Below are 57671 nucleotides of genomic sequence, written 5' to 3'. Positions count from 1 at the left end.
GTCCAGCACCTGCATGAATGTCGCCAGCGACAGCGCAATGGTCATGATGACCAGCTGCGCGCCTTCCAACGGTTTTTGCGGTTTTTGCTGCTGCATAACGCTCACCTTCGGATTAACCGGCGTTTGCCTTCACGATCTCATCGATCAGCTTATTCACCGGCTCAAGGCTGATCTCGCGGGCATTACTTTCGTAGGCCGGGTTAGAACGCGCCTGGTTTGCCAGCATCTGACCGTCGCGGTTGGCGGTATCGACCGTCACCAGCGTGGAGAGGCCAATACGCAGCGGATGGTCCGCCAGCTGTTTCTCATCCAGCTCAATACGCACCGGCAGACGCTGAACCACTTTGATCCAGTTCCCGGTGGCGTTCTGGGCAGGCAGCAGGGAGAAGGCGCTACCGGTACCCATATCCAGGCCGACAACTTTACCGGTGTATTTCACCTCGTCGCCGTAGATATCACTGACCACCGTCGCGCTCTGGCCGATACGCATATGCGCCAGCTGCGTCTCTTTGAAGTTAGCATCCACCCACAGGTTAGTTGCTGGCACCACCGCCATCAGCGGGGTTGAGGAGCTAATCTGCGCGCCAGGCTGCACCGAGCGACGGGATACGTAACCGGTCATCGGGCTGACAATTTTGGTTCGCTCCAGGGCCAGCCAGGCGTTGCGTACTTCGGTCGCCGCCTGTTTCACCGCAGGTTGTTGATCGAGGGTCGTGTCCAGCACCACCGCCTGGTTGGCGTTGTACTGCTGGATGGCGACATCAAGCTGGGCCTGCGCGCTGGCCACCGCATCGCGGGCATGTTGCAGCTCTTCACGGCCAATCAGATTGGCGGTGCCGAGCGGAACGCGGCGATTAAAGTCGCTCTGCGCCTGGGCGAGGGCGGTCTTCTGCACGGTGATGTTGGCCTGCAGCTGCTTGCTGTTGATCATCTGCTGGCGGGTCTGACGTACGCTCGAAGCCAGCCCGGTCTGCGCTTTTTCAAACGCCTGCTGGGCATCGGTCGGATCCAGCGTCACCAGCACGTCGCCTTTTTGCACAAAGTCGGTATTGTCAGCCCAGACTTTCGTCACGCTGCCCGACACCTGCGCCATAATCTGAACCTGGTTCCCTGCCACGTACGCATCATCCGTCTCTTCACTATGACGCAGTACTAAAAACCAATAGATCCCATATGCCACGGCAATGATAATAAAGAGCAAGGTCAGCAGCAGAAGGGCGCGCTTGCGTTTGCCTTTCTTGTTGTTGACCGGTTGCTGCGGGGTTGTGTTCTCCGCATTTGCGCTCATGATTTTCTCCACGATCTTATTATTTCACATCGGCTGAGCCGACCTGTTATCAGAAAGGCCAGCACTATGATGTGCTGGCCTGTCGGTTTTCTTATGAATCTGGATTTTTGGAGCGTGTCGTCGCGTTAGCGCAGCGCCTCAAGAACAGCGCCGTCTTCATCCATCTGGTCCAGACGGGTGAGAAGCTTGCGGGTGATATGCTCGAGCTGCTCTTTCTCGGTACCGCTTAAAGACGACCAGAGTTGATGCAGACAGTTGTGCTGAGGTGGAAGCACCTCGCGCAGGAATTCGTGACCTTTCTCGGTCAGTTGCAGGTGCAGACAGCGACGGTCATTGTCGCTTTCACGGCGTTCGATCCAGCCGCGTTTTTCCAGCTCATCGGCAATACGGGTTGCATTGGTACGAGACGAACCCAGGGCGCAGCTCAGCTCGGAAGGCTGGATGCTGTGATTCTCCTGAGACTCCAGCGTAATCAACGCCATAAATAACGTCTCGTTAATTCCTTGAGCTTTCAGCATTTTATTGCGATTTTCCAGCAGCTTGCCCTGCATATGCATGCAGAGACGGGTCAGCAGGATCTCCTGATACGGGAAATCTGCATAGCGACTGGCGCGAAATTTAAGCATTTGTTCAATGGGCGTAAACGAACTATCCATTTGGGCATAACCTCATTAATTACAGCCGATATAGTAACGACAGTGACAAATAATGTAAATGAATTATTTGTGCGGCTAAAATCCATTAGACAAATTTCACCGTCATCAAGAGCCGGGTAGATCCGTGACCCGGTAAGCACAGAAAAGAGGGGATGGCACTGGCAAAACGGGGATGGGTCTTCGGGCGTAAGCTATTCATGCGGTATTCTAATATATTACCCACATAAAAATTTCCGGAATAAATGATTACGCCACCATAACAGACTGAGGGGCTCCTTAACACCCTGAGGAGCCCCAAACTTATGTAAACCTTATTGAATTGCCTCCTGACGATGGTAGCCGCGCCACCAGACCAGCAGGTTAACCAGCGCCATCACCGCCCCAACCGCACACACGCCTGCCCAGCCGGCATGCTGCCACGCGTACGCCGAGATCAGTGACCCGGCGGCACCGCCGATAAAGTAGCTGGTCATGTACCCGGCCGTCAGACGGTTACGGGCGTCCGGCTTAACGCGGTAGATCACGGTCTGATTGGTGATATGCACCCCCTGCACGGTAAGGTCGAGCACCAGAATGCCGACAATCAGCGCCAGCACCGAGACATGCCCGTACCAGATCGCTGCCCAGGAGAGCAGGAGCATCACCAGCCCGACGGTGGTGGTGAGATGCGATTTACCCTTATCCGCCAGGCCACCCGCGGGTCGTGCGCCCAGCGCGCCTGCGGCACCGGCCAGGCCGAACAGGCCGATCATCCCCTCAGAATAGTTAAACGGCGGGGAGGCCAGCAGGAAGGCCATTGAGGTCCAGAGGATGCTGAAGTTAGCAAAGGTGAAACAGCCCAGCAGCGCCCGGGTACGCAGCAGTTTATTGTGCGTGAACAGGCTGAAAACGGACCCCAGCAGCTGAGGGTAGTTGAGATGGGTTTCTGACTTCACCTTCGGCAGGCCGCGCCACAGGGCGAGAGCCATTACCACCATCAGCACCGACGCCACCCAGTACACGGTGCGCCAGCCGCCGATCCCCGCCAGCAGGCCCGCGACGGTGCGCGCCAGCAAAATCCCCAGCAGCAGGCCGCTCATAATGGTCCCCACCACCTTACCGCGTTTTTCCGGCGAGGCGAGGGTGGCGGCGAGCGGGACCAGAATCTGGGCCACTACCGAGAACAGGCCCGTCAGGGCGGTGCCGAGGATCATCATTGCCAGCGACTGGCTGGAGGCGGTGATCAGCATCCCTCCGGCGGCCAGCAGGGTCATGGAGACAATCATCGCCCGACGCTCAAACATATCCCCCAGCGGCACGAGGAACAGCAGACCCACGGCGTACCCCAGCTGGGCGGCGGTGACGATAAAACCGGCCGAGCTGGCCGAGAGCGAAAAATTGCGGGCGATGGTTTCCAGCAGCGGCTGGGCGTAATAGTTACTGGCGACCGCCAGGCCGGTTGCCACTGACATCAGCAGAATAAGTGCGGGGCTAAGCCCTTGATTAGATTTTGTCATCAGGTTTTTAAATCATTAGTTGAGTGATTATTTTTTCAAAAACCATAATAACGGATGAATAAGGGAGGCGGGGAGATGTTGAGTGATGGATCGTGCGATCCAGACCCCTCACCCCGGCCGGGATGAGGGACACTGCGTGCTCTTACTTCTGCGCGGCCAGCGCCTCATTCACCCACGCATCAAACTGCTGCTGGTGGGCTTTGATCCAGCCGTCAACGTGACCCTGGACATCGGCTTCTGAGGATTTGCCCGCGTGCATCATCGCGTTCTGGGCGTTGATGTCCGCCAGCGGGAGCTTCATTACCGAGAACAGCTTCGCCGCCGCCGGGTTTTTCTCAGCCCAGGCTTTGTTGGCGACGATGTGCATGGTGTTCACCGGGAAGCCATAGTTCATGCCGTTCGGCAGCTTGGTGTCGATATCCTTCTGCTCGCCCGGCAGGGAGGAGAACGGCACCTGCAACCAGACCACATCTTTACCCGGCTTCAGCACGTCGCTCACCCAGTACGGCGTCCAGGTGTAATAGATAACCGGCTTGCCTTCCTTAAAGCGGGCGATGGTGTCGGCCATCATTGCGGAGTAGTTGCCGTGGCTGACGTCCACGGTTTTCGCCAGGTCGAAGGCTTTGTTCTGGTGGTTAATCACCGCTTCGCAGCCCCAGCCCGGGGAGCAGCCCATCATGTCGGCTTTGCCGTCACCGTTGGTATCAAACAGTTTGGCGATCTTCGGATCCTTCAGCTGTTCGATATTGGTGATGTGGTACTGGTCGGCAGTTTTCTTGTCGATCAGATAGCCCTGCGCCGCGCCCGAGACAAAGGTGCCTTCGCGGTAGAACTTCTTGTCGCCGCCCGCCGCGCTGTACATGTCGTCATGCAGCGGCTGCCAGTTTACGGCCGTAAAGGTGGCATCGCCGGAGGCAATGGAGGTATAGCCCACGTTGTAATCCACTTCGCTGGGCTTACTGACGGTATACCCCAGCTTCTCCAGCGCCCGGCTGACCAGCCCGGTCTGGAACGACTCTTCAGAGATGGTGCTCTGTACCGGTTGCACGGTAATGCCTTTGCCCGGCAGATCGGCAGCAAATGCGCTGGTGGAGGCAAGGGTGGCAAACGCTGTGGCAAAAATTACGCTATGTCGCATCGTTGTTCCTTATTTTGCTTTTGAGAAGGGACGGGTGATTAACCCGACAGGGCCGGTGGTGTACCAGCGACGGTTGCCGCGACTGCGTGAATCACGACCGACAGCCTGGGTCAGGCGGTCAAGAATAATGGCGAGGATCACGATCCCGACGCCGCCCACGGTGGCGAGTCCCATATCGAGACGACCAATCCCGCGCAGCACCATCTGACCAAGACCCCCTACGGCGATCATCGAGGCGATCACCACCATCGACAGGGCCAGCATCAGGGTCTGGTTCACACCGGCCATAATGGTCGGCATCGCCAGCGGCAGCTGCACTTTGAACAGCATCTGGCGCGGGCTGGCGCCAAACGAGCGCGAGGCTTCGATCAGGTCGGCGGGTACCTGGTTAATCCCCAGAATGGTCAGACGCACAATCGGCGGCAGGGCGAAGATAATGGTCACCACCACGCCCGGCACGTTACCGATGCCAAACAGCATCACGATAGGCACCAGATAGACAAACGCCGGGGTGGTCTGCATCGCATCCAAAAGCGGCCGGATAATTTTGGCCGCCCGCGGACTGCGCGCCAGCCAGATCCCCATCGGCAGGCCAATCACCACGCAGAAGAGCAGGGCGGTCAGCACCAGCGCCAGGGTGATCATCGCCTGCGACCAGGCACCGATCGCACCGATCAGGATCAGCGAGATCAGGGTCGCGATGCCCATCCCCGCGCTGCCAAACTGCCAGGCAATCAGCGAGAACAGCACGATAGCGACCGGGGCCGGCATGCCCAGCATCAGCTGCTGGAAGCCGTTAAGGATATAATCCACCGGGACGCGGATCCCCTGAAACACCGGGCGAAAGTGCGTCACCACCCAGTCGATCCCCTCTGTCACCCAGCTGTCGAGCGGGATAAGGGTTTTATGGAACGGATCCATAATATTGAAATGTTCTGGCGCCGGCGCCGGGGCGCTGGTCAGCCAGTCGGCACTGCCGCCGTCCGCAGGAGCCGTCGCCGGAGCGGTACCCCACGCGTCGGCGGATTGTGCCGCGCTGTCGGCGGCCTCAGTGGTGCCCCACGGGTTAGATTGATCAGCCATTGTTTGCCCCCTCGCGATCTAAAGCCTGCAGCAACATGCGTTTTGAGATGATGCCGACGTACTGTTGTTCCTCTCCGACTACCGGTACCGCGCAGGGCGCCTGACCGACATGGGAGAGCAGCTCGCTGAGCGGCGTTTCGGCATCCACGGCAAGCGGAGCATCAATTAACGCCGCATCGATTCCTGCGTTTTCGCTAAGCGCGGTTTTCAGGGAGTCGATGGAGACAACACCTACAAATTTATTACCGCGTTCAACCAGATAACCGTATTCGCGGTCTTCGTCCTGCAGCAGTTTGAGCGCCGATCGCGGGCCGAAGCCTGGCGTTTTACGGATAATGCCGTTCGGCGTTCGGCGGGCAATATCTTTGGCGCTGAACACCTGGCTAATATCCACGCCGCGGAAGAAGGTACGCACATAATCATTCGCCGGATTATTGAGAATTTCATCCGGGGTTCCCACCTGCACCACTTCGCCGTTTTGCATAATGGCAATACGATCGCCAATTCGCATGGCTTCATCGAGGTCATGGGAAATAAAGACAATGGTGCGCTGATGCCGCGACTGCAGTTTTACCAGCTCATCCTGCATCTCGGTACGAATTAAGGGATCGAGCGCCGAGAAGGCTTCGTCCATTAATAATATATCGGGGTTGATCGCTAATGCGCGGGCTAATCCTACGCGCTGACGCATCCCGCCGGAAAGTTCATCCGGGTAGGCGTGAGCGTAATTTTCCAGCCCCACCTGACGCAGCGCATCCAGCGCTTTTTCCTGGCGCTCATTGGCCGCAACGCCGGCTAATTCCATACCAAAGGCGGTGTTATCTAATACCGTCATATGCGGCATCAGAGCGAACGACTGAAACACCATCGCGATCTTTTTTCTGCGCACCTCGCGGAGCTCGGCGTCCGATATTTTGGCGATATCCACGCCATCAATCAGCACCTGTCCGCGGGTGGGTTCAATCAGGCGATTGAGAAGGCGAACCATAGTGGATTTACCCGAACCGGATAACCCCATGATGACGAAAATCTCGCCTTCTTCAATGGCCAGACTGGCGTCTTTAACGCCAAGCGACAGCCCGGTTTTTTCCAGAATATGTTCTTTTGAAAGTCCTTTTTCAATATATTTGAATGCGCGCTGCGGGTGCTCGCCAAATACCTTATAAAGATTTTTAACTTCTAATTTAATTGCCATGCAATAAAGAATGTCCCGTTATTTATTTATGTCGATATCATTACCAGTGAATATAATTAACCGGCCATACCCTAACATACTTAGAATCTGAGACAACCCTGGATTGGCTTGTGGCATGATTTTTGCCGCGCGCGAATCGGCGCAATTTCCCATGAGATAAGGGCTGAGCGCGATGTGAATTTTTCTTGAGAAATGTCTTATTATGGCGAAATTCGCGGAGCGAAAACAAAAATGCACAGGAATATGACAGGGGAATGACGCCGGTAAGGGCAGGGAAATAGCACCCCGAAAACATGAGAATTATATTCCACTCATGCGGGTGATATTTCCCTCCTGCGTCCTACAAAATGGCGTTCTTATCGATTCCCAGGCGCTTCATGCGCGACAGGAGCGTGGTGCGCTTCAGGCCCAGGCGTTTGGCTGCGCCTTTTGGCCCGGCGATCACGCCGTTGGTCTCTTTCAGCACCCGCATAATGTGTTGATACTCCTCCTCGCCTTCGCGGATCGGGCTGACGGGCGTCTCCGGCACTGCGGCGCTGACAAAGCGCGGATAATCGATATCCGGGAGCGACAGTTGCAGGACGTTGCCGCGGGTCAGGAGCACCGCCCGCTCAATCACGTTTTCCAGCTCGCGCACGTTGCCCGGCCACTCCATCTTACTGAGCTGACGCAGCGTCTCCGCCGGGATACTGTCGATATTGCGCCCCAGCCGGTGGGCAATCTTGAAGGTGAACGACTTCACCAGCAGGGGAATATCTTCCGGGCGTTCCCGCAGGGGCGGGAGGAAGATCGGAAACACGTTGAGCCGGTAGTAAAGGTCGCTGCGAAACTCACGATCGGCGACCATTTGCGTTAAGTCGCGGTTGGTGGCGGCGATCAGGCGCACATCAGTGTGGATGGTGCGGTTGCTGCCGAGCCGTTCGAACTCCTGCTCCTGGAGCACGCGCAGCAGCTTGGGCTGGAGCTCAACAGGCATATCGCCCACTTCATCGAGGAACAGCGTGCTTTTGTCCGCCAGCTCAAAGCGGCCAATATGCTGGGCGCTGGCGCCGGTAAAGGCCCCGCGCTCGTGGCCGAAGAGGTCGCTTTCCAGCAGACCGGCGGGCATTGCCGCGCAGTTCATCTTCACCATCCGGCGGTCGCTGCGTCCGCTGAGGTTATGAATGGCGCGGGCAATCAGCTCTTTACCGGTCCCGGTCTCGCCGAGGATCAGCACCGTGCTGTTGCTGTGGGCGACCATCTCTACCTGCTTCATCACCGTCATCATCGGCGAGCTGCGGCCAATGATTTCGCCAAAATCAGTAGCGACGTTGTTGATCTGCTCGGTCAGGGCGAGGTTTTCGTCGATCAGCCGCTCCTTGAGGTGGCTGATTTCGCGGTAGGAGAGGGCGTTATCTACGGCAATGGCGATGCGTTCGGCAATCTGGTTCAGCAGCTCCAGGTTCGAGGCGGTAAAGACCTGGGCCTGGCACTGGGCCAGCTTCAGGGTGCCGAGGATCCGATCGCGGAAAATCAACGGGAAGAGGCACAGGGTCTGATCCTGTTCGCCCCACATATCAAACAGCATGCGTTCGTACGGGGCGTGCTGATCGCGGCTGTGCAGATTAAGCATCAGCATCTTTTTGTTACGCATGACTTTTTCCGACAGCGTGCCCTTCTCGTCCACCTCGCTCTGATCGTACAGCGGGGCGTTTTTATCCAGGTAATGGGTGGAGTAGACGAGGAGCTTGCCCTTGCGCTCGCTGCGCAACACCATGCTGATGGAATCAATGCCGAAGTTGCGCTGGATCTCGCGGGAAACCTCTGTCACCAGCTCGTCGAGATCGAGTTTGGACAGCACCGCGTTGGTGATGGCGACCAGCAGGCGGAAATCGTTACGTTCACGGCACAGCACGTCATAGCTGTCGCTGTTATTCTGCCGGGCCAGGATCTGCTCCACCGCCAGGCCGGCCGCCTGGGTCAGGGTTTGCAGCCGGGAAAAATCGCTGTCGCTCCAGGGGCGATCCTCACTGCGCAGGAACTCGCAGCCGCCGAAGATCCGGCCGTCGGCCGCCAGCGGGGTCAGGCAGTAATGGGCAAAAGGCGCATAGAGATCCAGCCCGGCCAGCGCCGGCCAGGTCTCTTTAAAGGTGTCCGCCGGACAGTGCAGCACGTCCGGGCGCGACAGCATGCGGCGAAAAGGTCCGTTCGCCAGCAGCGGCTCATTTTCATAGCGGATATCCCGATCCTGCTCGTCGGTGCTGTACAGATAAACGCGACGCTGCTCTGACTGCCAGAGCAGAATATTGGCGCGATCGGCCAGGTTCATCTGCCGTGCATGCCAGGTCAGCGCCTGCGCCAGGGCGCAGAGATCGGGCTGTTGCAGCAGGCTACGGGTAATATCGAACAATCCTTGATCGATGGGATCGTTCGTGGGTGTATACGACATGCGTTTTATCCAGAGTATCCAGAAAAATGAGAAGCTAATGAGTGCTGCCGGGATCAGCAAATACGCGGTAGCGGTTCGGCATGTGGCAAATTCAGGGTTCGCTTCACGCCGTACAGTCCGGTGAGCCTGACACCTTTGCGCTCGACCACCTCGCCGATGATGGCCGCGTCCTGGCCCAGAGGATGCTGGCGTACTAAGCCTAGCACGCGCTCCGCTTCATGGCGTCCGACCGCAATCACCAGTTTGCCTTCGTTGGCAAAGTTAAGCGGGTCCAGCCCCAGCAGCTCGCACGCGCCGCGCACGGCGGGCTTCACGGGGAGCGCCCCCTCCTGTAATTCAATCCCACAGCCGCTGCTGGCGGCAAACTCGTGGGCAACGGCATTTACGCCGCCGCGGGTGGCGTCGCGCAGGGCTTTGATGCCGGGCTCTGCCCGCAGCGCCTGAATGAGCGGTGTCAGGACGGCGCAGTCGCTTTGCAGGTCGCCATCCAGACCTAAGCCTTCGCGCAGGTTCAGGATAGTCGCGCCGTGATCGCCCAGCGTGCCGCTGACCAGCAGCACATCGCCTGGCGCAATCTGGCGCATCCCCCAGTTTACCCCCTCGGGAATCGAACCGATACCGGCGGTGTTAATAAACACTTTATCCGCCGCGCCGCGCGGGACCACTTTGGTATCGCCGGTCACAATGGTGATGCCTGCTTCAGAGGCGGCGGTGGCCATGCTGGTGACGATGCGCTCCAGCGCCGCCATCTCCAGCCCCTCCTCGAGGATAAAGCCGCAGGAGAGCCAGCGCGGGATCGCCCCGCTGACCGCCACGTCGTTGGCGGTACCGCAGACAGCCAGCTTGCCGATATCGCCCCCCGGGAAGAACAGCGGGTCAATCACGTAGCTGTCGGTGGAAAAGGCCAGCCTGTCGCCCTGAGCGGTGAGCTCATGCAGGGGAATACGGGCCTGATCTTCCTGCTCGTTCAGCAGCGGGTTGGCGAAGGCGCGCATAAAAAGCTCGCCGATCAGCTGTTGCATGGCCTGTCCGCCGCTCCCGTGGGCGAGGGTAATCTGTTTCAACTTTCACACTCCTGAGAACGGTACTGATACCAGGCGCTACACGCCCCTTCCGATGACACCATGAGCGCGCCAAAGGCGCTTTGCGGCGTGCATTTGTTACCAAACAGCGGACACTGGGCCGGTTTACAGCGCCCGGTCAGGACCGCGCCGCAGCGTGCCTCAGGATCGTCACAGATGTCTTGCGCACGGGTGCTGAAGTGGCGCTCGGCGTCGAACTGGCGATACGCGTCGGTGAGATGCACGCCGGAGTGTTCAATCACCCCCAGCCCGCGCCATTCGCTGTCGCCTTCTATGCCGAATACCTCTGCGATGGCGGTCTGGGCCACGGCGTTGCCGTTCTCAGGCACGATGCGGCGATACTGATTTTCGACCTGGCTTACGCCCGCGATCTTCTGCTCCACGATCATCAACACCCCCTGCAGCAGATCGACCGGTTCAAAACCGGCGACCGCCAGCGGGCGCTGATGTTCCGCCGCGATAAAATCGTAGGCGTGGGTGCCAATCACCATGCTGACGTGCCCCGGTGCCAGGAAAGCGTCGATGCCGTTTTCCGGCTGTTCCAGCAGGCTTTTCAGCACCGGGATTAGCGTGATGTGCTGGCAGAAAAAGAAGAAGTTCTGTACGTTAGCGGCCTTCGCCTGGCGCAGGGTCAGGGCGGTGGCGGGCATGGTGGTTTCAAACCCCAGGCCGAAGAACACCACTTTCCGGTCCGGGTTTTGCCGGGCCAGCTTCAGCGCGTCGGCGGGGGAGTAGATGATCCGCACATCCGCGCCGCGCATCCGGGCATCCAGCAGGGAGCCGTTTTTACCCGGCACCCGCATCGCGTCGCCGAAGGTACAGAAGATCACCTCCGGGTGGCTGGCGATCTCAATGCAGGTATCGATCCGCCCCATCGGCAGGACGCACACCGGGCAGCCGGGGCCGTGGATAAACTCAATATTCTCCGGCAGGAGCCGATCGAGGCCGAACTTAAAGATGGCGTGGGTGTGCCCGCCGCACACCTCCATGATCCGCAGCGGACGCTGGGGCGTACAGGGAAGGGCTTTGGCGCGGACGCTGAGCGTCTCAATCAGGGCCATCACCTTTTGCGGGTCGCGGTATTCGTCTACAAAGCGCATCAGCGGGGCTCCTCGCCAAACAGCAGCGGGCCCACGTCCGGCTCAACGTCGAACATATTCTGCAGCGCGGCGAGGGTGTCCAGCGCCTCCGCTTCATTTATCACGCTCATGGCGAAGCCGACGTGGACCAGTACCCACTGGCCGAGACGGCTGTTGCCGTCGTCGTCGTGAGCGCCGACCAGGGTCAGATCCACATCGCGCAGCACGCCGCAGACCTCGACTTTGGCCTGCATACCGTCCACAATAGCGGTGATTTTACCGGGAACGCCTATGCACATCGCTGCGCCTCCAGCCAGTCAAGCCAGGCGTCCATCCCGTCACCCCGCGTGGCGGAGACCAGCAGGATCGCGATATCCGGGTTCACTTCCCGGGCGGCGGCAAGGCATTTCTCCACGTCAAAGCTGAGGTACGGCAGCAGATCGACCTTGTTGAGCAGCATGATGGAGGCGGCGGCGAACATGTGCGGATATTTCAGCGGCTTGTCCTCGCCCTCGGTAACGGAGAGTACCGCCACCTTATGGCGCTCCCCGAGATCGAAGCTGGCCGGGCAGACCAGGTTGCCGACATTCTCGATAAACATAATCCCGCCCTCGTCCAGGGGCAGGCGCTGTATCGCGTCAGAGATCATTTGCGCGTCCAGGTGGCAGCCTTTGCCGGTATTAACCTGGATCGCCGGAGTGCCGGTGGCGCGGATCCGCTCGGCATCATTCACGGTCTGCTGATCGCCTTCGATCACCGCGCAGGGCACACGCTGCTGTAAGCGCGTTAAGGTCTCGGTCAGCAGGGTGGTTTTACCGGAGCCGGGGCTGGAGACCAGATTCAGCGCCAGCTGCTGCCGGGCACGGAACCGCTGGCGGTTACCTTCGGCAACCTGATTATTTTTGCTCAGCACGTCGATCTCAATCTCGACCATCTTGCGCTGGCTCAGGCCCGGCGCGTGAGTGCCTGCGGCCCCCTGGCCGTAATCAAGCTGGCCTGGCTGCTGTTCCGTGGGCGCAAAATCGCCGCCGCCGATCCGCGTGACGTGAAACGTCTGGCGGGGTGCCGGAGAGAATGGGGCGCTGCGAAAAGCGGAATGGGCATTCCGCTCGTCGCCTTCTATATAGAGGTTGCCGTGGGCGCAACCGCAGGTGGTACACATGATTTACTCCTGTTCAATTTCCAGACGCGTGATGTGCAGTCCGTCGTCAGCGACGATATTCAGACTCGCGCCGCCGCATTGCGGGCAGCGTCGCACGCGATGGGTTAGCAGCTGGACATATTCCTGGCAGTCCTGACACCAGCATTCCGCCTGCTGTTCTTCGAGATGCAGCCCGCAGCCTTCGGCCAGGGTGCCGCGGCAGACCAGCTCAAAGCAAAATTCCAGCGCGCTGCTTTCCACGCAGGAAAAAGCGCCGACGCGTAGCCAGACATCCGTCACCCGCTTCGCGTGATGCTGATGGGCCTGTTGTTCGATCAATTCCAGCGCCTGCTGGCAGAGGGTGATTTCGTGCATTGTGCTATTCCCGGTGAAGTCTTGCGGGGTAAAGCAATATTGATGCCAGCTTTTAGTGAGGAGAAAGTGCGGGGGAAGACTGAACCCTGACAAAGATGACGAAATGACATGTCATTTTTTGTGATCGGGCAGGCTTTAAAAAATAAAAATGCATAAAATCAATGCGTTAAAAAATGGCATGAAATGTGCTTAGTGAAGCGAACTCTTTACATATGACGCATCAGGTACATCACCATGACACTTTCAGAATTGAGCGAAAAAGCCAATTTTATAGCCGGGCAACAGCGCGTGCTCCGCGCCCACTGGAACCACTACGGTAATTCACTGGTTCAGGCCATTACCCTCTCCAAAGCCAGTCTGCACCTGAGTGTGGGCTGCAACAACGACACCGGGCTCGGTTTCTGGCTGTTCGACCACTTCCTTATCCGCGTGACGCCTGAACAGGCGTTCAACGGGCATATCTTCAATTACACCATCGAAGCGCGTGACAACGACGAGAGCGTGCTGATTGGTCGCGCCCGGCTGAGCGACGACGGGATGCTGGACGGCAGCATTCACATCGACCAGCGCGAAGCGGTATTCAACCATTTCCTTGGGAAAATCAACGGCGTCTATGCCGCGCTGTTTGAGGCCACCGAACGCGGCGAATCGCTGACCCTGGCGGCGCTCGCGCAGCACCACGCTGCCGCCTGAATTCGATGTCGTCAGGTGTCGAAAATGACACTTCCGCCATTTTTCGTCAAAAATGACTATCACCAGAGGAAACCAGGTGAATCGTTTTGTAATTGCCGATCCCACGCTGTGTATCGGGTGCCACACCTGTGAGGCAGCCTGCTCAGAAAACCATCGCCAGCATGGCCTGCAAAGCCAGCCGCGACTGAAAGTGATGCGCAACAGCCAGGACTCTGCGCCGCAGCTTTGCCATCACTGCGAAGATGCCCCCTGCGCTCAGGTGTGCCCGGTCAATGCCATCACCCGCATTGACGGCGCCATCCAGCTCAATGAAAGCCTGTGCGTCAGCTGCAAGCTGTGCGGTATTGCCTGCCCGTTTGGCGCCGTTGAGTTTGCCGGGAGCCGCCCGCGGGCCATTCCTGCCAACTGTAATACCAGCAAGGCGCCGATGGCCGCTCCGGCTCCCGCCCGCGTCAGCCCGTTCCTCGACTGGGTGCCCGGCGTGCGCGCCATTGCGGTGAAGTGCGACCTCTGCTACTTCGACCCGGACGGGCCGGCGTGCGTGCGCACCTGCCCGACCAAATCCCTGCGTCTGATTAATAACGAGGACATCGCGCGCGCCAGCCGGAACAAGCGCGAACTCACCCTGCATACGGATCTGGGCGATCTGTCGCTGTTCCAGTCGCAACAAGGAGAGCTTTGATGAACGCCTTATCGTTAATTAACCAGGCGCTGGCGTGGTATGTCATCAGCGCGGTGCTGGCCCTCATTTTTTGCGCCAACCGGCCAATCAGCGGTGCCATCGCCGGGATCGGCGGCGCCATTGCCAGCGCCATGACGGTGGGGGCAGGGGCGATCGCGCTGCTCTCCTCGCAAACCGGGCCGCTGCACGCAGAGATAACCTGGCTGCACCTCGGCATGCAGATGACCGGCATCCGGGCGATATGGCTTATCGCCATCGGCCTGCCGGCGTTTCTTATCAGCCTGTTTACCATTGCCTGGCACCGCCACCCGCAGGCGAAAGCCAACGGCCTGCTGACCAACCTGCTGATGGCTGCCGCCGTGGCCGCCATCATGGTCGATAACCTCGGCTGGCTGGTGGTGATGGCGGAAGTGATGGCCCTGTGTGGCGCGTTTCTCACCGGCTGCGCCCAGTCCGGCAAGCTGTGGTTTGTGCTGGGTCGTCTGGGGACCCTCCTGCTGGCCATCGCCTGCTGGCAGGCGTGGGGCTTCTACGGCACCCTGAACTTCGGGGCGATGAATGCCCTGGCTACCGCCCAGGCACCGGGGGCCAGCATCTGGCTGCCGGGCCTGGCGGGCTTTGGCCTGCTGGCGGGGGTTATCCCGCTGCACGGCTGGGCCCCGCAGGCGCATGCTAATGCCAGCGCCCCGGCGGCCGCGCTGTTCTCCACGGTCGTCATGAAGGTTGGCCTGTACGGCATGCTCACCGTGGCGCTGAGCGGGGCATTACCGCCGCTGTGGCTCGGGGTGTTGCTGCTGGTGATGGGCATGCTCACCGCCTTTATCGGCGGGCTGTACGCCCTGATGGAGCACAACATCCAGCGCCTGCTGGCGTATCACACCCTGGAAAACATCGGCATTATCCTGCTCGGCCTCGGGGCGGGCGTCACCGGTATTGCGCTGCACAGCAACCTGCTGATTGCGCTGGGTTTTACCGGCGGCCTTTACCATCTGATTAGCCACGGGCTGTTTAAAACCACGCTGTTCCTCGGCGCGGGCGCGGTGTGGTATCGCACCGGCCATCGCGACATCGAGAAGCTGGGCGGCATCGGCAAAAAAATGCCGCTGATCTCGCTGGCCATGCTGGTGGGGCTGATGGCGATGGCGGCCCTGCCGCCGCTGAACGGCTTTGCCGGGGAGTGGGTGATCTATCAGTCCTTCTTCAATCTCGGCACCCATGACGCCTTTGTTGCCCGCCTGCTGGGGCCGCTGCTGGCAACCGGCCTGGCGATTACCGGCGCGCTGGCGGTGATGTGTATGGCGAAAGTCTATGGCGTCACCTTCCTCGGCGCACCGCGCACCGAAGAGGCGGAAAACGCCTGCTGCGCCCCGTGGCTGATGACCGTCAGCACCGTGCTGGCGGCGCTGTTCTGCGTGGCGGGCGGCGTGGCGGCCCCGTGGTTCCTGCCGATTGTCAGCGGCCTGTTCCCGGTCAGCGGCGGGGAGATGTCTACCGTCTCGCAGCCGATGATTACCCTGCTGCTGATCGCCGGTCTGCTGCTGCCGTTTATCCTGATGGTGCTGTTCAAGGGCGACCGCCTGGCGAACCGCTCCCGCGGCTTTGCCTGGGTCTGCGGCTACGATCACGAAGCCTCAATGGTCATCACCGCCCACGGCTTTGCAATGCCGGTGAAAGAGTCCTTCGCGCCAGTGCTGAAGCTGCGCAAATGGCTCAACCCGGTGCGCTTTATCCCCGGCTGGCAGTGCGACAGCACCGCCGTGTTATTCCACCGTATCGCCCTGATTGAGCTGGCGGTGCTGGTGGTTGTCGTTATCTCCCGAGGAGCCTGAGCATGACCCTCATCTTCGCTTTGATTCAGGCGCTGGTGCTGTTTGCCGTTGCGCCGCTGCTGGCGGGCATTACCCGCGTGGCGCGTGCCCGTCTGCATACCCGTCGCGGGCCGGATATCTTCCAGGAGTACCGGGATCTGATCAAACTCCTGGGCCGCCAGAGCGTGGCCCCGGCGGCGTCCGGCTGGGTGTTCCGTCTGATGCCGTTTGTGATGGTGGCGGTGATGTTCGCCATTGCTACCGCACTGCCGGTGATCACCGTTGCCTCTCCAGTGCCTGCGCTGGGGGATCTGATCACCCTGATCTACCTCTTCGCTATCGCACGCTTCTTCTTCGCCATCGCCGGGCTGGATACCGGCAGCCCGTTCACCGGGATTGGCGCCAGCCGTGAAGCGATGCTCGGCGTGCTGGTGGAGCCGATCCTGCTCCTGGGTCTGTGGGTTGCCGCTCAGGTGGCGGGCACCACCCACATCAGCGCGGTGACTGCGACCATCTACCACTGGCCGGTGGCCCACACCCTGACGCTGTTACTGGCGATGTGCGCCTGCGCCTTCGCCACCTTCATTGAAATGGGCAAGCTGCCGTTTGACCTTGCCGAGGCCGAGCAGGAGCTGCAGGAAGGCCCGCTGTCGGAATACAGCGGCGCGGGCTTTGCCGTGCTCAAGTGGGGCATCAGCCTGAAACAGCTGGTGGTGTTGCAGATGTTTGTCGGGGTGTTTATCCCCTGGGGACAGATGACCCACTTCTCCGCAGGCGGCCTGCTGCTGGCGATCGTCATTGCGGTGGTCAAGCTGGTCGTGGGCGTACTGGTGATTGCCCTGTTTGAGAACAGCATGGCGCGCCTGCGTTTTAACGCCACCTCACGGATTACCTGGACCGGTTTCGGTCTGGCATTTTTAGCTTTCGTCTCCTTGCTGGCGGCGTGACTGTAGAGAATACCCATGTCTGAAGAAAAAGTAGGTCAACACTATCTCGCCGCACTGCATCAGGCCTTCCCTGGCGTAGTGCTGGATGAAGCCTGGCAGACCAAAGATCAAATCACCGTGACGGTGAAAATCAACTACCTGCCGGAAGTGGTCGAGTTCCTGTACTACAAGCAGGGCGGCTGGCTGTCGGTGCTGTTTGGCAACGACGAACGCCAGCTGTGCGGCAGCTATGCCGTCTACTACGTGCTGTCGATGGAGCAGGGCACCCGCTGCTGGCTCACCGTGCGCGTGGAGGTGGACGCCGACAAACCGGAGTTCCCGTCCGTCACCCCGCGCGTGCCCGCGGCGGTGTGGGGCGAGCGCGAAGTGCGCGACATGTACGGCCTGGTGCCGGTGGGCCTGCCGGACGAGCGCCGTCTGGTGCTGCCGGATGACTGGCCGGACGAACTCTATCCGCTGCGTAAAGACAGCATGGATTACCGTCAGCGCCCGGCCCCGACCACCGACAAAGAGACCTATGCGTTCATCAACGAACTCGGGGATAAGAAGAACAACGTGGTGCCGATTGGCCCCCTGCACGTCACCTCCGATGAGCCGGGCCACTTCCGCCTGTTCGTCGACGGCGAGAACATCATCGACGCCGACTACCGCCTGTTCTACGTCCATCGCGGGATGGAAAAGCTGGCCGAAACGCGGATGGGCTACAACGAAGTGACCTTCCTGTCGGATCGCGTCTGCGGTATCTGCGGCTTTGCCCACAGCACGGCCTACACCACCTCGGTGGAGAATGCGATGGGGATCGTGGTGCCGGAACGCGCCCAGATGATCCGCGCCATCCTGCTGGAGGTGGAACGCCTGCACTCGCACCTGCTGAACCTCGGCCTGGCCTGCCACTTCGTCGGGTTTGACTCCGGCTTTATGCAGTTCTTCCGCGTGCGTGAAACCTCCATGAAGATGGCGGAGATCCTCACCGGGGCGCGTAAAACCTACGGCCTGAACCTGATCGGCGGCATCCGTCGCGACCTGCTGAAAGACGACATGATCCAGACCCGCCTGCTGGCCCAGCAGATGCGCCGCGAGGTGCAGGACCTGGTGGATATCCTGCTGAGCACGCCGAACATCGACCAGCGCACCGTCGGCGTGGGTCGTCTCGACCCGCAGATCGCCCGCGACTTCAGCAACGTCGGCCCGATGGTCCGCGCCAGCGGTCACGCCCGCGATACCCGCGCCGACCACCCGTTCGTCGGCTACGGCCTGCTGCCGATGGAGGTTCACACCGAGCAGGGCTGCGACGTGATTTCCCGCCTGAAGGTGCGCATCAACGAGGTCTACACCGCCCTGAACATGATCGACTTCGGCCTCGACAACCTGCCGGGCGGCGAGCTGATGGTGGAAGGCTTTACCTATATCCCGAACCGCTTTGCGCTGGGCTTCAGCGAAGCGCCGCGCGGGGATGATATCCACTGGAGCATGACCGGCGACAACCAGAAGCTGTGGCGCTGGCGCTGCCGGGCGGCCACCTACGCCAACTGGCCGACGCTGCGCTACATGCTGCGCGGCAACACCGTCTCCGACGCGCCGCTGATTATCGGCAGCCTCGACCCTTGCTACTCCTGTACCGACCGCATGACGGTGGTGGACGTGCGCAAGAAGAAGAGCAAGGTGGTGCCGTACAAAGAGCTGGAACGCTACAGCATTGAACGCAAGAACTCGCCGCTGAAATAACCCGGAGCATTCATGTTTACCTTTATCAAAAAAGTCATCAAAACCGGCACGGTGACCGAGTCGTATCCCCTTCAGCCGATTGCGGTCGACAAAAATATGCGCGGCAAGCCGGAGCACGACCCTAAGCAGTGTATCGGCTGCGCGGCCTGCGTGAACGCCTGTCCGTCGAACGCCCTGACGGTAGAGACGGATGTGCAGTACGGTCAGCTTGCCTGGCAGTTCAATCTGGGGCGCTGCATCTTCTGCGGGCGCTGCGAAGAGGTCTGCCCGACCACCGCCATCAAACTCTCCCAGGAGTATGAGCTGGCGGTGTGGAGCAAGGCCGATTTCCTCCAGCAGTCGCGCTTTGACGTCTGCCACTGCCGGGTGTGTCAGCGCCCGTACGCGGTGCAAAAAGAGATCGACTACGTCATCGAACTGCTGCGCCACAACGGCGACAAACGCGCGGAACATCACCGGGAGAGCTTTGAGACCTGCCCGGACTGCAAGCGCCTGCAGGGGCTGACCCCCTCGGACAAAATCCATCTGACCCGCGAGATGAAGGAAGCGACACGATGAGCGAACTCTTAGGCCCACGTAACGAACAGGGGATCCCGGTGCCGGTGACGGTGGATGAGTCCATCGCCCGCATGAAGGCCTCGCTGCTGAAAAAAATCAAGCGCTCCGCCTACGTCTACCGCGTGGACTGCGGCGGCTGCAACGGCTGCGAGATTGAGATCTTCGCTACCCTGTCGCCGATCTTCGACACCGAGCGCTTCGGCATTAAGGTGGTGCCATCCCCGCGCCACGCCGACATTCTGCTGTTTACCGGCGCAGTCACCCGCGCGATGCGCTCCCCGGCGCTGCGCGCGTGGGAATCGGCACCGGATCCGAAAATCTGTATCTCCTACGGCGCCTGCGGCAACTCCGGCGGTATCTTCCACGATCTGTACTGCGTCTGGGGCGGCACCGACAAAATCGTCCCGGTGGATGTGTACATTCCCGGCTGCCCGCCGTCGCCTGCCGCCACCCTGTACGGTTTTGCCATGGCGCTGGGGCTGCTGGAGCAGAAGATCCACGCCCGCGAGCCGGGGGCGCTGGACAACCAGCCCGCCGAGATCCTGCATCCGGAGATGGTTCAGCCCCTGCGGGTCCGCATCGATCGCGCCGCGCGCCGCCTGGCGGGCTACCGCTACGGCCGCCAGATCGCCGACGACTTTATGCGCCATCTGCTTGAAGGGGATAAAAGCGTGGCGGCCTGGCTGGCCCTGGAGAACGATCCGCGCCTGAATGAGATCGTCGGCAATCTCCTTGAGGTGGTCGGGCAGGAGCGTATCTGATGAGCGAAACCGTGGTCTTCAGCCAGCTCAGCCGCAAGTTCATTGACGAAAATGACAACACTCCCGACGACGCCCAGCAGGTGATCTACTACGGGCTGGCCATCGGCCACCATCTGGGGGTCATCGACTGCCTGGAGGCGGCGCTGACCTGTCCGTGGGAGGCGTATCTGGACTGGATCGCCACCCTGGAAACGGGGAGCGAGGCGCGGCGTAAAATGGAGGGTGTGCCGCGCTACGGTGAGATCGTGATCGACGCGAATCATATTGTGATGCTGGCCAGCGCCTTTGACGCCGCAATGGCGCGGCAGACGGCGCAGCAGCAGGAATGGAGCGAAGCGATGCTCGGCATGCTCCACGCCATTCACCAGGAAAACGCCATCTATCTGATGGTTCGGAGGCAACGTGACTGATGTTTTACTCTGCGTCGGCAACAGCATGATGGGCGACGACGGCGCCGGTCCGCTGCTGGCCGGGATGTGCCGCGAAGCGCCCCGCGGCGACTGGGTAGTGTTCGACGGCGGCAGCGCCCCGGAAAACGAGGTGGTCGCGATCCGCGAGCTGCGCCCGGCTCGCCTGCTGATTGTCGATGCGACGGATATGGGGCTCAACCCGGGTGAAATCCGCCGCATCGACCCGGACGACATCGCCGAGATGTTTATGATGACGACGCACAATATGCCGCTGAACTACCTGGTGGATCAGCTACGGGATGATGTGGGGGAGGTGGTTTTCCTTGGTGTGCAGCCGGATATTGTGGGGTTCTATTATCCGATGACGCTAAAGGTGAAAGAGGCGGTGGAAACTGTTTATGAAAGCCTGGCGGAGAGGGACGGAGTGCTGGAGTTTGGGGAGTTGTAGCGAGTCATCACAAAGGTACCTCTCTGGAAATGCCCGGTGGCGGCTAGCGCCTTACCGGGCCTACGAAATATGCGTCATTTGTTGATATTGTGGGTTTTGTAGGCCGCGCAAGGCGTCAGCCGCCGCCCGGCATAAGCGAGCACAATATTTAAACCAGGTTGCTAATTGCATGTACCTCTCTGGTATTGCCCGGTGGCGGCTGGCGCCTTACCGGGCCTACGAAATATGCGTCATTTGTTGATATTGTGGGTTTTGTAGGCCGTGCAAGGCGTCAGCCGCCGCCCGGCATAAGCGAGCACAATATTTAAACCAGGTTGCTGATTGCGTGTACCTCTCTGGAATTGCCCGGTGGCGGCTTACGTCTTACCGGACTTATAGTTCTGTTTTTTATTAGTTCTGTTTTTCGTAAAGTGTTAAACCGAAATTAATTTTAACGGGTATATGAGCACAGGAGTTTAAGGCGTGAGATCGCATGAAAGAGTAGGGAAGATGTTTATGCTTGCCGTTGTGGTCAGCCTGCTAGCAGGTTGTGCGCCGTTACAGCCTTCGGGATGCCACAAAACCTCAGCAATAGGGAGTTGCAGTTCTGGCCGCTGGGACGATCAGGATGAATGGGGCGCGCAGGCGCGGGGTATTAAGGCTGCAATAGAAGATAAAATTGTTGAGCCAGAACGCTGGAAGGGCAAAAAATGCAGGCTGCATATGGAGTTTGCGCAGGATGGTACGGCGTTAAAGGTATCAACCAGTAATGGCAATAAGGAGTATTGTGAGGCGGTGAAACTGGCGGCTCAACAAGCGAAGTTTCCGGCGTTTACCAATCCTGAGGTGTATCGGGATTTTCAGAAGGTTGGGTTTGATATGCGGGGGTAGGTGGGTGGTTATTGCTGGGATGTCCGCTTTGTGCCAGGAGCGGACATTTAGTATCATCCTTAGCCACTTATCAAAACCGAATATCGTACAGTAGAACGGTGTCAGGCCACTTATGTTCAAAGTTGGTGGATAAGATCAAACACTATATCCCAGAGAGATGCCATAAATAATATCTTTGTTGATAAGGGAATGGTCTAATACATAGGAATCAGTTTAATCAAGCGCTTTTTTTAAAAACTCTTTCAAGCCTTGCTCTATTGTTGTGTATCTGGAAGTATAACTTCCATGATCTCCTCCGCGAGGTCCTGTATCAGAACGGTGAATCCCTGATGTGTAAGTTGTTTTATCTTGTGTAGATGGAATAACAAAGAAATAGTAGTTTGTGTATGAGTTATCATACCAGTAGTTGGTGAGTTTTATATTCCCATTAACAATCCATTCCAATTTCCCATATCTCGCATCAGGCTTTTGGAGTGTAAAATTTTTATTCGCAAGATTCGGTGACAAGATAATGCTTTCGTATATGCCAGATAGAGATTGAAATGATAAGTTTTGATCTTGTTTTCGGTTTTCAGTTTCTTTATCCTCCTGAATTTCATTTAGAATATTATTTATATCGAAGGTGATTATTGCTTGTGGTGTACTTGCGGCACTTTTAGGTGATTCAACTGGTTTTGTAAGTGTGGAGGATAGCTTTTCCAACTCATTTTTAAAGCATTGAGATGCTGCTTTCTCTTTTTCAAAATCTCTCTGAGTTTTCAATAAAATATTACAAGTTTCTTCTAAAGCTCTTGATGCCTCATCTCGGTGTAATCGCATATTTTCTGCAACTTTATTTGCCGACCTAAATTTTGATTCAGCGATAGCCAAGGCTGACTTTGTTTCCGCTAAGGATTTAGTTGTCTTATCGAGTTGATAAGTCAGGCTTTCTATCTTCGCGGAAAATTCCTTCGCTTTTTTAAGTATCCCGTTATATTTGTTAACCAGTTCAATTTCCCGAGATGTGCTTATGCTCTTTGATTCATGAACTTCAATTTTATGTAATGTGGATAGGTTAAACCCACCTTTTGTTGCATAAGTTAAAGCCACACCAAAAGCCGATAATGCCTCTGCCTTTGAACTGTTATTCAGAGCTAAGTTCAGAGCCTTCCCTGCTTTCGCTTTATACATAATTTTCGCCTGCCCAATATTATTAAAAAACCTAACAATAATTCTCTGCCTGCTCTGAAAAAATTTAAATAAAAAGATCAATAAGGCAAAGTCAAAATCTATTGCTAACCGCCTCCAGGGGAGATGGTGAAAAGGTAACAACAGAACATTAGAGTTTAGAGTGTAGTGTTTTCTGTATTAAATTTTTTCACAAATAGTGTGCCAACCTACATTACGCGGACACAATTCTATAGTCGGTTTGGACTCTCAGGTGCGGTTGTAAGTATCCCGGTAAACAGACCATACACTTTCAAAAATCTTCCTGTCTCATCATGGAAGGAAATGTCCGCTCCTCGCTCTTAACAGACATCCATTGTTTCTCATAGGTAACAACCGATGTTGTCGTCTTATAAAAAATCGAACACCAGCCCCAACGCTAACCTCATCCTCAACCGCATTAAGGGGCCTTCCACAGCCCCTTATCACAACCTGAAACGAGTCAGCCTTCACGGACTTCCAGCCGCATTCAATGCACCGTAATATACGGCTCCTTCACAAACTCATTAACCAGCCAGACCAGATCGTGCAGCAGCCCCGTCAGTTCTTTCTCGACGCTGGCGGGCAACGTTCCGCCCAGAATTGCCTGCACTAAAGCCAGGGCATAATCCACCTGGGGAGCAGTTTCCTGCCAGCAGTCCGGCATACAGGAGGTGAGTGTTTCCCCCTGGATCAACTGCGCGATAAGGTGCGGAGGGAGTTCGGCATCACAGCGTTCACGCAGCTGGCGCAGCGCGTGCAGCAGACCTTCGCAGAGCGCAGTGCGGGATGCTCTGTCGTCCGTTTCGATCAACACGCTCACCAGCGCGGCGCAGCGATCGGCGACCTCAAAGAGATCCGCAGCAGCAGAAAGTGGCGTAGTCAGGGAAGGGGGAATAACCTGTTCGTCAGATTGCGGGTAAGGCAGGGTTGGGATAGTAGTCATCATGACATCCTCTCTGTATTAATTGATTTAACCATCCTAAAAGTTCCTACGCTCAAAGGAGGCAGCACTGACGGAGGTAGGAATGCCGCCCACAGAGAAAAACGGCCAGCCTTTCGGCTGCTCCGCCAGTGCCACCGTGATTTTACGGGATATGCACTGTCGCGACATACAAATATCGCTCTGTAGAATACGGGTTCCTACACCCGATTGCGGATGTGCCGCAACGCAGTCACTTTACGAGCCTGATAACGGGATTAAAAGCCTTAACCATTAATTACATAGGGTTACTTTAAGGTTTGCGAGGCGCCTTCCAGAAAAGCCATGCCGGGGGCGCTTCGCTTGCCCGGCCTACAATGCTAATACTACGGTTTGTCATGAAAATGATATATTCCACCTCTTCAACACCCACAGCGAAAATACCAGAACTATCATCGTGACTTATGTCCATGACAGCACCTATAAATGCTATAGCTATTATGCGGATCGTTTAAAGGTTCTATTATAAGTGTATTACTTGCAAAATGTTATTTGCTTATTTACTCATCAGATTTTAGTTCTTATACTCGTCATGATAACTTAAGCTAAATTGCCAGGGGCGGCTATGAATTATAACAATGACGTTATTAGCTATTTACAAGCAAACAATATTCTTGCGTTAAAGCTCGATCGTGCACTAACAGGCGTTAAAGAAATGGTTTCAAGGCAGATAGAAACTATAGGCGCAGGTGCTAAACGTGCCCTTTATTACACCTCCTGTTTTACTGATGATTATCAGGATGTTTGTAGAAACCAAAAGAGTGAAGATATTCGTTTTGCAAATGGCGTTGTTCATGTCTTTCAGAACAACGATATTGCTTATGAAATGCTTCGTATTTATTTTGATGATATATTTCAGTGCAAAACGTCAGAACAGCTAGAGAATATCAAGCGTAAGTTAATGGCGGTTAACATTCATATTGCCGCAAGTTCTCTCACCAACGCCGGATTCGCGCTAGCGGTCGCTTACTGTGTCGCTATTGGAATGAACTTACGTCTCGAAATGAGTGCCCTGGTAGGTAGTAAGGCCAGAGGGGTTGTTGCCCTTGCGGGTATGTATGGCGCCGTTCAGAAAGCGGCTGACAGTGCGCAACGACTGAAATATCTATATCCAGCCTATTACGCAGCGTTGTACTCACGGGAGCTTGAAATAATGTATTTTCTGATAGAGCCATTATTTGAACGAGCCGGAGCATTCTCTCATTCAACATCGGATAACGATATAGCCGATATCATCACTAAGATGATTAAATAATCATGAATATTATATATAGAATATTCAGGCGAATATTTAAGTCTTTGCTCGCCGACTACGGTCCGGGTATATTAACAATATTATTCGCATTCGTGCTGTTACATTTTTTTCCAAACGGTCCTTTATGGCCTGTTCCTGTCTTTTTTTTAGTTGTTTTGATTTTCATTAAATGGTAAGCCCATCTTTTTTTGAAATAATAAGGACGTTATATGTCAACACCAGCCCATTTATGGCTTGAAGATGAAAATGGCTCTCAAGTTGTAGGAGGCTGCATAATGCCGTTACGGTTAGGTTCAATTGAGCTTAAGTCGTTTTCCCACGGCGTCACTATTCCGGTGGATCCGAACCTGGGAAAGCTTACCGGGACACGTGTCCATCGTCCCATCACTATAGTAAAAGAGTTCGACCGGACCACGCCTCTTCTTTATCGTGCGGTATGTGAAGGAAGAACGATGAAGAAAGCCACAATTAAGATGTACCGAATCCTCGATTCAGGTATAGAGGCTGAGTACTTTAATATTATTCTGGAGAATGTGAAATTTACAACTGTTGCACCCTATCTGGCTCCGAATGGAATGAGTAGCACGCATCTTGAAACGCTGGAATTACGTTATGAGGCGATCACCTGGAAATACACGGATGGGAATATTATTTACCGTGACTCATGGAATGATTATTGCTTTGGGTGAATAGCCATCAACGCCTTGAATATTTCACCAAATCGCCAGCACAAGCCTGGTAATAACAAAACTAAAACAGCTTCATAAAGGTAGATTTCGTCCCCTTTACTAAACTCTATAGTTCTGTTGGCCTGTACTGGCGTAAACTGGTCTTCTCCTTATGCGATCAGAACAAAGTCATGCATATCGATGCTGTTAGCCTTTACGTTCTCTAACGTAATGACATTGCCATTAGCAGGGTTGCCGAGGGTAATCAGGGTACTGTTACCGGCTCCCCCGGCAATAGTGACGCTGCTGGCAAAGTTCGCCACACTAATGCCCAACGCACTCAGATCGAGGTAGTCCTGTCCGCCGCTGGGATTACTGTCGAAGCCGCCGGTAATACGGTCTCGCCCGAAGCCTGCGCTAAAGACGAAGGTGTCATTTCCGGCACCCCCATTCAGGATATCGTCACCCTGGCCGCCCTCGAGCCTGTCGTTACCCGCTCCGCCTGTCAGTTTATCGTTACCGGCACCGCCCTGAAGGGTATCGGCTCCGTCACCCCCATCAAGAGCGTCATTTCCCGCTCCGCCGTTCAGCTGGTCGTTTCCTCCCATCCCATACAACGCGTCATTACCGCTGCCACCGGTGATGGTGTTGGCAATGGCATTCCCTCTGCCGGTGAAAGCGCCTGTCCCGGTGAACACCAGGGTTTCCACGTTGTTGGTCAGCGTGTAACTCTGGAGGGTGGTCTGGACAACATCATTCGTCCCGCTATTAAGATCTTCCTTGACGATATCCTTCGTATTATCAACCAGATAAATATCGTCTCCTGAACCCCCTGTCAGGGTATCGGCACCCGCGCCACCCTCGAGCCTGTCGTTACCCGCTCCGCCTGTCAGTTTATCGTTACCGGCCCCGCCCTGAAGGATATCGGCACCGTCACCTCCATCAAGGGCGTCATTACCGCTGCCACCGGTAATGGTGTTGGCAAGGGCATTCCCTTTGGCGGTGAAAGCGCCTGTCCCGGTGAACACCAGGTTTTCAACGTTACTGGTTAAGGTGTAAGTGTTGAGCGTAGTCTGGACAACGTCCGTCCCGCCATTAAGCATTTCCGTGACTAAATCTCCTTTATTATCAACAGCATAGGTATCATTTCCGAGGCCGCCCGCCATCGCATCGGCGCCGATGCCACCGTTGAGGCTATCGTTGCCAGCCCCACCGTTGAGCGTGTCGTTGCCGCCGCCACCGTTCAGAACGTCGTGACCGAGCCCGCCATTGAGGATGTCATTGCCGTTCCCGCCATTCAGGACGAGGTTGTTGTTGGCTACGACCGGCGGTTTATCGAGCTGACTGGTCCCGAAGATGTTCTCGGGAAGATTGGTCAGGCCGGTGTTGCGTGCCACGATCGCGGCAAAGCCCTGCTCCTCGAGGACATCGTAAAAATCCAGATGCTCCACGCGATCGATGTAATAAAGCCTGTCACCTTCCTGGATGCGGTCAAGCTGCTCGTGGATGATGACCCAGAAGGTCTGGCCCACCACACCGCCATTGATGTGCTTCTCGGCCAGTCCGCCTACGAACAGATCCACTCTGTCGATGCCTTTGACGGTGTTGCCGTTAACAAATTGATAGCCAGGGTTGGCCGCCAGGAAGCCTGCAATCTGAGAATCCTCCAGCACGAGGTCTGGATAGGCCTGCTTAAATTGCGCAATGACGGTGTCGCTGAGATTGTTTCGGGCCTGGAAGTCCTCCCATGAACTGTAGGGTGTGAGATCGCCAGCAAAGCTGACTGCCTCCTTCACGTACGGATCGCGAGAGGCCATCAGGTCGGCCCGGATCTGGTTCATCGAACCCAGACCGACATCCCACTCGCGGGCGACGTCGAAGGCGAACACGTCAGCACTCATACGAACCAGGTCGTTTCGCACAGCATCGACTATATTAACGTCGACTTCTTCCGCTGCCTGGACAACACCCCCGGCAATGATCCCGGCGGCACCCAACTGCTCATAGCCTGGCTGTGGAGAGTAGGGCAGTTGCGCTTTGGGGAAGTTGAACGCGCTCGTATCGTTGGTCGGGTTGAGGAACGCGTCGAACAGCGGCACCTCCGTTGCATTGCCCTGCGCGTCGAGTACCGTCAGCGTCTGCCCTATCAGCGAGTGACCGAACCGGTAAGCCGCCACCGCGAACTCGTGCGAGACGCGGGCATCCGTTTCCGGGTTGTACCCGGCGAAGCCGTGATCGCCTTCACCTCTCATGCCGCCCAGTAGCTTGTCGGCAAAGTCGGTGTAAATCACGCGCTGATATTCAGCCTCGTTGATGATCTTGGCCGCCTGGAACAGCTCTTCCGCTGTTCCAACAAATCCGGCGTCGATCAATCCGTTGACGTGGAAGTTGTGATTCCGCGCCCAGATGTTATGGACCGCAGTGAGTGCGATGTTCTCGTTAGCCCGTCCATCACCCGCCACGTAGTGGTCGAGCAGGTTGATAAAGGGGTTGGTGTCGAGCAGCAGCGCAAAGCCACTTCCCATGTAATTAGAGGTCATGGCAGGAAGCATCGACTGATTGATAACGCCATTGCTGTCGACCAGTCCGGCATAGTACTCCCGGAAGGTCACGTTGTGGTCGCCCGGCAGCGAGTTATCAGTGAACAGCGTGTTGTTGTTCCAGTGATGCAGGATCAGTTCCCTCAGCGTGGGCAGCAGTTTGAAATTCGGATTGGAGGGATCCAGTCCGCCCTCCAGCAGCTTGCCCGTAAATCCGCCCAGTCCGTCGCCTTCACGCAGGAACTGGCCGACGAGTTCGTTCGAGCCATAAGTTTGATTCTGGTCAGCGAAGGGCGATGTCTTATTGAGATGCTGCGGGATGCCATTGGCATCAATGCTGTCAACGGTGCCGCGAGTCAGGTCCGCAGGATTGGGCGCCGAGCCCGGCGCACCAATCTGGATGGTTCCGTTCCCGCCCTTACCGAGGAAATCGAGACCGTGATCGAAGTACTGACCGAAGGCCGTGAACAAGCTGTTCACGCCAGCGGCGTTGCCGGAAAGCTCTGCTTCCTGTGTGCCAAGGGCATCGCTGATGGCACGCGGATCCAGCCCGGAGAACAGGGGGTTGATGTCGCGGTTGTGCGTCGTCTCATTGTAAGCGCCGTAGTGCGCGTCGGTGAGCCGGATGAACGGCTGATCGGCTGAACCATAGTCAAGGTGAGCACGGTTATTGCCGGTGCCTTCGAGATCGCGGATCCCGAGGGCATCGTTGTCTTCACCGCCTTCACGCCCGTTGACGAGATTCTTCAGGTTGGCGACATCGCTGGCGGTGAGCGAGAAGGCTCCGTCGCCGCCAACATCGTCTTCGCCGCCACCGACGTCATCATCATCGTCGTCCGCCGAGGTCTTCTTGCTCGCCAGGATAATGGGTTCGGGAGCTTTGTTCACTTCAACTTTGGATAAGATGCTGGCAGTCTGGTTACTGTTCATTCCTGACGGCGGATCGATAACCGACCCTGTCCCGACGTATTCCGTTTTATAAGTGGGATTAAATAAGCGCTGGAAGGAATGATCTGTGGTAGCAGACTTGTCTTGCCGTGTGGCCGGGTGGCTAAATCCAACATCCGGGGGACTTATAGTGAATGGCACCTGACGGAGTATATTAGCGTTGGCTCCGTCGACATACGCTTGTGTTATAGCGTTTTGCTGGAGGAGATATTTCAGGTCATGCTTTTTGACATTGTTCATGTTCATTACTCTCAATAATGATTATGAAAAGGCATGAAAATGCGCAGCCGGTATGCGACTCCCGCATTACACTCCTGGATTTGCTAACGAACAGATACACTTAGCTCCTGCTGGAAAATCGCAACGACTCCTGTGCCAGATTAATAACAGGCTACAGATAAGCGAACCCTGATATTTAATAAAGTCAAAAAGCAACCACCTTCAATAACTATCCAGCAATCCAACAACAGATGTGAATTTTTCCCGGAAAATATGTGAGGGAAACCTCGATAATAATTGATTATTAATTTGGTCAAGTTAAAAGCAATGATATAAAAGTTTAAAAACCATTATAAGAAATAATACATTACTATCACCGCTTCGCTAAAATGCCGAAACGAACGTATATTCAGGATCATTATGTGTAATAGTAAGCGTGCTTATTTATTATGGAAAATAAGCGAGTGAACAACGTTGTATTACTACGGAATAGTAATTTACTGCCTCAGCGTCAATCCTGCCATCGTCATTTCTGACGACGACAGCGACACGCCGTAATAAAAACCTTTAAATTCAATGTCATAATTTCTGGCGCGATTTATGCATACCCAACCTCGCTTATTACCTAGCCGGAGTTAAAGGATGAATCGCTTTATCATTGCCGATGCCAGCAAATGCATCGGCTGTCGTACCTGTGAAGTGGCCTGCGTGGTGTCGCACCACGACACCCAGGACTGCGCCTCACTGACCCCGCAGAACTTCCTGCCGCGCATTCACGTCATCAAAGGCGTCAACGTCTCCACGGCCACCATGTGTCGCCAGTGCGAAGACGCCCCTTGCGCCAGCGTCTGCCCGAACGGGGCCATCACCCGCGATAACGACTTTGTTCACGTCCACCAGGAGCGCTGCATCGGGTGCAAAACCTGCGTGGTGGCCTGCCCGTACGGCGCGATGGAAGTGGTGCTGCGTCCGGTTGTGCGCAGCATTGGCGCCGGGCTGAACGTGATGTCGGAGAAGGCCGAGGCCAACAAGTGCGACCTCTGCTACCACCAGCCGGACGGCCCCGCCTGCATTCAGGCCTGCCCGACCAATGCCATTGTCTGCATCGACAGGCAGAAGCTTGAGCAGTTGAGTCTCGAGAAACGCCGCCGCGCGGCGCTGGACTCCGTTTCCTCGCAGATGCTCTAAGCCTCTGCCTCTCTTTTCACTTTTAGCAGGTCTGTTACTGATGAAAAAAATCACCAGCGTCTGCCCGTACTGCGGTGCGGGCTGTAAATTAAAACTCGTTGTCGACAACAATAAAATCGTTCGTGCGGAGGGCGCGCAGGGCGTCACCAACCAGAATCAGCTGTGCCTGAAAGGTTATTACGGCTGGGATTTTCTCAACGACACCCGGCTGCTGACGCCGCGCCTCACCCAGCCAATGATCCGCTACCAGAAGGGCGGCAAATTTGTGCCCGTCTCCTGGGATGAAGCCATTCGCTACACCGCCCGACGCCTGAGTGAAATCAAGGCTAACTATGGCCCGCGCGCCATCATGACCACCGGCTCCTCCCGCGGCACCGGGAATGAAACCAACTACGTGATGCAGAAGTTTGCCCGCGGGGTGCTCAACACCAACAACGTCGACTGCTGCGCCCGCGTCTGCCACGGGCCGAGCGTGGCCGGGCTGCAGGAGACGCTGGGCAACGGGGCGATGAGCAACTCCATCAGCGATATCGAAAACTCAAAATGCCTGCTGATCTTCGGCTACAACTGCGCCGACTCGCACCCAATCGTCGCCCGCCGGGTGATCAAAGCCAAACAGAACGGCGCCCGGGTGATCGTCTGCGATCCGCGCAAAATTGAAACCGCGCGCATCGCCGACCGGCATTTGCAGATCCACAACGGCTGCAACATGGCGCTGGTGAACGCCTTCATCTACACCCTGCTGGACGAGAGCCTCTACAACAGCGATTACGTCGCCCGCTACACCGAAGGGCTGGACGCGCTGCGCGAAACGGTCCGCGACTACGCCCCGGAAAACGTCGAGGAGATTACCGGGGTCAGTGCCCGGCAGATCCGCGATGCGATGCGCATCTATGCCGCCGCGCCGTCCGCCACCGTGATGTGGGGGATGGGTGTGACCCAGTTCGGGCAGGCGGTGGACGTGGTGAAAGGGCTCTCCACCCTGGCGCTGCTTACCGGCAACCTCGGGCGCGAACACTGCGGCGTCGGCCCGGTGCGCGGGCAAAATAACGTCCAGGGCGCGTGCGACATGGGGGTGATCCCCAACCAGTTCCCCGGCTATCAGGACGTGACGGACCCCCAGGTGCGGGAGAAATTCGCCCGGGCGTGGGGCGTCGATCCTGCGCGGATGGATGACCAGGTCGGCGTGCGGATCACCGAAGTGCCGCACCTCGCGCTGGAGGGCAAGGTCAAAGCCTATTACATCATGGGTGAAGATCCGCTCCAGACCGAAGCCGATCTGGGCCTGGTGCGCAAAGGGTTTGACGCCCTCGACTTCGTGGTGGTGCAGGACATCTTTATGACCAAAACCGCCGAGGCGGCGGACGTGCTGCTGCCCGCCACCTCCTGGGGCGAGCACGGCGGGGTCTTCACCTGCGCCGACCGCGGCTTCCAGCGTTTTGAAAAAGCCGTTGAGCCCAAGGGCAACGTCAAGCGCGACTGGGAGATCATCAGCCTGATCGCCACCGCGATGGGCTACCCGATGGCGTACCGTGATAACCAGCAGATCTGGGATGAAATGCGCGAGCTGTGCCCGCTGTTCTACGGCGTGACGTACGAAAAAATGGGCGAGATGGGGCACATCCAGTGGCCGTGTCCGACCCTCGATCATCCGGGCACGCCGTGGCTCTACGCGGACAACCGCTTCGACACCCCGAGCGGCAAAGGGCAGCTGTTTGCCGCGCCATGGCGCAAACCGGCGGAGATGCCGGACGCCGACTATCCGCTGGTGCTCTGCACCGTGCGCGAGGTGGGGCACTACTCCTGCCGTTCGATGACCGGCAACTGCGCGGCGCTGCAAACCCTGGCGGATGAGCCGGGCTTTGTGCAGATCAACCCGCAGGATGCGCAGCAGCTCGGCATCCGCGATCGTCAGCTGGTGTGGGTCAGCTCCCGCCGCGGGAAGGTGATCAGCCGCGCCGACGTGAGCGAACGCATCAATCAAGGGGCGGTATACATGACCTATCAGTGGTGGATTGGGGCCTGCAACGAGCTGACCCAGGACAACCTCGACCCGGTCTCGAAAACGCCGGAAACCAAATACTGCGCGGTGAAGATCGACACTATTGCCGATCAAGCCTGGGCAGAAAACTATGCCCAGACCACCTACAGCGCGATGAAACAACGCCTGCGTGAGGCGGTAGAGAGTTAATTAATGTGTACAAACGGCACGCTGCTGCGCATTCGCGGCAAAGTCCAGGGGGTGGGGTTTCGCCCCTGGGTCTGGCAACTGGCCCGGCAGCTGGGGCTGAAAGGCGACGTCTGCAACGACGGAGCAGGGGTGGTGGTGCGCCTGACCGGTGAGGCGCAGGATTTTATCACCCGGCTGGCCGCCGGAGGCCCGCCGCTGGCGCGCATTGACGACATCAGCGAGCAGCCGTGGCACTGGGCCTCGTTGCCGGAGGCCTTCACCATTCTGCCCAGCGGGCAGGGAAAGATGACCACCCAGGTGGTGCCGGATGCCGCCACCTGCCCGCAATGTCTGGCCGAGATGAACGACCCGGGCGAGCGTCGCTACCGTTATCCCTTTATCAACTGTACCCACTGCGGGCCACGCTTCACCATTATCCGGGCGATGCCCTACGACCGCCCGGCCACCACCATGGCGGAGTTTACCCTCTGTCCGGCCTGCGAGGCGGAGTACCGCAATCCGGCTGACCGGCGCTTCCACGCCCAGCCGGTGGCCTGCCCCGACTGCGGGCCACAGCTGAGCTGGGTGTGCAGCGAGTGGCGTGAAGAGAAAGATAGCGCCCTGCGGGCTGCGGTGGAGGCACTGAAGCAGGGCGGGATCGTGGCGATAAAGGGGCTGGGCGGCTTCCATCTGGCCTGCGATGCCGGCAATACGCTGGCGGTTAACCGGCTGCGCGCGCGCAAGCGGCGTCCGGCGAAACCGCTGGGGGTGATGATCCCGCCGCGATTAGCCACTGCACTTCCTGCAGAAGCGCAGGCGCTGCTGCGCTCCACGGCGGCACCCATTGTGCTGGTGGATAAACGTCTCCTGAGCTGCTGCGAGGCCATCGCCCCGAGGCTGAACGAGGTGGGGGTTATGCTGGCGGCCAATCCGCTCCAGCATCTCCTGATGCAGGATCTGGATCGTCCCCTGGTGATGACCTCCGGCAACCTGAACGGCTGCCCTCCGGCGCTGACCAACGACCGGGCCATGCAGGATCTGGATGGGATTGCCGACAGCTGGCTGCTGCATAACCGCGACATCGTTCAGCGCATGGACGACTCGGTGCTGCGCGCCAGCGGCGAAATGCTGCGCCGCTCCCGGGGCTTTGTCCCGGACGCGCTGCCGTTGCCGCCCGGTTTTGCCAATGTACCTTCGCTTTTATGCCTTGGCGCGGATCTGAAAAACACCTTCTGCCTGGTGCGCGGCGGGGAGGCGATCCTGAGCCAGCACCTGGGCGATCTGGAGGATGACGAGGCGCTGGCCCAGTGGCAGCAGGCCCTGACCGTGCTTCAGGATCTCTGGCAGTTCAGCCCGGAAGGGGTGGTGACCGACGCCCATCCCGGCTATCGCTCCACCCGGCTCGGGGAGCAGATGCCGTATCCCCACCATCGCGTGCTGCATCACCACGCCCACGCCGCGGCCTGCCTGGCGGAACATGGCTGGCCGCGCGACGGCGGGGACGTCATCGCCCTGGTCCTTGACGGGCTGGGCCAGGGGGAAAACGGCGAGTTGTGGGGTGGGGAGTGCCTGCGGGTCAACTACCGCCGCTGTGACCGGCTCGGCGGGCTGCCTGCGGTGGCGCTGCCGGGCGGCGACCTGGCGGCACGCCAGCCGTGGCGCAACCTGCTGGCCCAGTTCCAGGCCTTTGTGCCCGGGTGGCAAACCCGCGCCGAGGCGCGGGTGCTGCTGGATAAACCCTGGCCGCCGCTGGCCCAGGCCATCGCCCGCGGGGTGAATTCTCCGCTGGCCTCGTCTGCCGGACGGCTGTTTGATGCGGTGGCCGCCGCAACGGGCTGCGCGCCGGCGCAGCTCAGCTACGAAGGGGAGGCCGCCTGTCGGCTGGAGGCCCTGGCGCTGCGCGGCGGGCCGGTCAGCCATCCGGTCACCTTGCCGGTACGCGACGGCGAGCTGGATATGGCCACCTTCTGGCACCAGTGGCTGGGCTGGCAGGCCTCTGACGCAGAACGCGCGTGGGCGTTCCACGACGCGCTGGCCAGCGGGCTGGCGACGCTGGCGGCGCAGCATGCCCGCCGCTGCAACCTCGACACCATCGTCTGTAGCGGCGGGGTCATGCACAACCGGCTCCTGCGGGAACGCCTGCAATTCTGGTTTGACGATTTTACCGTGCTGTTTCCCGGGCGCTTGCCCGCCGGAGACGGCGCGATTGCATTTGGACAGGCGGTGATTGCTGCCGCATCTCTTTCTTAAATCGGGATATCACGATGTTTATCAAATACTTCAACAACCACCCCAAAGCCATGGCGCTGATGCTGGCCCTGATCGCCACCAATATTCTCGCCTGGGGAACCGCGTTCTACCTCTTTCATAACACCCCGTCGCTGATGGCGGCCAGCCTGCTGGCCTGGTGCTACGGCCTGCGTCACGCGGTGGACGCGGACCACATCGCCGCCATTGATAACGTCACCCGTAAGATGATGCAGCAGGGCAAACGCCCGTGCGGCGTGGGGGCCTGGTTCTCGCTGGGGCACTCCTCCATTGTGGTGCTGGCCTCGATTGCCATCGCCGCGACCGCTACCGCTTTCAGCCGTAACATGGAATTGTTCCACGAGACCGGCGGCACCATCGGCACGGCGGTGTCGGCCTTTTTCCTGCTGGCGATGGCGCTGGTGAACCTGGTTATTCTGCGCGACGTCTGGGGCAGCTTTAACAAAATGAAGCGCGGCGAGAAGGTGCCGGAAGAGGTCTCCTTTGCCCGCGGCGGGGTGATGAACTGGCTGTTCCGCTCGGCGTTCCGCCTGGTAACCCGCAGCTGGCATATGTATCTGGTAGGCTTTCTGTTTGGCCTCGGCTTTGATACCGCCACCGAGATCGGGGTGCTGGGGATCTCCGCAGCCGGGGCCTCCAGCGGCATGTCGGTATGGGCGATCATGGTCTTCCCGCTGCTGTTTACCAGCGGTATGGCGCTGATCGACACGCTCGACAACCTGATTATGGTGGGTGCCTACGGCTGGGCCTTCAACAAGCCGCAGCGCAAGCTCTACTACAACATGACCATCACCGGCACCTCGGTGGTGGTGGCGCTGTTTATTGGCGGGCTGGAAGCGCTGGGCCTGCTGGCGGATAAGTTTGGTCTGACGGGCGGGCTGTGGAACGACGTGGCGGCGCTGAATGACAACCTGGGCAACGCCGGGTTTATCGTGGTCGGGCTGTTTATCCTCTGCTGGATCGCCTCTCTGATTAACTACCGCTTCAAAGGCTACGACGCGCTGATCGTACGCTAACGTCATCGCTGTCCGTTCGTCATGACATTTATGACGAACGGCTGCTCCCCCGTAAAACTCTTCCTCTATTTTTCCACTATTTCAGCTACTTAACTTCAAATTTCATGCTGGCACACTTCATGCATACCGCTGAGGACATATTACTAACGGAGTAACTACCGATGAAGAAAGTCGTCACGGTTTGCCCCTATTGCGCATCGGGTTGCAAAATCAACCTGGTGGTCGATAACGGCAAAGTCGTCAAGGCTGAAGCGGCACAGGGTAAGACCAATCAGGGCGATCTTTGCCTGAAAGGCTACTACGGCTGGGATTTTATCAACGATACGCAGATCCTCACCCCGCGCCTGAAGTCACCGATGATCCGTCGCGAGCGCGGCGGCAAGCTGGAGGCCGTCTCCTGGGACGAAGCGCTGGATTACGTTGCCACTAAACTCTGTGCGATCAAAGCCGCACACGGCCCGGACGCGATCATGACCACCGGGTCATCGCGCGGCACCGGGAATGAAACCAACTACATCATGCAAAAATTTGCCCGCGCGGCAGTCGGCACCAACAATGTCGACTGCTGCGCGCGCGTCTGACACGGCCCATCGGTTGCAGGTCTGCACCAGTCGGTCGGTAACGGCGCAATGAGTAACTCCATTGTTGGCATCGAGAATGCCGATATGGTCTTTATTTTTGGCTATAACCCGGCGGATTCGCACCCTATCGTGGCGAACCGGGTGATCAAAGCCAAACGCAACGGGGCGAAGATTATCGTCTGCGATCCGCGCAAAATTGAAACCGCGCGTATTGCCGATATGCACATCGCCCTGAAAAACGGCTCCAACATCGCGCTGCTCAACGCGATGGGGCACGTGATTATCGAAGAGCAGCTGTACGACCGCGCCTTTGTGGCGGCCCGTACCGAAGGCTTCGAGGAGTATCGCAAAATCGTTGAAGGCTACACGCCGGAGTCCGTTGAAGACATCACCGGGGTCAGCGCCCAGGAGATCCGCCAGGCGGCACGGATGTATGCCGCAGCGGAAAACGCGGCCATTCTGTGGGGCATGGGCGTGACCCAGTTCTACCAGGGCGTGGAAACCGTACGTTCCCTCACCAGCCTGGCGCTGCTGACCGGCAACCTCGGCAAGCCTTACGCAGGGGTTAACCCGGTGCGCGGGCAGAACAACGTGCAGGGCGCGTGCGACATGGGTGCGCTGCCGGATACCTATCCGGGCTATCAGTACATCAACAACCCGGAAAACCGGGCTAAGTTCGCCAAAGCCTGGGGCGTGGAATCGCTGCCTGCCCATACCGGGTACCGCATCAGCGAGCTGCCGCACCGGGTCGCGCACGGTGAAGTGCGTGCCGCCTATATCATGGGGGAAGATCCGCTCCAGACCGACGCCGAGCTGTCCGCGGTGCGTAAGGCCTTTGAGGAGCTGGAGCTGGTCATTGTGCAGGACATCTTTATGACCAAGACCGCCGCCGCCGCCGATGTGATCCTGCCGTCCACCTCCTGGGGTGAGCACGAGGGGGTTTACACGGCCGCCGACCGGGGTTTCCAGCGCTTCTTCAAAGCGGTAGAGCCGAAGTGGGACCTGAAAACCGACTGGCAGATCATCAGCGAGATCGCCACCCGGATGGGCTATCCGATGCACTATGACAACACCCGGCAGATCTGGGATGAACTGCGTCATCTGTGCCCGGATTTCTTCGGAGCCACCTACGAGAAGATGGGCGAGCTGGGCTATATCCAGTGGCCGTGTCGCGACGAGTCAGAGGCCGATCAGGGGACGGACTACCTGTTCGAAAAAGAGTTCTCCACCCCGAACGGGCTGGGACAGCTCTATACCTGCGACTGGGTTGCGCCGATCGACAAGCTCACCGACGAGTACCCGCTGGTGCTGTCGACGGTGCGTGAGGTTGGCCACTACTCTTGCCGTTCGATGACCGGTAACTGTGCGGCACTGGCTGCCCTGGCGGATGAACCGGGCTATGCGCAGATCAATACCGCCGACGCGAAGCGCCTCGGTATTGAGGACGAAGCCCTGGTGTGGGTCACATCGCGCAAAGGCAAAGTCATTACCCGCGCCCAGGTGAGCGATCGCCCGAATATGGGTGCGGTGTACATGACCTACCAGTGGTGGATCGGAGCCTGTAACGAGCTGGTGACGGAGAACCTGAGCCCGATTACCAAAACGCCGGAGTATAAGTATTGCGCCGTGCGCGTGGAGCCGATTGCCGACCAGCAGGGTGCCGAACAGTACGTGATTGATGAATATCACAAGCTGAAAAAGCACCTGAAGGCGCTGGCAAAAGGGTAATAGCAGCCCCGAAGGGCCGCCCGGCGGCGCTTTGCTTGCACGGGCCTACAGAAACGGTAGGCCGGGTAAGCGCAGCGCCACCCGGCAAAAATGCGGGCACTTTGTCATCATAATCAGCAGCCCCCAAGGGTTGCTTTTTTTGCGCTCATACTTTATTTGGGAATATATTCCTCCGATCGGAAAATGTGGAAATTTAAAGGACAGGGGATATATCAGCCATTCAGCCATCCGGGTGTTTAAACGGGTAAAAATAAATAATATAAACATTGCTTAGCTAATTTTTCTATGTCTTAATAGCGCCATCGGTTTGGAAAACAGACCTTACGAAAGCAGTTTTAGTAAAGCAGTCCTCAGTTCAAGTGTTATCCACAGATACCCTTCTTCATGAGTCTCCTCCTAAGTGCCAGGTAAGTAACTCTCGCAATACAGGCCATCATCGCCGCGTTTAAGTGGCTCATCATTAAGGAATTATCTATGTCTAATAAAATGACTGGTTTAGTAAAATGGTTTAACGCAGATAAAGGTTTTGGCTTTATCACCCCTGATGACGGCAGCAAAGATGTCTTCGTACACTTCTCTGCTATCCAGAGCGACAGCTTCAAAACCCTTGAAGAAGGCCAGAAAGTCTCCTTCACCATTGAAAATGGCGCTAAAGGTCCTGCTGCCGGAAACGTCACAGTCCTGTAATCTGCGTTAATTATCAGTAGTTATTACGATAGCGATGAAGGTAATAGCCTGAGCAGTTAAGCATTGCTGATAATAAAATAAACCCGCCCTGAGCGGGTTTTTTATTAACTTAATTTCGCATGACAGCGGTTCGCTTATTTTGCCGCCTGGCTTAATAACGGCATTGCTACGTTTAATCCGGACGGTATTTTCCCTTTCTGCTGCAGGCCGTAAATCTGTTTCTGGCTCGTAATCGACAGGGTCGTTATCATCCCGGGCACTGACTCTCCAGCCACTCACCGACGACAGGCCATAATTTCTCCGCACATCGCGTACGAAAAAAGCCCATGTGGCCGACGCCTGAGAGACCGAATTCCGCGTGCCGTATCTCCTGGCGTTCAATTTTTGCGTGCTGTACCGGCTCCAGCAGGCGTGTAATGGCTTCGGGGTTAGCCCAGGGATCGTCATCAAAACCCATCACCAGTAAGGGTAACCTTATCTCGCTTGCCCGTCGGCGCGCATCCCAGTCTGGATCGTCGTAAAAGTAACCCGGCATTGCGCTCCAGCGTCCCCACTGTAGCATCACAGGCGCGGGTAAATCTTCTCCCAGCCCGAGGCGCCTGGCAGGCATATACCCAAAGATACGGCATAGCGCTGGCGCGAGAATCCGCAGTAAGCACCATACGCGTACCTTTTCTGCCGTATGTTTGATGGTACTGGTCACCCCGGCGTGTGATGCCACAATGACCGCCGCCTTCAGGGAGTGGGTGGCCGTCGAAAGCAGAACGGCGTGCCCACCAATGCTGTGACCCACTGCCAGCAGGCTAAGACCGGGGAAACGCGCCTTAGCCCAGGCCGTTATGCAGCCTACATCCTGCTCGATCCAGTCTGACATGGAGACGCTGTAGTGACGGAGCATTCCCGACTTCGAGCGACCCGTCCCACGGTAGTCGTAAGTCAGAACGCTGAATCCCATGTTGTTAAGATACTCTGCGAAGCCTTTGTAAAACGCCTGCACAACCGCCGTAGCAGGATGAAGGATAACCAGTGCTCTGGCATCGTTTTTTTCCCATAACGTGGCAGCCAGAAATCCGCCTTCAGTGACCGGTATTATTATTGAATTCATCAGGTGAGCCTTTTTTATGTGTGGTCATACCAGTTGGAGCTGTATTGACTGTAGCTTTTACTCACTCATCTGGCGATTTTTTTTGTTCTGTATCCTGATGCCCGCTTTGCGCTCACAGCGGCCTGAACGCTCCAGGCGGCGCACCCTCATCGTTGCCGGCACGGCATTGCCTGTTTTTAAAGAGGGGCTTGCGAGCAGAAACGCTATCTGAGAAGGGCATTAATGAATTATTTGCATAACTCCTGTCAGGCTCTGCCTCTTAATCGCCACCGTCTTTGTCCTTTAGAATGGCTGTTTGACAGCGCAGAGGAGTTCAATCGTGGAATATGCAGAATTAAGCAACGGCCTGAAAATGCCGATGGCCGGTTTCGGTGTTTTTCAGGTTACCGACAAAGAAGAGTGTAAACAGTCCGTGCTGAGCGCGATTCGGGCAGGCTATCGTCTGATCGATACGGCTGCGGTCTATGGCAATGAAGATGCCGTGGGCGACGCCGTTCGGGAAGCCATTGCCGGGGGCCTGTGCACCCGGGAAGAGCTGTTCATTACCTCAAAACTGTGGGTGCAGGACATGGCCAGCGACGAGACGGCCAAAGCGGGTATCGACGCGTCGTTAGAAAAATCGGGGCTGGAGTACTTTGATCTCTACTTGCTGCATCAGGCCATGCGGGACTATTTCAGCGCGTGGCGGGCGATGGAAGAGGCCTATGAAGCCGGTAAACTGAGAGCGATTGGGGTGTCCAATTTTTATCCTCACGTCTTAGCCAACTTCTGTGAAACCGTCCGAATCAGGCCGATGGTCAATCAGGTTGAACTGCATCCGTACTTTGCCCAACCTGCCGCCCTGGAAACCATGCGCTATTACAACGTGCAGCCTGAAGCCTGGGCGCCCTTGGGCGGCGGGCGACACAAGCCGTATGAAAATGCGATGCTGCAGGGCATTGCCGATGCCCATAAAAAGAGCGTTGCTCAGGTGGTCCTGCGCTGGAACGTCCAGCGCGGTGTGACCGTCATTCCAAAATCGACCCATCAGGAACGTATCGAAGAGAACGTTGCTATCTGGGATTTCTCCCTGACGGAGAGCGAAATGGCGCAGATCGACGCCCTCGATTTGGGCTACGTCGGGGATGCCGTGAAGCACTTTAACCCTGAGTTTGTTCGCGCTTGCCTGGGCGTCAACATTCACGACTGAACCGTTGCGCCACTCTTTCACCCCTTTTCGGGGTGAAATTATTAGAAATTCCAGTCCTCGTCTTCGGTCTCCACCGCTTTACCCATCACATACGACGACCCCGAGCCCGAGAAGAAGTCGTGGTTTTCGTCGGCATTCGGCGAAAGTGCGGCGAGGATGGCCGGGTTGACCTCGGCCATCTCCGGCGGGAACAGCGCCTCGTAGCCGAGGTTCATCAGCGCCTTGTTGGCGTTATAGCAGAGGAAGGCCTTCACATCCTCCTCCCAGCCGGTTCCGGCGTACAGCTCTTCGGTATAGGCCAGCTCGTTGTCATACAGATCCATCAGCAGATCCAGCGCAAAGCCTTTTAAATCCTCGCGCTCCGCCGCGCTCACTTTCTCCAGCCCCTTCTGGTACTTATAGCCAATGTAGTACCCGTGTACCGCCTCATCGCGGATGATGAGCCGGATCAGATCCGCGGTATTGGTCAGCTTGCCCCGGCTGGACCAGTACATCGGCAGCCAGAAGCCGGAGTAGAAGAGGAACGATTCCAGAAACACGCTGGCGATCTTCTTCTTCAGCGGCTCGTCGGCGCGATACTGTTCCAGCACCCGCTGAGCTTTGCGCTGCAACGCGTCGCTCTCCTCGCTCCAGCGGTAGGCGGCATCCACGTCCCGGGTCTGACAGAGGGTGGAGAAGATCGAGCTGTAGGAGCGGGCATGCACCGCCTCCATAAAGCTGATGTTCGACATCACCGCCTCTTCGTGCGGCGTCAGCGCATCGGCGATCAGGGCCGGAGCGCCCACCGTGTTCTGCACCGTGTCGAGCAGGGTCAGGCCGGTAAAGACGCGAATGGTCAGCTGCTGCTCGGCGTGGCTCAGGGTGGCCCAGGCCTGGACGTCATTCGACAGGGGCACCTTTTCCGGCAGCCAGAAGTTGCTGGTCAGGCGGTTCCACACCTCCAGATCCTTATCATCTTCAATCTTGTTCCAGTTAACGGCGTGAACCCGTGACAGTTTCATCCTCTCTCCTTAAAGCGCGCAGGACACGCAGCCTTCTGTTTCGGTGCCTTCCAGCGCAAGCTGGCGCAGGCGAATGTAGTAAAGGGTTTTGATCCCTTTCTTCCACGCGTAAATCTGCGCTCTGTTGATGTCGCGGGTGGTGGCGGTGTCCGGGAAGAACAGCGTCAGCGACAGCCCCTGGTCGACGTGCTTCGTCGCCTCGGCATAGGTATCGATAATCTTTTCCGGCCCAATCTCGTAGGCGTCCTGATACAGGGCCAGGTTCTCGTTGGTCATAAAGGGGGCAGGGTAGTAAACGCGCCCGGTTTTGCCCTCTTTGCGGATCTCGATTTTCGAGACGATAGGGTGAATGCTCGAGGTCGCATGGTTGATGTACGAGATCGACCCGGTAGGCGGCACCGCCTGCAAATTCTGGTTGTAGATGCCGAACTGCATCACGTCGTCCCGCAGCTGCTGCCACATCTCCCGCGTCGGCAGGGTAATGCCGGCCCGGGCAAAGAGCGCGCGCACCTTCTCCGTTTTAGGCTGCCAGCCGTTTTCCAGATACTGATTAAAGTACTCCCCGCTGGCGTAGCTCGACTGTTCGAAGCCCGCGAAACGCCGCCCCTTTTCGCGGGCCAGCATCATCGAGGTGTTCAGGGCGTGCCAAGTGATGGTGTAGAAATAGAGATTGGTGAAATCCAGCCCCTCCGGGCTGCCGTAGGCGATCCCCTCCCGCGCCAGATAGCCGTGCAGGTTCATCTGCCCGAGGCCGATGGCGTGGGAGGCGGCGTTCCCGGCCTCCACCGACGGCACGCTGCGGATGTGGCTCATGTCCGACACCGCCGACAGGCCGCGCACCGCAGTTTCGACGGTACGGCCAAAGTCAGGGGAGTCCATGGTGTGGGCAATGTTCAGCGAGCCCAGATTGCAGGAGATATCGTGCCCGATCCGGGTGTAATCCAGATCCTCGTCATAGGTTGAGGCGCTGTTGACCTGCAAAATCTCCGAGCACAGGTTGCTCATGTTGATGCGCCCGGCAATGGGGTTGGCGCGGTTAACGGTATCTTCATACATGATGTACGGATAGCCGGACTCAAACTGGATCTCCGCCAGCCGCTGGAAGAAGTCGCGGGCGTTGAGGGTAGTCTTACGAATGCGCGGATCCGCCACCATCTTGTCGTACAGCTCGCTGACCGCCACATCGCCAAACGGCTTGCCGTAAATCCGCTCCACGTCATAGGGTGAGAACAGCGCCATATCGGCGTTCTCCTTCGCCAGCCGGAAGGTGATATCCGGGATCACCACTCCCAGCGACAGGGTTTTGATACGAATTTTTTCGTCGGCGTTTTCCCTTTTGGTGTCGAGGAACCGCAGAATGTCCGGGTGATGGGCATGCAGATAGACCGCCCCGGCCCCCTGGCGCGCGCCCAGCTGGTTGGCGTAGGAGAAAGCATCTTCCAGCATTTTCATCACCGGGATCACCCCCGAGGACTGGTTCTCAATGCGCTTGATCGGCGCCCCCGCTTCCCGCAGGTTCGAGAGTAAAAACGCCACGCCGCCGCCGCGTTTGGAGAGCTGCAACGCTGAGTTCACCGCCCGGCCAATGGACTCCATATTGTCTTCGATACGCAGCAGGAAGCAGGAGACCAGCTCCCCGCGCTGGGCCTTGCCGCAGTTGAGGAAGGTGGGCGTCGCGGGCTGGAAGCGTCCGGCGAGCATTTCGTCGGTAAGCTGGCGGGCGAGGGTTTCATCCCCCTGGGACAGGGTCAGGGCCACCATCACCACCCGATCCTCGAAGTGTTCGAGGTACTGCTTACCGTCGAAGGTTTTCAGGGTATAGCTGGTATAAAACTTCCATGCGCCGAGGAAGGTCTGAAAACGAAAACCGCTGGCGTGAGCGTGGGCAAACAGCCCCAGCACGAAGGCACGATCGAAGCGTGCCAGCACCCTCGGATCGTAGTAACTCTCGCTGACCAGATAATCGAGACGCGCCTGCGGGCTGTTAAAGGCCATGCTATTGGGGTAGACGTGGGCGTTAAAAAAGGCGTCCACCGCCTCATGATCTTTGCTGAACTGGATTTTCCCGTCCCGATCGTACAGGTTCAGCATGGCGTTCAGCGCATGGAAATCGGTTGATCTCTGCATCACGCGCTCTGCGGTTGTCGTTGCCAAAATTCGTTCACTCCTTTACGCACGTTGTCGACGTCCTGCTGGGTCCCCATCAGCTCGAAGCGATAGAGGTACGGCACGCCGCATTTTTGTGAGATGACGTCCCCGGCGCGGCAGAAGGCCTCACCGAAATTACGGTTGCCGGCGGCAATCACCCCGCGGATAAGCGCCCGGTTATGCGGATCGTTGAGAAAGCGGATCGCCTGCCGCGGCACCGCCCCGGCCGTTCCACCCCCGCCGTAGCTGGGCACCACCAGAATAAAGGGCTCGTCTACCTGGATCCGCTCCCGCTCGTTAAGCGGGATCCGTACGGCAGGCAGCCCGACGCGCGCGATAAAGCGGTGCGTGTTCTCCGAGCTGCTGGAGAAGTAGACGAGCAGGCTCATGCCCGGGCGGCCTGGGCAGGCTGGGGCAGACGGTTAATCAGATCCGGGCGGAAGCCGGACCAACGGGTTTCCCCGGCGATCACCACCGGCAGCTGGCGGAACCCCTGGGCTTTGAGCGTCTCTGCCGCGTCAGGAACCAGGTCAACATTCACCATTTCAAAGGTCACGCCGCGGCTCTCCATGGCGCGTTTGGTAGCATGGCACTGCACACAGTCGTTTCGAGTGTAAATAATAATGCGCATGATTCGTATTTCCATTTAGAATAGGATTCCGACGCCAGTTAGTGCGTCACCAGGAGTCTGTCTTGCTAAAGAGAATACTAGATGTAGTTATCGTAAGTTTCAACCATACAAGATATGGGAAAATGTCAGGGGTTCACTGTCGGTGATGCGTTCAGCGGGAGAGGGAGGCGCTCGGGCTTAAAAAAGAAAAACCCCCACACCGCAGGGCATGGGGGCAAAGGAGGATAGAGCCGGATCGGAGATTATTTGCGCAGAGCAAGCAGCGCGCCGATAAAGATCCCCACCGCGGCGACGGTCCCTACCGCACACATCGGACGTTCGCGGATAAAGGTGTTAGCGCAGCCAATGGCATCGCAGGCAGCCTGCTTGCCGGTCGAGCGACCCTGCAGACGCGCGCGGGTTTCACGCAGCAGCGATTTGGCTTTACGTCTGGCGTCGTCCGCTTCGCCCTTCGCATCCGATCCCCAGGATTTCAAAACGCTTTCCAGCGAATCCGCTAATTTCCTGACATCGTTATGGATATCCTGAACATCGTCGTCAACATCGTTTCGGTTCGAACGGTTAAACATATGCTTCTCCCTTGTATTTGCGGTAATTAATAGTTTAGACCACCTTTTTAATATCTGAAGCCGGTCACGGCTTATCAGGCCGTTTATGGATTTTTCTGAAAGCGCTGCTATTGCTGAATACGGTAAGGTTGCCCGGCAGGAAATGATAACGAGGAAAGAATATGTATTTACGACCCGATGAGGTTGCGCGCGAACTTGAAAAAGCGGGATTTACCGTGGATGTGGTAACCCAAAAAGCATACGGGTACCGTCGTGGCGATAATTATGTTTATGTGAACCGGGAAGCCCGTATGGGGCGCACGGCGCTGATCATTCACCCGACGCTGAAAGAGAAAAGCCTTTCCTTTGCGGACCCTGCTTCAGAGATGAAAACCAGCGACCATTATGAGCAGTTTCCGCTCTATTTAGGGGGCAATAACCAGGAACATTATGGTATTCCGCATGGCTTCAGTTCCCGCATGGCGCTGGAACGCTTTCTGAAGGGCCTGTTTGGCGACGCGCAATAATGACGCGACTGGCTTGCGCCAGTCGCCGTGCTTTACGCTTTGACCTGTTGATACTGGCTGACTTTGAACAGACGTCGGCAGTAATCGAGGAAATAGCCGTAGACCGCACCCATCATCATCGACACCACGATATTTGAACTCACCGCCGCGGCAATCTGGTGCCAGTCGGCTCCCACCGTTAACAGGATCGCGACATACACCGGCGACTGAAAGGTGACGTAGGCCACCACGTCCGCCAGATTTTTCATCCAGCCGGTGGGCGAGTAGCGACGGGCAACGCGCATCACCGCATCGCGATAGAAACCGTATGGCCATGCAATAAGGATATTCACCGGGACGGCCACCATGCGGGAGGAAAGCGACTGCTCGAAGGTCATTCCGGAGAGGAATATTTCAATCAGCATGTTCACCACCGAACAGTAGACCACCATGGCAAAGGTATCCGCTACCGCGTGACGCAGGCGAGACTGCCGAGAGAACATGTCCTGACTCCTTAAAGGTTGTATAACAGAGAGGCTAAAGCAGGGTAGGTTAGTGCTTTAGTTTGCATTATTTTTCGTGTATAGAGTATCTCTCTGCATTGAAACCTACAATTAGCGATAAATTTTTATTTAAAGGCGTTTTGTCCGTAAAATTCTCTAAGCCAATCGGTTTTGCCAGCGCGGCGGCATTTTCTCTTCGTTCTTTGTATTTCTTTTTGATAAACAATGGTTTGTATTTTTTATTTTCAGCGGCTGGCATCTGCTGTGTTCCGGGGCGAAAAATCCCGTGCTTTGCTTGCTGCTCATGCTGCCAGTTTGAGATTGGTTGGAGTGAAAGTCTGGAAAGTGAGTTTTTGTTTTATGCGCCAGAAGTGAATGAATAGTCGTTATGCCGACAAGAGAAAAGGCCCAGGCAATTACCCTGGAAAGGTTCAGGAATTAAATAATCATTAAACAGGTTATCAGGATAAATCATACAAAAAGAGAAGCATCGCGCTGACTATTTTCTTTATTTCATTTAATTTGAGATAAATTATATTTTCGTGCGCTGTTGTCTGGATATTCATAAACAAATGAATTACCATGGCCGCTATTGTTTATTTTATCGACTTGAAAAGGTTTTCATTTTATATGACTTCGCTGTTACAGAATCTTAATAATATTCGTACCCTGCGCGCAACGGCGCGTGAATTCTCGCTGGACGTGCTGGAAGATATGCTCGAAAAGCTGCGCATTGTCACGGAAGAGAAACGTAATGAACAGGCTGAAGTTGAACAGCAGCGTGCCGAACAGAGTCAGAAAATTAACGCCCTGCTGGAGATGATGAAAGCCGACGGTATTTCGGCAGAAGATCTGCTGAGTTCCGATCTGCTGAACGCCCCGGCACAGCCGAAAAAACGTCAGGCGCGCGCGGCAAAATATCGCTTTACCGATGTCGACGGTCAGGAAAAAACCTGGACCGGTCAGGGCCGTACGCCGAAGCCTATTGCCCTTGCACTGGCAGAAGGAAAATCACTGGATGATTTCCTGATTTAAACTGTGCATATCGGGCGGAGTAATACCGCCCGGTAGCGTCTGCTTAGCAGACCCCAAAATCACCGTCTTCTTTATACAGCGTTACGTCCGCTGCCTTCAGGGTGAATTTCTCCCCTTGCTCGTTACTCGCCTGCACCGCCACAATCTGATCTTCATGCACTTCGATGACTTTAAGTTTCGGCCCGCCCATGCGCGGTTGTACGAGATCGCCAACAGAAAACATAATTACCTCCTTCAGGATTGATGTGTCCCTGAGCTTAGCCCAGGCGCAGGCCCGGGTACAGCATCCCGCGCGGATTACCCCTTAATCGCCAGACTAAACCTGTGTAAAGAGGGTAAAAGAGGGTAAAACTTCACGCGAACGCTGGCGGCTGTGCGTAGACTCACTACGCTTAAGGTAAAAGCTCTTCTTTTACAATGACCTGACTGCTTGCATGGAGAATCTATGGGTTTCTGGCGTATCGTAATTACCATCATTTTACCGCCCCTTGGCGTGCTGCTGGGTAAGGGCTTCGGCTGGGCGTTTATTCTGAACATCATCCTGACCCTGTTGGGTTACATCCCCGGCCTTATCCACGCGTTCTGGGTGCAGAGCCGCAGCTAATCCCGCCACAGTAAATCGCTGTAGATCCCGGTCAGCACCCCCTGAGGCGCAAACTGCTGTTTGATCCAGCGGGTGACCTGACCGGTAGCCGCATGCTGCGTGGCGAGCAGCATGCGCGAATCCTGGCGCGGGTTATTAATACGTCGCGTCACCAGCAGTCCTGCATCTACCGCCTCTCTCGCCATATGCTCCGGTAAAAAACCAATCCCTTCCCCGAGGATCTGACACTGGCACTTGGTATTGAAATCCGGAACCAGGATCGCCTCCTGGCCGTGCAGCAGCCAGCCCACTTTTTTATTGATAGTGTGCGCCGTGTCTTCAACCATGATGTTGGGATACAGGCGCAGCTGGCTCTCGGCCAGCGGCTCCGGGGCCAGCGCCAGCGGATGGTCCGGGGCGATGGCGAACACCCAGCGGATGGCGCCAATCTCGGTGTAATCAATCCCGCCGCCGTCGAGCAGGGTATCCGGAGCACCAATGGCGATATTCGCCTGGTTATTGATGATCGAATCCCAGACCCCGTTGTACACCTCGGTCGTGACCGTGATCTGACAGGTGGGGAACTGCTTTTTCAGCACCTGTAACAGGCGAGCGGTGTGGCGCGGGGTGTAGAGCAGCTGGTTGATGCAGATCCGCACCCGGGTCTCAATGCCCTGCGAAATGGTGTCGATCCCACGCTTGATGGCGTGGAAGTCGTTCAGCAGGTCTATGGATTTGCGGTAGAAGTAGAACCCCGACTCGGTCAGCTCGATGCTGCGGGTGTTACGCACAAACAGCACCACGTCGAGGCCGGTCTCCATCCGCTTGATGGTGTAGCTGATGGCTGAGGTGGTCACCCCCAGTTCGGCGGCGGCTTTGCTGTAGCTGCCAAAACGCGCCGCGGTGGTGAAGGCCAGCAGGTTCTCTTCGGTAAAGATGGAATTCATATTATGGCTCCCGGCACCCATCAGTTTTGAACATATTTTAACAAAGTGGTTACAACGCATTTGACGCCGGTCACAGTTCTGCAAATTTGCTGCGAGCCGCACGGCACAAGGGCTGCGTAAACATAAGCAGAATGCAGCTTAGGGGCTTAAAAAGCGGTAAAACATAAGGAAAAGGTTGCACAGACGCACATTTTGACTCCACTGTTAAATTTAACTCAACAATGAATTCGCTGTCGATGAATCATTTTTAAGCGGATTCTTTTCTGACCAGGCCGTTGCTATGCTCAGTCCATCAGAAAGGAAAACCAGGAGTGTGGATATGTCCAGCAATGAGCTTGTTACTGAATTTCTGCTAGCCGCCGAACAGGGAAATGCCGACGCATTAAAAGCCTGTCTGGAAAAAGGGGTGGATATTAACGCCACCAACCGGCAGAAAAGAACCGCCATTATTATTGCCAGCCTGAATAAACATTATCCCTGCGTGGAATTACTGATTGCCGCCGGGGCCAATATCGACCAGCAGGATCAGACCTGTTTCAACCCGTTCCTCATCAGCTGCCTGACCAACGATCTCACCCTGCTGCGCCTGGTGCTGCCGGCCAACCCGGATCTCGACAGGCTGACCCGCTTTGGCGGCGTGGGCATCACCCCGGCCAGCGAGAAGGGGCATCTGGAAGTGGTGCAGGAGCTGCTGACCCACACCGACATCAACGTTAACCACACCAACTTCGTAGGCTGGACGCCGCTGCTCGAAGCCATCGTTCTCAATGATGGTGGTGCCCGCCAGCAGGCGATTGTGAAGCTGCTGCTCGACCACGGCGCCAACCCGCACATGACCGACAAGTACGGCAAATCCCCCCTCGAACTGGCGCGGGAAAAAGGCTTCAACGAGATCGCCGACCTGCTGATCGCCGCCGGCGCGTAATACCCCCGGCCAGCCGTTTCGGGCTGGCCTGAAATTAAAACCGGACCGTTATTCCATCATGCCTTCGGGCGTGATGTGGCCCCCTTTTGCCCGCATCCAGGAGGACGTAATGCCCACCAAAATCGTAATAAAAAAGAATACTTATTTTGATTCCGTATCGCTGATGTCGGTTTCCACCAAAGCCAATAAATTGCCCGGCGTGGAACAGGCCTTTGTCGCCATGGCCACTGAAATGAATAAAGGCGTATTAAAAAATCTCGGCCTGCTGACGCCGGAATTAGAAGACGCCAAAAACGGCGACCTGATGATCGTCATTAAAGGCGAGGCCGCCAACGACGACACCCTGGCCGCCATCGAAGCCCTGTTCACCCGCAAAGAGAGCGCCGGCAGTCATGAAGCGCGCTACGCCACCCTCGCCAGCGCCAAAACCCATCGCCCGGAGAGCAATCTGGCGGTGATCTCCGTCAACGGCACCTTTGCCGCCCGCGAGGCGCGCCAGGCGCTGGAGAACGGCCTCAACGTGATGCTGTTCTCTGATAACGTCTCGCTCGACGACGAGCTGGCGCTCAAGCAGCTGGCCCACGAGAAAGGGCTGCTGATGATGGGGCCGGACTGCGGCACCGCCATCATTAACGGGGCCGGGCTGTGCTTTGCCAACGCGGTGCGTCGCGGCTCGATCGGTATCGTCGGTGCCTCCGGTACCGGCAGCCAGGAGCTGAGCGCGCGCATCCACGAGTTCGGCGGCGGGATCTCCCAGCTGATCGGCACCGGCGGCCGCGATCTGAGCGAAAAAATCGGCGGGCTGATGATGCTCGACGCCATCGGCATGCTGGAAGCCGACGACGCCACCCAGGTCATCGCGCTGATCTCCAAACCGCCCGCGCCTGCGGTGGCCGAGAAAGTGCTGGCCCGCGCCCGCGCCTGCCGTAAACCTGTGGTGGTCTGCTTCCTCGGTCGCAATGAGCCACCGGCCGATGAAGACGGATTACAGTTTGCCCGCGGCACCAAAGAGGCGGCGCTGAAAGCGGTCCTGCTCACCGGGATTAAAAAAGAGTCACTGGATCTGCACCCGCTCAACTGGCCGCTGATCGAAGAGGTGCGCGCTCGTCTGACCCCGCAGCAGAAGTACATTCGCGGCCTGTTCTGCGGCGGCACCCTGTGCGACGAAGCCATGTTCGCCGCGCTGGAAAAATACGACGATGTCTACAGCAACATTCAGCCGGATCCGACCAAACGTCTGGCAGATATCAACGTCAGCCAGGCCCACACCTTCCTCGACTTTGGTGACGACGACTTCACCAACGGCAAACCGCACCCGATGATCGACCCGACCAACCGCATCAGCCGCCTGCTGCAGGAGGCGCGGGATCCCGAAGTGGGGGTGATCGTCATGGACTTCGTTCTCGGGTTCGGATCGCATGAAGATCCGGTGGGGGTGATGATCGAGGCGATCAAGGAGGCGCAGGCGATCGCCAGAGCCGACAACCGTCCGCTGGAGATCCTCGGCTATGTGCTCGGCACCGACCAGGATACCCCGTCTCTCAGCCAGCAGTGCCAGCTGCTGACCGATGCGGGCGTCATCTGGGCCAGCAGCAGTACCAATACCGGATTACTGGCACGTGAATTTGTCTGCAAAGGGGAGAAAGCCTGATGACCACCTTATTTAACCAGCCGCTTAACGTCATTAACGTCGGCATCGCCCTGTTCAGCGACGACCTGAAGAAGCAGCACGTCCCGGTTACCCACCTCGACTGGACCCCGCCGGGGCAGGGCAATATGCAGGTGGTGGAAGCGCTGGATCAGCTGGCGGATAAACCGCTGGCGGAGAAAATTGCCGCTGCCAACAAAATCGCGCTGGAGCGCATTATCCAGTCTCACCCGGTGCTGGTGGGCTACGACCAGGCCATTAACGTGGTGCCGGGGATGACCCGCACCACCATCCTGCACGCCGGTCCGCCGGTGGCCTGGGAAAACATGTGCGGAGCGATGAAAGGGGCCGTTACCGGGGCGCTGGTGTTTGAAGGGCTGGCAACAGATCTCGAGGACGCGGCACGGCTGGCGGCCTCCGGAGAGATCACCTTCTCGCCGTGTCACGAGCACGACTGCGTGGGCTCGATGGCGGGCGTTACCTCCGCGTCGATGTTTATGCACATCGTCGAGAACAAAACCTGGGGCAACCGCGCCTTCACCAACCTCAGCGAGCAGATGGCGAAGATCCTGCGCATGGGTGCCAACGACCAGAGCGTGATCGACCGTCTGAACTGGATGCGCGACGTGCTCGGCCCGATGCTGCGCGATGCCATGAAAATCATCGGCGAAATCGACCTGCGCTTAATGCTGGCTCAGGCCCTGCACATGGGCGACGAGTGCCACAACCGCAACAATGCCGGTACCACGCTGCTGATTCAGGCCCTGACCCCGGGGCTGATCCAGGCGGGCTATCCGGTGGAGCAGCAGCGGCAGGTGTTTGAGTTTGTCGCCAGCAGCGACTACTTCTCCGGCCCGACGTGGATGGCGATGTGCAAAGCCGCGCTGGATGCCGCCCACGGCATCGAGTACAGCACCGTGGTCACCACCATGGCGCGCAACGGCTACGAGTTTGGCCTGCGTGTTTCCGGCCTGCCGGGGCAGTGGTTCACCGGCCCGGCGCAGCAGGTGATTGGCCCGATGTTCGCGGGCTACAAGCCGGAAGACTCCGGGCTGGATATCGGCGACAGCGCCATCACCGAAACCTACGGCATCGGCGGCTTTGCGATGGCGACGGCCCCGGCGATTGTCGCCCTGGTAGGCGGCACGGTGGAGGAAGCTATCGACTTCTCCCGCCAGATGCGCGAGATCACCCTCGGTGAAAACCCGAACGTTACCATTCCGCTGCTGTCGTTCATGGGCATCCCGACCGCCATCGACATTACCCGCGTGGCGGGTAGCGGCATCCTGCCGGTGATCAACACGGCGATTGCCCACAAAGACGCCGGGATCGGCATGATTGGGGCGGGCATCGTTCACCCGCCGTTTAGCTGTTTTGAAAAGGCGCTGTTGACCTTCCGCGATCGCTACTTCTTATAAGGTAAGCATCCATGAAAAGCATGAAACTGGAGTGGAAAAGAGGTGACTGGGCGGCGTACTTCGGGTTGATGACCAACAACCTGACGAACCTGCTGACCATGATGGGGCTGCTCATTTTTGTCGTCGGCATCCCGAAAGAGATTGTTTATGGACGTATTGCGCCAGCCTTCGGGCTGGCGGTACTGGTGGCGAGCGTCTGCTAGGCGTGGTTCGGTTTACAGATGGCGCGCCAGACCGGGCGTAACGACGTCACCGCACTGCCGTCGGGGCCGAGCGCCCCGTCGATCTTCACCGCGACCTTCCTGGTGCTGATGCCGGTCTATCAGCAGACCGGCGATGCGGATTTCGCCATCCAGATTGGTCTGGTGTGGTGCTTCGTGGAGGCGATGATCCTCGCGGGCGGTTCCTTCCTCGGCGAAACCATCCGCAAGATGATCCCGCGTACCGTGCTGCTGTCGTGCCTGTCCGGTCTGGGTCTGCTGCTGCTGGCAATGAACCCGATGCTCCAGGCCTTCGAAGCGCCGACGGTCTCCTTCATCGTGCTGCTGCTGATCTTCATCAACTGGTTTGGTAAAAAGCCGATCTTCGCCCGCATCCCGACCGGTCTGCTGCTGCTGATCGCCGGTACCGCGCTGGCGTGGATCTCCGGCCTGCAAAGCCCGGAAGCGATCAAAGCCTCGATGTCCTCCTTCGGTTTCAACCCGCCGGAAGTGCATATCGACAGCTTTATGCAGGGTCTGCCGCACGCGTTGCCGTATCTGGCGTCGGCGGTTCCGCTGGGGCTGGCGAACTACATCTTTGACCTTGAGAACATCGAAAGCGCCCACGCGGCGGGGGATGAGTACCCGACCCGCAAGGTGATGCTGGCTAACGGTCTGGCCTCGATGCTCGGCTGCCTGATGGGCAACCCGTTCCCGGTGACGGTCTACGTCGGCCACGCGGGCTGGAAAGCGATGGGGGCGAGCATCGGCTACACGCTGGCCTCCGGCGTAACCATGTTCATCGTGCCGCTGTTCGGGCTGGGGGCCTTTATGCTCGCCATCATTCCAATGACCGCCATCGTGCCGATTCTGGTCTTTATCGGCGTGGTCACCGCCAACCAGGTGGTGAGGGAAACGCCCAAAGTGGAGGTGCCCGTCATCTTTATCTGCCTGTTCCCGTGGATCGCCAACTGGGCGCTGACAATGATGAACAGCGTGATGGGGGCGGCGGGAACCAACGCGGCGAAAATCGGTACCGACGTGCTGCACAGCAAAGGGATTTACTACGAAGGGCTGATGCACCTCGGCAACGGCGCACCGCTCGCCAGCATGCTGTGGGGCTGTATCGCCATCTTCGCCATCATCAATAAACCGCTGCGCGGTGCGGTCGCTGCCGCCGTCGGGGCGCTGCTGGCCCTGTTCGGAGTGATCCACGCCCCGGTGGTCGGCTTCGCCGAGGGCAGCTCGCTGACCTTCGTGCTGGCCTACCTGATGATGAGCGGCATGTTTGTGGTGAAGCATTTTCTCGATAGCCGCGAAGCCGCGAGCGTTGAACCAGCCCCTGTTGCGAAGGAAAACGTATGAAAGAACTCATGGTCGTCGCCATCGGTGGCAACAGCATTATCAAAGATAACGCCAGCCAGTCGATTGAGCACCAGGCGCAGGCGGTGAAAGCGGTCGCAGACTCGGTGCTGGAGATGCTGGCCTCCGACTATGACATCGTCCTCACCCACGGCAACGGCCCCCAGGTGGGGCTGGATCTGCGCCGGGCGGAGATCGCCCACGAGCGGGAAGGGCTGCCCCTGACCCCGCTGGCGAACTGCGTGGCCGACACTCAGGGCGGGATCGGCTACCTGATCCAGCAGGCGCTGAACAACCGTCTCGCCGCCCGCGGCGAGCAGAAGGCGGTGACGGTGGTGACTCAGGTTGAAGTGGACCAGAACGACCCGGGCTTTACCCATCCCACTAAACCGATTGGCGCTTTCTTCAGCGAGGCCCAGCGTGATGAGCTACAGCGCGCCCATCCCGACTGGCATTTCGTTGAGGATTCTGGCCGCGGATACCGCCGCGTGGTGGCCTCGCCGCAGCCGGTGCGCATCGTCGAAGCCGACGCCATCAAGGCGCTGACGCAAAAAGGCTTCGTGGTGATTGGCGCGGGCGGCGGCGGCATTCCGGTGGTGCGTACCGCACAGGGCGACTACCAGAGCGTGGATGCGGTGATCGACAAAGATCTCTCCACCGCGCTGCTGGCCCGCGAGATCCACGCCAACGTGCTGGTGATCACCACCGGCGTGGAGAAAGTGTGCATCCACTTCGGCAAGCCCAACCAGCAGGCGCTGGAGACGGTGAGCGTGGCGCAGATGACGCGCTACATGGAAGAGGGCCACTTCCCGGCGGGAAGCATGCTGCCAAAAATCGTTGCCAGCCTGGAATTCCTGCACCACGGCGGCACGCGGGTGATCATCACCTCGCCGGACTGCCTGCCTGCGGCGCTGCGTGGCGAGACGGGTACCCATATTGTGGCCTAACCCCGGCGGGCTTCCAGCCCGCCGCGAGACAATACAAGGACAAGACAATGAGTGAGAATAAAAGCCGCCGGGAGTTTCTCAGCCAGAGCGGCAAAATCGCCACCGCTGCCACCGCCTGTGCGCTGTTTGGCGCTACCGGCTCCGTCGCGTATGCTGCTGACACAGCGAAACCGACCTGCGAGACGGGCAAACCGATGAACATCACCGCCACCCACTACTATCTGGATAACGTGCTGCTGGAGGCCGGGTTTAACTTTGACGGCGACGTGGCCGTCAGCACCCGCACCGAGCTGAAAACCCTGGAGATCAAGGACGGCAAAATCGCCGCCCTGCTGGATAACAACAGCCACGCCGACGCCACGCTGCCGCACTACGATGGCGGCGGCAAGCTGCTGCTCCCGGCGATGCGCGACATGCACATCCATCTGGATAAGACCTTTTACGGCGGTCCGTGGCGCTCCCTGAATCGCCCGGCGGGGACCACCATTCAGGACATGATCCGCCTCGAGCAAAAGCTGCTTCCGGAGCTGCAACCTTACACTCAGGAGCGGGCGGAAAAGCTGATCGACTTGATCCAGTCGAAGGGCTCCACCATCGCCCGCAGCCACTGCAATATCGAGCCGACTTCGGGGCTGAAGAACCTCGAGAATTTACAGGCGGTACTGGCGCGGCGGAAGCCTAGATTCGACTGCGAGATTGTCGCTTTTCCGCAGCACGGCCTGTTGCTCTCGAACTCGGAGAAGCTGATGCGTGAGGCGATGCAGGCCGGGGCGCACTATGTCGGCGGGCTGGATCCCACCAGCGTCGATGGCGCGATGGAGAAATCCCTCGACCTGATGTTTCAGATTGCGCTGGATTACGACAAAGGGGTGGATATCCACCTGCACGAAACCAGCCCGGCGGGCGTGGCGGCGGTGAACTACATGGTGCAAACCGTGGAGAAAACGCCGGAGCTGAAGGGCAAGCTGACCATCAGCCACGCCTTTGCCCTGGCGACGCTCAGCGAGCAGGAAGTGGACGCCCTGGCCCCGCGCATGGCGGCGCAGCAGATCACCATCGCCTCTACCGTGCCGATCGGCACCCTGCATATGCCGCTCAAGCAGCTGCGCGATAAAGGGGTGTTTGTGATTACCGGCACCGACAGCGTGATCGACCACTGGTCGCCGTATGGCCTGGGGGACATGCTGGAAAAAGCCAATCTCTATGCCCAGCTCTATATCCGCCCGAACGAGCAGACGCTGTCCCGCGCGTTAGGTATTGCTACTGGCGACGTGCTGCCGCTGAACGACAAAGGCGAGCGCGTGTGGCCGAAAGCGCAGGATGCCGCCAGCTTTGTGCTGGTGGACGCCTCCTGCTCCGCCGAAGCGGTGGCGCGCATTTCCCCGCGCACCGCGACCTTCCATAACGGCAACCTGGTGTGGGGCACGGTGGGCTGATGTTGTGCCGGGTGGCGGCTACGCCTTACCCGGCCTACGGTTCGCGATTTTTGTAGGCCGGGTAAGCGAAGCGCCACCCGGCAATTGCAAACGACTCAATACCCCACCTTATAGACCCGCCCGCTCTGCACCCCTTCCACGCTGCGGCGATAGGCCTGGGCAACGGTGGCGGCGGGCACGCTTTCGAAGCCCGGGAAGAAACCGTCGTAGGCTTCGGCCGATTCGGTAAGCACCGTCGGGC

The 57671-nt window shown here is 57.7% G+C and carries 54 protein-coding genes and 1 pseudogene (2 of these 55 only partly in view); 28 read left to right on the top strand and 27 right to left on the bottom strand.

What is annotated here, in order from left to right; translation table 11 throughout:
* The 13 genes from emrB to hypA all read right to left on the bottom strand — a co-directional run.
* Nucleotides 1-96: the beginning of a multidrug efflux MFS transporter permease subunit EmrB gene (emrB, locus tag GNG27_RS18390; protein ID WP_142486879.1), read on the bottom strand. Its footprint begins 1452 nt before the window's first position; 96 of the gene's 1548 nt are visible here — the first part of the coding sequence; the start codon lies at nt 94-96; the stop codon falls past the left edge of the window.
* Between the two features lie 16 nt (nt 97-112).
* Nucleotides 113-1288, bottom strand: coding sequence for a multidrug efflux MFS transporter periplasmic adaptor subunit EmrA (gene emrA, locus GNG27_RS18385; protein WP_156264505.1), 1176 nt, complete (start codon nt 1286-1288; stop codon nt 113-115).
* 125 nt (nt 1289-1413) lie between these two features.
* Nucleotides 1414-1944: a transcriptional repressor MprA gene (gene mprA, locus GNG27_RS18380; protein ID WP_032613564.1), complete on the bottom strand. Its 531-nt coding sequence runs from the start codon at nt 1942-1944 to the stop codon at nt 1414-1416.
* Between the two features lie 311 nt (nt 1945-2255).
* Nucleotides 2256-3440, bottom strand: a complete 1185-nt coding sequence (locus GNG27_RS18375) for an MFS transporter (protein ID WP_156264504.1) — start codon at nt 3438-3440, stop codon at nt 2256-2258.
* A gap of 142 nt (nt 3441-3582) precedes the next feature.
* Complete coding sequence (gene proX, locus GNG27_RS18370; RefSeq protein ID WP_106994523.1) at nt 3583-4578, bottom strand: glycine betaine/L-proline ABC transporter substrate-binding protein ProX; 996 nt, start codon at nt 4576-4578, stop codon at nt 3583-3585.
* Between the two features lie 9 nt (nt 4579-4587).
* Nucleotides 4588-5661: a glycine betaine/L-proline ABC transporter permease ProW gene (gene proW / locus GNG27_RS18365; RefSeq protein WP_142486876.1), complete on the bottom strand. Its 1074-nt coding sequence runs from the start codon at nt 5659-5661 to the stop codon at nt 4588-4590.
* Nucleotides 5654-6856, bottom strand: coding sequence for a glycine betaine/L-proline ABC transporter ATP-binding protein ProV (gene proV, locus GNG27_RS18360; RefSeq protein WP_142486875.1), 1203 nt, complete (start codon nt 6854-6856; stop codon nt 5654-5656). The genes proW and proV overlap by 8 nt, the downstream gene beginning before the upstream one ends.
* Before the next feature lie 340 nt (nt 6857-7196).
* A complete protein-coding gene (gene flhA, locus GNG27_RS18355; protein ID WP_156264503.1) occupies nt 7197-9284 on the bottom strand; it encodes a formate hydrogenlyase transcriptional activator FlhA in 2088 nt (695 codons plus the stop codon).
* Between the two features lie 53 nt (nt 9285-9337).
* Nucleotides 9338-10348, bottom strand: a complete 1011-nt coding sequence (gene hypE / locus GNG27_RS18350; RefSeq protein ID WP_156264502.1) for a hydrogenase expression/formation protein HypE — start codon at nt 10346-10348, stop codon at nt 9338-9340.
* Nucleotides 10345-11466, bottom strand: coding sequence for a hydrogenase formation protein HypD (hypD, locus tag GNG27_RS18345; RefSeq protein ID WP_156264501.1), 1122 nt, complete (start codon nt 11464-11466; stop codon nt 10345-10347). The genes hypE and hypD overlap by 4 nt, the downstream gene beginning before the upstream one ends.
* Nucleotides 11466-11744, bottom strand: coding sequence for a HypC/HybG/HupF family hydrogenase formation chaperone (locus GNG27_RS18340; protein WP_156264500.1), 279 nt, complete (start codon nt 11742-11744; stop codon nt 11466-11468). Before GNG27_RS18340 ends, hypD begins: the two co-directional genes overlap by 1 nt.
* Nucleotides 11735-12607 (bottom strand): hydrogenase nickel incorporation protein HypB, encoded by an 873-nt coding sequence (hypB, locus tag GNG27_RS18335; RefSeq protein WP_156264499.1) that lies wholly within the window; start codon nt 12605-12607, stop codon nt 11735-11737. The genes GNG27_RS18340 and hypB overlap by 10 nt, the downstream gene beginning before the upstream one ends.
* 3 nt (nt 12608-12610) lie before the next feature.
* Complete coding sequence (gene hypA, locus GNG27_RS18330) at nt 12611-12961, bottom strand: hydrogenase maturation nickel metallochaperone HypA (protein WP_142486869.1); 351 nt, start codon at nt 12959-12961, stop codon at nt 12611-12613.
* A gap of 234 nt (nt 12962-13195) precedes the next feature.
* Between hypA and GNG27_RS18325 the strand changes: the two genes are divergently transcribed.
* From GNG27_RS18325 to GNG27_RS18280, 10 genes are all read left to right on the top strand, one after another.
* Nucleotides 13196-13654 (top strand): transcriptional regulator, encoded by a 459-nt coding sequence (locus tag GNG27_RS18325; RefSeq protein WP_142486868.1) that lies wholly within the window; start codon nt 13196-13198, stop codon nt 13652-13654.
* 76 nt (nt 13655-13730) lie between these two features.
* Entirely contained in the window at nt 13731-14336 is a 606-nt protein-coding gene (locus GNG27_RS18320) for a 4Fe-4S dicluster domain-containing protein (protein WP_142486867.1), read from the top strand.
* On the top strand, nt 14336-16165 hold the full coding sequence (hycC, locus tag GNG27_RS18315; protein ID WP_156264498.1) for a formate hydrogenlyase subunit 3: 1830 nt from the start codon (nt 14336-14338) through the stop codon (nt 16163-16165). Before GNG27_RS18320 ends, hycC begins: the two co-directional genes overlap by 1 nt.
* A 2-nt stretch (nt 16166-16167) precedes the next feature.
* Nucleotides 16168-17091 carry a respiratory chain complex I subunit 1 family protein gene (locus GNG27_RS18310; protein ID WP_156264497.1) on the top strand — a complete coding sequence of 308 codons (924 nt, stop codon included), beginning with the start codon at nt 16168-16170 and terminating at the stop codon, nt 17089-17091.
* Between the two features lie 15 nt (nt 17092-17106).
* Entirely contained in the window at nt 17107-18816 is a 1710-nt protein-coding gene (gene hycE, locus GNG27_RS18305) for a formate hydrogenlyase subunit HycE (RefSeq protein ID WP_142486864.1), read from the top strand.
* Nucleotides 18817-18828: 12 nt separating this feature from the next.
* Nucleotides 18829-19374, top strand: a complete 546-nt coding sequence (locus GNG27_RS18300) for a formate hydrogenlyase complex iron-sulfur subunit (protein WP_156264496.1) — start codon at nt 18829-18831, stop codon at nt 19372-19374.
* Complete coding sequence (gene nuoB, locus GNG27_RS18295) at nt 19371-20135, top strand: NADH-quinone oxidoreductase subunit B family protein (protein ID WP_156264495.1); 765 nt, start codon at nt 19371-19373, stop codon at nt 20133-20135. Before GNG27_RS18300 ends, nuoB begins: the two co-directional genes overlap by 4 nt.
* Nucleotides 20135-20545: a formate hydrogenlyase maturation HycH family protein gene (locus tag GNG27_RS18290; protein WP_142486861.1), complete on the top strand. Its 411-nt coding sequence runs from the start codon at nt 20135-20137 to the stop codon at nt 20543-20545. Before nuoB ends, GNG27_RS18290 begins: the two co-directional genes overlap by 1 nt.
* Nucleotides 20538-20993: a hydrogenase maturation peptidase HycI gene (gene hycI / locus GNG27_RS18285; protein WP_156264494.1), complete on the top strand. Its 456-nt coding sequence runs from the start codon at nt 20538-20540 to the stop codon at nt 20991-20993. The genes GNG27_RS18290 and hycI overlap by 8 nt, the downstream gene beginning before the upstream one ends.
* A gap of 489 nt (nt 20994-21482) precedes the next feature.
* A complete protein-coding gene (locus tag GNG27_RS18280; RefSeq protein ID WP_370462878.1) occupies nt 21483-21863 on the top strand; it encodes a cell envelope integrity TolA C-terminal domain-containing protein in 381 nt (126 codons plus the stop codon).
* 213 nt (nt 21864-22076) lie between these two features.
* On the opposite strand, the gene GNG27_RS18275 is transcribed toward GNG27_RS18280, so the two are convergent.
* On the bottom strand, nt 22077-23033 hold the full coding sequence (locus tag GNG27_RS18275; RefSeq protein ID WP_156264492.1) for a hypothetical protein: 957 nt from the start codon (nt 23031-23033) through the stop codon (nt 22077-22079).
* Nucleotides 23034-23538: 505 nt separating this feature from the next.
* A complete protein-coding gene (locus GNG27_RS18270; protein ID WP_156264491.1) occupies nt 23539-23994 on the bottom strand; it encodes a hypothetical protein in 456 nt (151 codons plus the stop codon).
* A 601-nt stretch (nt 23995-24595) separates the two neighbouring features.
* Between GNG27_RS18270 and GNG27_RS18260 the strand changes: the two genes are divergently transcribed.
* Both GNG27_RS18260 and GNG27_RS18255 read left to right on the top strand, forming a co-directional pair.
* On the top strand, nt 24596-25285 hold the full coding sequence (locus GNG27_RS18260; protein WP_156264490.1) for a hypothetical protein: 690 nt from the start codon (nt 24596-24598) through the stop codon (nt 25283-25285).
* Between the two features lie 209 nt (nt 25286-25494).
* Nucleotides 25495-25974 carry a type VI secretion system tube protein TssD gene (locus GNG27_RS18255; RefSeq protein WP_156264489.1) on the top strand — a complete coding sequence of 160 codons (480 nt, stop codon included), beginning with the start codon at nt 25495-25497 and terminating at the stop codon, nt 25972-25974.
* Between the two features lie 149 nt (nt 25975-26123).
* Here the strand turns inward: GNG27_RS18255 and GNG27_RS18250 are convergent, their stop codons facing one another.
* Entirely contained in the window at nt 26124-29687 is a 3564-nt protein-coding gene (locus GNG27_RS18250) for a peroxidase family protein (RefSeq protein ID WP_156264488.1), read from the bottom strand.
* A gap of 615 nt (nt 29688-30302) precedes the next feature.
* Here GNG27_RS18250 and hydN point away from each other — a divergent pair.
* The 6 genes from hydN to cspA all read left to right on the top strand — a co-directional run bounded on the left by hydN (nt 30303) and on the right by cspA (nt 39298).
* Nucleotides 30303-30848 (top strand): electron transport protein HydN, encoded by a 546-nt coding sequence (hydN, locus tag GNG27_RS18245; RefSeq protein WP_142486855.1) that lies wholly within the window; start codon nt 30303-30305, stop codon nt 30846-30848.
* Nucleotides 30849-30888: 40 nt separating this feature from the next.
* The gene (fdhF, locus tag GNG27_RS18240) at nt 30889-33039 is read left to right on the top strand and encodes a formate dehydrogenase subunit alpha (RefSeq protein WP_156264487.1); all 2151 of its coding nucleotides are present in this window, start codon (nt 30889-30891) and stop codon (nt 33037-33039) included.
* Between the two features lie 3 nt (nt 33040-33042).
* A complete protein-coding gene (gene hypF, locus GNG27_RS18235; RefSeq protein WP_156264486.1) occupies nt 33043-35268 on the top strand; it encodes a carbamoyltransferase HypF in 2226 nt (741 codons plus the stop codon).
* 14 nt (nt 35269-35282) lie between these two features.
* Nucleotides 35283-36302, top strand: a complete 1020-nt coding sequence (locus GNG27_RS18230) for a HoxN/HupN/NixA family nickel/cobalt transporter (RefSeq protein ID WP_156264485.1) — start codon at nt 35283-35285, stop codon at nt 36300-36302.
* Nucleotides 36303-36463: 161 nt separating this feature from the next.
* Nucleotides 36464-38611, top strand: coding sequence for a formate dehydrogenase subunit alpha (fdhF, locus tag GNG27_RS18225; protein WP_156264484.1), 2148 nt, complete (start codon nt 36464-36466; stop codon nt 38609-38611).
* A gap of 474 nt (nt 38612-39085) precedes the next feature.
* Complete coding sequence (gene cspA, locus GNG27_RS18220) at nt 39086-39298, top strand: RNA chaperone/antiterminator CspA (RefSeq protein ID WP_106994905.1); 213 nt, start codon at nt 39086-39088, stop codon at nt 39296-39298.
* Nucleotides 39299-39545: 247 nt separating this feature from the next.
* Here the strand turns inward: cspA and GNG27_RS18215 are convergent, their stop codons facing one another.
* The gene (locus GNG27_RS18215; RefSeq protein ID WP_156264483.1) at nt 39546-40403 is read right to left on the bottom strand and encodes an alpha/beta fold hydrolase; all 858 of its coding nucleotides are present in this window, start codon (nt 40401-40403) and stop codon (nt 39546-39548) included.
* Between the two features lie 319 nt (nt 40404-40722).
* On the opposite strand from GNG27_RS18215, the gene GNG27_RS18210 reads away from it, so the two are divergent.
* Nucleotides 40723-41592, top strand: a complete 870-nt coding sequence (locus GNG27_RS18210; RefSeq protein ID WP_142486849.1) for an aldo/keto reductase — start codon at nt 40723-40725, stop codon at nt 41590-41592.
* 41 nt (nt 41593-41633) lie between these two features.
* Here GNG27_RS18210 and nrdF read toward each other — a convergent pair whose 3' ends face one another.
* From nrdF to GNG27_RS18185, 5 genes are all read right to left on the bottom strand, one after another.
* A complete protein-coding gene (gene nrdF, locus GNG27_RS18205; RefSeq protein WP_156264482.1) occupies nt 41634-42593 on the bottom strand; it encodes a class 1b ribonucleoside-diphosphate reductase subunit beta in 960 nt (319 codons plus the stop codon).
* 9 nt (nt 42594-42602) lie between these two features.
* Nucleotides 42603-44747, bottom strand: a complete 2145-nt coding sequence (gene nrdE, locus GNG27_RS18200; protein ID WP_156264481.1) for a class 1b ribonucleoside-diphosphate reductase subunit alpha — start codon at nt 44745-44747, stop codon at nt 42603-42605.
* Nucleotides 44720-45130: a class Ib ribonucleoside-diphosphate reductase assembly flavoprotein NrdI gene (nrdI, locus tag GNG27_RS18195; RefSeq protein WP_156264480.1), complete on the bottom strand. Its 411-nt coding sequence runs from the start codon at nt 45128-45130 to the stop codon at nt 44720-44722. Before nrdI ends, nrdE begins: the two co-directional genes overlap by 28 nt.
* A complete protein-coding gene (gene nrdH, locus GNG27_RS18190; RefSeq protein ID WP_156264479.1) occupies nt 45127-45387 on the bottom strand; it encodes a glutaredoxin-like protein NrdH in 261 nt (86 codons plus the stop codon). Before nrdH ends, nrdI begins: the two co-directional genes overlap by 4 nt.
* A 227-nt stretch (nt 45388-45614) precedes the next feature.
* On the bottom strand, nt 45615-45941 hold the full coding sequence (locus tag GNG27_RS18185) for a DUF883 family protein (RefSeq protein WP_032613488.1): 327 nt from the start codon (nt 45939-45941) through the stop codon (nt 45615-45617).
* A 161-nt stretch (nt 45942-46102) separates the two neighbouring features.
* Here GNG27_RS18185 and GNG27_RS18180 point away from each other — a divergent pair, with 161 nt between their 5' ends.
* Nucleotides 46103-46447, top strand: coding sequence for a DUF2002 family protein (locus tag GNG27_RS18180; RefSeq protein ID WP_142486844.1), 345 nt, complete (start codon nt 46103-46105; stop codon nt 46445-46447).
* Nucleotides 46448-46479: 32 nt separating this feature from the next.
* On the opposite strand, the gene alaE is transcribed toward GNG27_RS18180, so the two are convergent.
* On the bottom strand, nt 46480-46929 hold the full coding sequence (alaE, locus tag GNG27_RS18175) for an L-alanine exporter AlaE (RefSeq protein WP_156264478.1): 450 nt from the start codon (nt 46927-46929) through the stop codon (nt 46480-46482).
* A gap of 67 nt (nt 46930-46996) precedes the next feature.
* Complete coding sequence (locus GNG27_RS18170; protein ID WP_156264477.1) at nt 46997-47188, bottom strand: hypothetical protein; 192 nt, start codon at nt 47186-47188, stop codon at nt 46997-46999.
* 371 nt (nt 47189-47559) lie between these two features.
* Here GNG27_RS18170 and stpA point away from each other — a divergent pair, with 371 nt between their 5' ends.
* The gene (gene stpA, locus GNG27_RS18165; protein WP_142486841.1) at nt 47560-47964 is read left to right on the top strand and encodes a DNA-binding protein StpA; all 405 of its coding nucleotides are present in this window, start codon (nt 47560-47562) and stop codon (nt 47962-47964) included.
* A gap of 43 nt (nt 47965-48007) precedes the next feature.
* Here the strand turns inward: stpA and GNG27_RS18160 are convergent, their stop codons facing one another.
* The gene (locus GNG27_RS18160) at nt 48008-48187 is read right to left on the bottom strand and encodes a hypothetical protein (RefSeq protein WP_142486840.1); all 180 of its coding nucleotides are present in this window, start codon (nt 48185-48187) and stop codon (nt 48008-48010) included.
* 222 nt (nt 48188-48409) lie between these two features.
* Between GNG27_RS18160 and GNG27_RS18155 the strand changes: the two genes are divergently transcribed.
* On the top strand, nt 48410-48568 hold the full coding sequence (locus GNG27_RS18155) for a YqaE/Pmp3 family membrane protein (RefSeq protein WP_032613478.1): 159 nt from the start codon (nt 48410-48412) through the stop codon (nt 48566-48568).
* On the opposite strand, the gene GNG27_RS18150 is transcribed toward GNG27_RS18155, so the two are convergent.
* Entirely contained in the window at nt 48565-49494 is a 930-nt protein-coding gene (locus GNG27_RS18150) for a LysR substrate-binding domain-containing protein (protein ID WP_156264476.1), read from the bottom strand. The two genes, GNG27_RS18155 and GNG27_RS18150, sit on opposite strands and share 4 nt — an antisense overlap.
* A gap of 319 nt (nt 49495-49813) precedes the next feature.
* On the opposite strand from GNG27_RS18150, the gene GNG27_RS18145 reads away from it, so the two are divergent.
* The 6 genes and pseudogenes from GNG27_RS18145 to GNG27_RS18120 all read left to right on the top strand — a co-directional run bounded on the left by GNG27_RS18145 (nt 49814) and on the right by GNG27_RS18120 (nt 57430).
* The gene (locus GNG27_RS18145; RefSeq protein ID WP_142486838.1) at nt 49814-50419 is read left to right on the top strand and encodes an ankyrin repeat domain-containing protein; all 606 of its coding nucleotides are present in this window, start codon (nt 49814-49816) and stop codon (nt 50417-50419) included.
* Between the two features lie 109 nt (nt 50420-50528).
* Nucleotides 50529-52070, top strand: a complete 1542-nt coding sequence (fdrA, locus tag GNG27_RS18140) for an acyl-CoA synthetase FdrA (RefSeq protein ID WP_156264475.1) — start codon at nt 50529-50531, stop codon at nt 52068-52070.
* On the top strand, nt 52070-53485 hold the full coding sequence (locus tag GNG27_RS18135; protein ID WP_185902384.1) for a DUF1116 domain-containing protein: 1416 nt from the start codon (nt 52070-52072) through the stop codon (nt 53483-53485). The genes fdrA and GNG27_RS18135 overlap by 1 nt, the downstream gene beginning before the upstream one ends.
* A gap of 11 nt (nt 53486-53496) precedes the next feature.
* A pseudogene (locus tag GNG27_RS18130) lies at nt 53497-55050 on the top strand (xanthine permease).
* On the top strand, nt 55047-55994 hold the full coding sequence (locus GNG27_RS18125; protein ID WP_142486834.1) for a carbamate kinase family protein: 948 nt from the start codon (nt 55047-55049) through the stop codon (nt 55992-55994). The pseudogene GNG27_RS18130 and the gene GNG27_RS18125 overlap by 4 nt, the downstream one beginning before the upstream one ends.
* Nucleotides 55995-56041: 47 nt before the next feature.
* Nucleotides 56042-57430 carry an amidohydrolase family protein gene (locus GNG27_RS18120; RefSeq protein WP_156264474.1) on the top strand — a complete coding sequence of 463 codons (1389 nt, stop codon included), beginning with the start codon at nt 56042-56044 and terminating at the stop codon, nt 57428-57430.
* A gap of 95 nt (nt 57431-57525) precedes the next feature.
* Here the strand turns inward: GNG27_RS18120 and GNG27_RS18115 are convergent, their stop codons facing one another.
* Nucleotides 57526-57671 carry the 3' end of a short chain dehydrogenase gene (locus GNG27_RS18115; RefSeq protein ID WP_156264473.1) on the bottom strand. It continues 457 nt past the right edge of the window, so 146 of the gene's 603 nt are visible here — the last part of the coding sequence; the start codon falls outside the window, past its right edge; its stop codon occupies nt 57526-57528.

It is taken from the genome of Leclercia sp. 119287 (assembly GCF_009734485.1).
Taxonomy (GTDB): domain Bacteria; phylum Pseudomonadota; class Gammaproteobacteria; order Enterobacterales; family Enterobacteriaceae; genus Enterobacter; species Enterobacter adecarboxylatus_C.
This window is presented reverse-complemented; position numbering and strand designations above follow the sequence as displayed.

What these genes read in the sequence shown, in the direction of transcription:
- emrA (WP_156264505.1), bottom strand. Translation starts at nt 1,288, where the DNA reads ATGAGCGCAAATGCGGAGAACACAACCCCGCAGCAACCGGTCAACAAC.
- mprA (WP_032613564.1), bottom strand. Translation starts at nt 1,944, where the DNA reads ATGGATAGTTCGTTTACGCCCATTGAACAAATGCTTAAATTTCGCGCC.
- GNG27_RS18375 (WP_156264504.1), bottom strand. Translation starts at nt 3,440, where the DNA reads ATGACAAAATCTAATCAAGGGCTTAGCCCCGCACTTATTCTGCTGATG.
- proX (WP_106994523.1), bottom strand. Translation starts at nt 4,578, where the DNA reads ATGCGACATAGCGTAATTTTTGCCACAGCGTTTGCCACCCTTGCCTCC.
- proW (WP_142486876.1), bottom strand. Translation starts at nt 5,661, where the DNA reads ATGGCTGATCAATCTAACCCGTGGGGCACCACTGAGGCCGCCGACAGC.
- proV (WP_142486875.1), bottom strand. Translation starts at nt 6,856, where the DNA reads ATGGCAATTAAATTAGAAGTTAAAAATCTTTATAAGGTATTTGGCGAG.
- flhA (WP_156264503.1), bottom strand. Translation starts at nt 9,284, where the DNA reads ATGTCGTATACACCCACGAACGATCCCATCGATCAAGGATTGTTCGAT.
- hypD (WP_156264501.1), bottom strand. Translation starts at nt 11,466, where the DNA reads ATGCGCTTTGTAGACGAATACCGCGACCCGCAAAAGGTGATGGCCCTG.
- GNG27_RS18340 (WP_156264500.1), bottom strand. Translation starts at nt 11,744, where the DNA reads ATGTGCATAGGCGTTCCCGGTAAAATCACCGCTATTGTGGACGGTATG.
- hypB (WP_156264499.1), bottom strand. Translation starts at nt 12,607, where the DNA reads ATGTGTACCACCTGCGGTTGCGCCCACGGCAACCTCTATATAGAAGGC.
- hypA (WP_142486869.1), bottom strand. Translation starts at nt 12,961, where the DNA reads ATGCACGAAATCACCCTCTGCCAGCAGGCGCTGGAATTGATCGAACAA.
- GNG27_RS18325 (WP_142486868.1), top strand. Translation starts at nt 13,196, where the DNA reads ATGACACTTTCAGAATTGAGCGAAAAAGCCAATTTTATAGCCGGGCAA.
- hycC (WP_156264498.1), top strand. Translation starts at nt 14,336, where the DNA reads ATGAACGCCTTATCGTTAATTAACCAGGCGCTGGCGTGGTATGTCATC.
- GNG27_RS18310 (WP_156264497.1), top strand. Translation starts at nt 16,168, where the DNA reads ATGACCCTCATCTTCGCTTTGATTCAGGCGCTGGTGCTGTTTGCCGTT.
- hycE (WP_142486864.1), top strand. Translation starts at nt 17,107, where the DNA reads ATGTCTGAAGAAAAAGTAGGTCAACACTATCTCGCCGCACTGCATCAG.
- GNG27_RS18300 (WP_156264496.1), top strand. Translation starts at nt 18,829, where the DNA reads ATGTTTACCTTTATCAAAAAAGTCATCAAAACCGGCACGGTGACCGAG.
- nuoB (WP_156264495.1), top strand. Translation starts at nt 19,371, where the DNA reads ATGAGCGAACTCTTAGGCCCACGTAACGAACAGGGGATCCCGGTGCCG.
- GNG27_RS18290 (WP_142486861.1), top strand. Translation starts at nt 20,135, where the DNA reads ATGAGCGAAACCGTGGTCTTCAGCCAGCTCAGCCGCAAGTTCATTGAC.
- GNG27_RS18280 (WP_370462878.1), top strand. Translation starts at nt 21,483, where the DNA reads ATGTTTATGCTTGCCGTTGTGGTCAGCCTGCTAGCAGGTTGTGCGCCG.
- GNG27_RS18275 (WP_156264492.1), bottom strand. Translation starts at nt 23,033, where the DNA reads ATGTATAAAGCGAAAGCAGGGAAGGCTCTGAACTTAGCTCTGAATAAC.
- GNG27_RS18270 (WP_156264491.1), bottom strand. Translation starts at nt 23,994, where the DNA reads ATGACTACTATCCCAACCCTGCCTTACCCGCAATCTGACGAACAGGTT.
- GNG27_RS18260 (WP_156264490.1), top strand. Translation starts at nt 24,596, where the DNA reads ATGAATTATAACAATGACGTTATTAGCTATTTACAAGCAAACAATATT.
- GNG27_RS18255 (WP_156264489.1), top strand. Translation starts at nt 25,495, where the DNA reads ATGTCAACACCAGCCCATTTATGGCTTGAAGATGAAAATGGCTCTCAA.
- GNG27_RS18250 (WP_156264488.1), bottom strand. Translation starts at nt 29,687, where the DNA reads ATGAACATGAACAATGTCAAAAAGCATGACCTGAAATATCTCCTCCAG.
- hydN (WP_142486855.1), top strand. Translation starts at nt 30,303, where the DNA reads ATGAATCGCTTTATCATTGCCGATGCCAGCAAATGCATCGGCTGTCGT.
- fdhF (WP_156264487.1), top strand. Translation starts at nt 30,889, where the DNA reads ATGAAAAAAATCACCAGCGTCTGCCCGTACTGCGGTGCGGGCTGTAAA.
- hypF (WP_156264486.1), top strand. Translation starts at nt 33,043, where the DNA reads ATGTGTACAAACGGCACGCTGCTGCGCATTCGCGGCAAAGTCCAGGGG.
- GNG27_RS18230 (WP_156264485.1), top strand. Translation starts at nt 35,283, where the DNA reads ATGTTTATCAAATACTTCAACAACCACCCCAAAGCCATGGCGCTGATG.
- cspA (WP_106994905.1), top strand. Translation starts at nt 39,086, where the DNA reads ATGTCTAATAAAATGACTGGTTTAGTAAAATGGTTTAACGCAGATAAA.
- GNG27_RS18215 (WP_156264483.1), bottom strand. Translation starts at nt 40,403, where the DNA reads ATGAATTCAATAATAATACCGGTCACTGAAGGCGGATTTCTGGCTGCC.
- nrdF (WP_156264482.1), bottom strand. Translation starts at nt 42,593, where the DNA reads ATGAAACTGTCACGGGTTCACGCCGTTAACTGGAACAAGATTGAAGAT.
- nrdI (WP_156264480.1), bottom strand. Translation starts at nt 45,130, where the DNA reads ATGAGCCTGCTCGTCTACTTCTCCAGCAGCTCGGAGAACACGCACCGC.
- nrdH (WP_156264479.1), bottom strand. Translation starts at nt 45,387, where the DNA reads ATGGAAATACGAATCATGCGCATTATTATTTACACTCGAAACGACTGT.
- GNG27_RS18185 (WP_032613488.1), bottom strand. Translation starts at nt 45,941, where the DNA reads ATGTTTAACCGTTCGAACCGAAACGATGTTGACGACGATGTTCAGGAT.
- GNG27_RS18180 (WP_142486844.1), top strand. Translation starts at nt 46,103, where the DNA reads ATGTATTTACGACCCGATGAGGTTGCGCGCGAACTTGAAAAAGCGGGA.
- alaE (WP_156264478.1), bottom strand. Translation starts at nt 46,929, where the DNA reads ATGTTCTCTCGGCAGTCTCGCCTGCGTCACGCGGTAGCGGATACCTTT.
- GNG27_RS18170 (WP_156264477.1), bottom strand. Translation starts at nt 47,188, where the DNA reads ATGCCAGCCGCTGAAAATAAAAAATACAAACCATTGTTTATCAAAAAG.
- stpA (WP_142486841.1), top strand. Translation starts at nt 47,560, where the DNA reads ATGACTTCGCTGTTACAGAATCTTAATAATATTCGTACCCTGCGCGCA.
- GNG27_RS18160 (WP_142486840.1), bottom strand. Translation starts at nt 48,187, where the DNA reads ATGTTTTCTGTTGGCGATCTCGTACAACCGCGCATGGGCGGGCCGAAA.
- GNG27_RS18155 (WP_032613478.1), top strand. Translation starts at nt 48,410, where the DNA reads ATGGGTTTCTGGCGTATCGTAATTACCATCATTTTACCGCCCCTTGGC.
- GNG27_RS18150 (WP_156264476.1), bottom strand. Translation starts at nt 49,494, where the DNA reads ATGAATTCCATCTTTACCGAAGAGAACCTGCTGGCCTTCACCACCGCG.
- GNG27_RS18145 (WP_142486838.1), top strand. Translation starts at nt 49,814, where the DNA reads ATGTCCAGCAATGAGCTTGTTACTGAATTTCTGCTAGCCGCCGAACAG.
- fdrA (WP_156264475.1), top strand. Translation starts at nt 50,529, where the DNA reads ATGCCCACCAAAATCGTAATAAAAAAGAATACTTATTTTGATTCCGTA.
- GNG27_RS18135 (WP_185902384.1), top strand. Translation starts at nt 52,070, where the DNA reads ATGACCACCTTATTTAACCAGCCGCTTAACGTCATTAACGTCGGCATC.
- GNG27_RS18125 (WP_142486834.1), top strand. Translation starts at nt 55,047, where the DNA reads ATGAAAGAACTCATGGTCGTCGCCATCGGTGGCAACAGCATTATCAAA.
- GNG27_RS18120 (WP_156264474.1), top strand. Translation starts at nt 56,042, where the DNA reads ATGAGTGAGAATAAAAGCCGCCGGGAGTTTCTCAGCCAGAGCGGCAAA.